Genomic DNA, 56,560 nt, shown 5'->3' on the forward strand with positions numbered 1-56,560 from the left:
ATGGGTGTCTGGGTTGAACAGATGGTGGCCTTGCATGAGGCGGGCGTTGAGTTGGTGCTGGTGTCCTCTGGGGCAGTGGCGGCCGGCATGAGCCGTCTGGGCTGGACCGTACGACCCAGTGCAATGCACGAGTTGCAGGCGGCTGCCGCCATCGGTCAGATGGGGCTGGTGCAGGCCTGGGAGTCGAGCTTTGCCGAGCATGGCCGGCATACCGCGCAGATTCTCCTGACCCACGACGACCTGTCCGACCGCAAGCGCTACCTGAACGCCCGCAGCACCTTGCGCGCGCTGGTGGATCTCAAGGTTATCCCGGTGATCAACGAAAACGACACCGTGGTCACTGACGAAATCCGTTTCGGCGACAACGACACGTTGGCGGCGCTGGTGGCCAACCTGGTCGAGGCTGATTTGCTGGTGATCCTGACTGATCGCGACGGCATGTTCGATGCTGATCCGCGCAACAACCCCGACGCTAACCTGATTTACGAAGCTCGTGCCGATGATCCGGCGCTGGATGCGGTGGCGGGTGGCACCGGCGGTGCGCTGGGTCGCGGTGGTATGCAGACCAAGTTGCGTGCGGCGCGGCTGGCAGCGCGTTCCGGGGCGCACACCATCATCGTCGGCGGGCGCCTGGAGCGCGTGCTTGATCGCCTCAAGGCGGGCGAGCGCATCGGCACGTTATTGTCGCCTGAGCGCGGCCTGCTGGCGGCGCGCAAGCAATGGCTGGCCGGGCATCTGCAAACCCGTGGCACCCTGGTGCTGGATGCGGGCGCTGTCACGGCATTGTCCAAGGGCAATAAAAGTTTGCTGCCGGTCGGCGTCAAATTGGTTCAGGGCAGCTTCCGTCGTGGCGAAATGGTGGTGTGCGTGGCGCCGGACGGTCGGGAAATCGCCCGGGGTCTGGCCAATTACAGCGCTCTGGAAGCACAAAAAATCATCGGGCAGTCGTCTGAGGCGATTGTCGGTCTGTTGGGTTATATGGCGGAACCGGAACTGGTTCACCGCGATAACCTGATCCTGGTCTGAAGGAAAACTGAATGCGCGTTGCAAAGGGATTATTGGGCTTGTTGCTGGCGATGCCGTTGCTGGCTTCGGCAGAAGAGATCGGTCAGGTGTCGACAGTGTTCAAATTTGTCGGCCCGAATGACCGAATTGTGGTCGAGGCGTTTGACGATCCGAAAGTCGAAGGCGTGACTTGCTATCTGTCGCGGGCCAAGACTGGCGGCGTGAAGGGTGGTTTGGGGCTGGCTGAAGATCGTGCTGAGGCATCCCTGGCGTGTCGTCAGGTGGGGCCGATCAACTTCAAGGGCGAGCTGAAGGATGGCGATGAGGTGTTCAAGGAGCGCACTTCGCTGGTGTTCAAGACCATGCAGGTGGTGCGTTTCCTGGACAAGAAGCGCAATACGCTGGTGTACCTGGTCTACAGCGACCGCTTGATTGAAGGCAGTCCGCAGAATGCGGTGACGGCGATTCCGATTCTGCCGTGGCCTCATCAGTGATTTGAAAATCGCCTTCGCTCCTGCGGGGTATGCGACACAACCCTGTAGGAGCGAGGCTTGCCCGCGAAAGCGTCAGGTCGGCCGCCGCAATACTCACTGAAATAAAAGCCAAATCGCAGGCAATAAAAAACCGACCCTGAGGTCGGTTTTTTAACAAGCTTGTAGCTTAAGCGGCAACAGCAAGGTTCAGAGCCTTGACGTGACCGTTCAGGCGGCTCTTATGACGAGCAGCCTTGTTCTTGTGGATGATGCCTTTATCGGCCATACGGTCGATAACTGGCACGGCCAGAACGTAAGCAGCTTGAGCTTTTTCAGCGTCTTTTGCGTCGATGGCTTTAACTACATTCTTGATGTAGGTACGAACCATGGAACGCAGGCTGGCGTTGTGGCTGCGACGCTTCTCAGCCTGTTTTGCACGTTTTTTGGCGGAAGGTGTGTTGGCCACCGTCGAGCTCCTCGAAAGACTTTTTAGGAAATAGCAAACAAAATAGGCCGCGAATCATGCCGATGAGTTGATGTCTTGTCAAGGGCGGTTGAGACGTTCCGCTAAGTGGTAGGTATAAAGAGGCGGGATATTTATTTCCGGCGCTTGACCTGTAAACTCGCGAGCTTTGGCTCTGTGCTGCTGCGGCGCGGAGTATCGCATAAGTAGGCGCTTTGTTCGCCTGCTGTTTATCGACAGGCACAAACTCTTTCAATGAATCTGCTCAAATCGTTGGCCGCCGTCAGCTCTATCACGATGCTTTCCCGGATTCTGGGGTTCGTTCGTGACACGCTTATCGCACGTACATTTGGTGCGGGGATGGCGACCGACGCCTTCTTTATCGCCTTTAAACTGCCCAATCTGCTGCGGCGGATCTTCGCCGAGGGCGCCTTTTCCCAGGCCTTCGTGCCGATTCTTGCCGAATATAAAAGCCAGAAGGGCGAGGAGGCGACGCGAACGTTCATTGCCTACGTCTCGGGTCTGCTGACCCTGGTGCTGGCCTTGGTCACGGCGCTGGGGATGATCGCCGCGCCCTGGGTGATCTGGGCCACAGCGCCGGGTTTTACCGATACCCCGGAGAAATTCGAGCTGACGTCCAGCCTGTTGCGGGTGACGTTCCCTTATATATTGCTGATCTCCCTGTCTTCATTGGCCGGGGCGATCCTCAATACCTATAACCGTTTCTCGGTGCCGGCCTTTGTGCCGACGCTGCTGAACGTCAGCATGATTATTTTTGCGCTGTTCCTGACGCCGTACTTCAATCCGCCGGTGATGGCGCTTGGCTGGGCCGTTCTGGCCGGTGGCCTGGCGCAATTGCTGTATCAGCTGCCACACCTGAAAAAGATCGGCATGCTGGTGCTGCCGCGCCTGAACCTGCGCGATACGGGCGTCTGGCGGGTGATGAAGCAGATGTTGCCGGCCATTCTTGGCGTTTCCGTCAGCCAGATTTCCCTGATCATCAACACGATCTTTGCCTCGTACCTGGTGGCCGGCTCCGTGTCCTGGATGTATTACGCCGATCGCCTGATGGAATTGCCGTCCGGCGTGCTGGGCGTGGCGCTGGGCACGATTTTGCTGCCGACCCTGGCCAAGACCTACGCCGGCAAGGATCGCCAGGAATACTCACGCATCCTCGATTGGGGCCTGCGCCTGTGCTTCGTGCTGGTGCTGCCGTGCTCGCTTGCGTTGGGGATTCTGGCCGAGCCTCTGACGGTTTCGCTGTTCCAGTATGGCGCATTCAGCGCGCTTGACGCCTCTATGACCCAGCGGGCATTGATCGCTTATTCGGTCGGTTTGCTCGGGATTATCGTGATCAAAGTGCTGGCGCCGGGCTTTTATGCGCAACAAAACATCCGCACGCCGGTAAAAATCGCGATCTTCACCCTGATCGTCACGCAATTGTTCAACCTGGTGCTGATCGGCCCGCTGGCCCATGCCGGTCTGGCCCTGGCCATCAGCATCGGCGCCTGCATCAATGCCGGGCTGTTGTTCTATCAACTGCGCAAACAGCAGATGTACCAGCCGCAACCGGGCTGGGGGAAGTTCGGGCTCAAGCTTGTCGTTGCGGTGTTGGTGATGTCGGCGGTGTTGCTCGCCGGGATGCATTTCATGCCGGCCTGGGATCAGGGGCACATGCTTGAGCGTTTCCTGCGCCTGGGCGCCTTGGTGGTGGCTGGCGTGGTGGCGTATTTCGGCATGCTGCTGCTGATGGGCTTCCGTTTGCGCGACTTCAATCGCAAGGCGTTGAGCTGAGGCGCAAGCCTGAATAAACACGGGCGGGCCGGCAGTTTTGTCGGCTCGATCACTTTGGGTTACGGTGTTGCCTGTCGTCGGCCGCCGGGTGTGGTTATAATCGACCACTTTATGAGCAAGAAGCGCGTTATGCAGCTGGTTCGAGGCCTCCACAATCTGCGCCCCCAGCATCGGGGCTGTGTCGCCACTATTGGCAACTTTGACGGTGTTCACCGTGGTCACCAGGCAATCCTGGTCAGGCTGCGTGAGCGTGCGCTCGAGTTGGGCGTGCCCAGCTGCGTGGTGATTTTCGAGCCACAGCCGCGGGAATTTTTTGCGCCCGACACGGCGCCGGCCCGTCTGGCCCGGCTGCGGGACAAACTGCAGCTGCTGGCCGACGAAGGCGTCGATCGGGTCCTGTGCCTGGCGTTCAACCATCGTCTGAGCAAACTCAGCGCCGCGGAATTCGTCGATACGATTCTGGTGGATGGCCTGGGCGTGCAGCATCTGGAGGTCGGTGACGATTTCCGTTTCGGTTGCGACCGTGTCGGGGATTTCGATTTCCTGCAACAGGCCGGCGTCCTCCAGGGTTTTACCGTCGAAGCGGCGCAAACCGTCGAGCTGGACGGTATTCGCGTCAGCAGCACCCAAGTGCGGAATGCCTTGGCCGCTGCCGACTTTGCCTTGGCCGAGCGCCTGCTGGGGCGGCCGTTCCAGATTACCGGGCGGGTGCTGCATGGCCAGAAGCTGGCGCGCCAGCTCGGAACACCGACCGCCAACATCCAGCTCAAGCGTCGTCGCGTGCCGTTGTCCGGGGTGTACCTGGTCAATGTCGACATCGACGGCAAGACCTGGCCCGGCGTTGCCAATATCGGCGTACGGCCCACGGTCCAGGGGGATGGCAAGGCCCACCTCGAAGTACATCTTTTAGATTTTGCCGGCGATCTGTATGACCGGCGTTTGACGGTGGTTTTCCACCACAAGCTGCGTGAAGAGCAGCGTTTCGCCTCTCTGGAGGCGCTTAAGACGGCGATCAATGCGGATGTCGCCGCCGCCCGTGCCCTGTCGCACCTAGCGCCAATCGCTAATGAAGAGCCTTAAATGACCGACTATAAAGCCACGCTAAACCTTCCGGACACCGCCTTCCCAATGAAGGCCGGCCTGCCACAGCGCGAACCGCAGATTCTGCAGCGCTGGGACAGTATTGGCCTGTACGGTAAGTTGCGCGAGATTGGCAAGGATCGTCCGAAGTTCGTTCTGCACGACGGCCCTCCGTACGCCAACGGCACGATCCACATCGGTCACGCACTGAACAAGATTCTCAAGGACATGATCATCCGCTCGAAGACCCTGTCGGGTTTCGATGCGCCTTATGTTCCGGGCTGGGACTGCCACGGCCTGCCGATCGAGCACAAAGTCGAAGTGACCCACGGCAAGAACCTGGGCGCGGATAAAACCCGCGAACTGTGCCGTGCCTACGCCACCGAGCAGATCGAAGGCCAGAAATCCGAATTCATCCGTCTGGGCGTGTTGGGCGATTTCGCCAACCCGTACAAGACCATGGACTTCAAGAACGAGGCCGGTGAAATCCGTGCCTTGGCCGAAATCGTCAAGGGCGGTTTCGTGTTCAAGGGTCTCAAGCCTGTGAACTGGTGCTTCGACTGCGGCTCGGCCCTGGCTGAAGCGGAAGTCGAATACGAGAACAAAGACTCCTCGACCATCGACGTGGCGTTCCCGATCGCCGACGAAGCCAAGCTGGCTGCCGCTTTCGGTCTGTCGTCCCTGGCCAAACCGGCGTCGATCGTGATCTGGACCACCACCCCGTGGACCATCCCGGCCAACCAGGCGCTGAACGTCCACCCGGAATTCAACTACGCCCTGGTCGATGTCGGCGACAAACTGCTGGTGCTGGCTGAAGAGCTGGTCGAGTCATGCCTGGCCCGCTACAACCTGGAAGGTTCGGTCATTGCGACCACCACCGGTAAAGCGCTGGAGCTGATCAACTTCCGTCACCCGTTCTACGATCGCCTGTCGCCGGTTTACCTGGCCGAGTACGTCGAACTGGGCGCTGGCACTGGCGTGGTTCACTCCGCCCCGGCCTATGGCGTTGACGACTTCGTGACCTGCAAAGCTTATGGCATGGTCAACGATGACATCCTCAATCCAGTGCAAAGCAACGGTGTGTACGTGCCGTCGCTGGAATTCTTTGGCGGCCAGTTCATCTGGAAGGCCAACCCGGTCATCGTCGACAAACTGACCGAAGTCGGTGCGCTGCTGCACACCGCCATCATCAGCCACAGCTACATGCACTGCTGGCGCCACAAGTCCGCGCTGATCTACCGCGCCACCGCGCAGTGGTTCATCGGCATGGACAAAGAGCCGACGTCGGGTGAAACCCTGCGCAAGCGCGCGATCAAAGCCATCGAAGAAACCAAGTTCGTCCCGGCCTGGGGCCAGGCGCGCCTGCATTCGATGATCGCCAACCGTCCGGACTGGTGCATCTCCCGCCAGCGCAACTGGGGCGTGCCGATCCCGTTTTTCCTGAACAAGGAAAGCGGCGAGTTGCACCCGCGCACCGCCGAGCTGATGGAAGAAGTCGCCAAACGCGTCGAAGTCGAAGGCATCGAAGCCTGGTTCAAGATGGACGCGGCCGAGCTGCTCGGTGACGAAGCGCCGCTGTACGACAAGATCAGCGACACCCTCGACGTCTGGTTCGACTCGGGTACCACGCACTGGCACGTCCTGCGCGGTTCGCACCCGATGGGCCACGAGACCGGCCCGCGTGCCGACCTGTATCTGGAAGGCTCGGACCAACACCGTGGCTGGTTCCACTCGTCGTTGCTGACCGGTTGCGCCATCGACAACCACGCGCCGTACCGCGAACTGCTGACCCACGGTTTCACTGTGGATGAGTCCGGTCGCAAGATGTCCAAGTCCCTGGGCAACGTGATCGCGCCGCAAAAGGTCAATGACACACTCGGCGCCGACATCATGCGTCTGTGGGTCGCTTCCACCGATTACTCGGGTGAAATGGCGGTTTCCGACCAGATCCTGCAGCGCAGTGCGGACGCCTACCGGCGGATCCGTAACACCGCGCGCTTCCTGCTCTCGAACCTGACCGGTTTCAACCCGGCCACCGACATCCTGCCGGCCGAAGAAATGCTCGCCCTGGACCGTTGGGCCGTGGATCGCACCCTGCTGCTGCAACGCGAGTTGCAAGTGCACTACGGCGAATACCGCTTCTGGAACGTCTACTCCAAGATCCACAACTTCTGCGTGCAGGAGCTGGGCGGTTTCTACCTCGACATCATCAAGGACCGCCAGTACACCACTGGCGCCAACAGCAAGGCCCGTCGTTCGGCGCAAACCGCGCTGTACCACATCAGTGAAGCGCTGGTGCGCTGGATCGCGCCGATCCTCGCCTTCACCGCTGACGAACTGTGGGAATACCTGCCGGGCGAGCGCAACGAATCGGTGATGCTCAACACCTGGTACGAAGGCCTGACCGAACTGCCGGACAACGTCGAGCTGGGCCGCGCCTACTGGGAGCGGATCATGGCGGTGAAGGTCGCGGTCAACAAGGAAATGGAAATCCAGCGCGCGGCCAAGGCTGTCGGTGGCAACCTGCAAGCCGAAGTGACGCTGTTCGCCGAAGAGGCGCTGAGCGCCGACCTGGCCAAGCTGAGCAACGAACTGCGCTTTGTCCTGATCACTTCGACCGCCAGCGTTGCGCCATTCGTACAGGCTCCGGCCGATGCCGTAGTCACCGAAGTCAGCGGCCTGAAGCTGAAGATCGTCAAGTCGGCCTTCGCCAAGTGCGCCCGTTGCTGGCACTGCCGTGAAGACGTCGGCGTGAACCCGGAGCATCCGGAAATCTGCGGTCGTTGCGTCGACAACATCAGCGGCGCGGGCGAGGTTCGTCACTATGCCTAACGCGGCTGGCCGTTTCGGACGGCTGAGCTGGCTTTGGTTGAGCGTGCTGGTCCTGGTCATTGACCAGGCCAGCAAGTTCTACTTCGAAGGCAAGCTCGAGATGTACCAGCAAATCGTGGTGATCCCCGATTTGTTCAGTTGGACCCTGGCCTACAACACCGGCGCGGCGTTCAGCTTCCTGGCCGACAGCTCCGGCTGGCAGCGCTGGTTGTTTGCGTTGATCGCGGTAGTGGTCAGTGCGGTGCTGGTGGTCTGGCTTAAACGCCTGGGCCGCAACGAAACCTGGCTGGCCATCGCTTTGGCGCTGGTGCTGGGCGGGGCGCTGGGCAATCTGTATGACCGCATCGCCCTGGGCCATGTGATCGATTTCATTCTTGTGCATTGGCAGAACCGCTGGTATTTCCCGGCGTTCAACTTTGCCGACAGCGCCATCAGCGTCGGTGCGGTAATGCTTGCGCTGGATATGTTCAAAAGCAAGAAAACCGGAGAAACCGTTCATGACTGAACAGGTATTGGCTGAGCAACGCATCCGCCAGAACACGGAAGTCACCTTGCACTTTGCATTGCGCCTGGAGAACGGCGACACGGTCGACAGCACCTTCGATAAAGCCCCGGCGACCTTCAAGGTCGGTGACGGCAACCTGTTGCCAGGTTTCGAAGCGGCACTGTTCGGCTTCAAGGCGGGCGACAAACGTACACTGGCCATTGCGCCGGAAAACGCGTTTGGCCAGCCCAACCCGCAAAACGTGCAGGTCATCCCGCGTTCGCAGTTCAAGGACATGGACCTGTCGCCGGGTTTGCTGGTGATCTTCAACGATGCGGCCAATACTGAATTGCCCGGTATCGTGAAAGAATTCGATGACGACCAGGTCACCATCGACTTCAATCACCCGCTGGCGGGCAAGACATTGACCTTTGACGTCGAGATCATCGACGTCAAATCGCTGTAACTGACCCAACACGGTCAACTGTAGGAGCGGGCTTGTGTGGCGAGGGGGCTTGCCCCCGTTGGGGTGCGAAGCGCCCCTAAAACCAGCCGCCGCAATCTTGAATGAGCTTGCGATGACTGATTTACGATTGCTGCGCAATCGAACGGGGGCAAGCCCCCCCCGCCACAACAAGCCGGTTGCCACAGTGGTTTTTCATTGTTTTCGCTATTTCTTGCGCGCAAGACACGAGGCACAGCATGCAAATCAAACTCGCCAACCCCCGTGGCTTCTGCGCCGGCGTGGACCGGGCGATCGAAATCGTCAACCGCGCCCTGGAAGTCTTCGGGCCGCCGATCTACGTGCGCCACGAAGTGGTCCACAACAAATTCGTCGTCGAAGACCTGCGCTCCCGCGGTGCGATCTTCGTTGAAGAACTGGATCAGGTGCCGGACGACGTCATCGTGATCTTCAGTGCCCACGGCGTTTCCCAGGCTGTGCGTACCGAAGCGGCCGGCCGTGGCTTGAAAGTGTTCGACGCCACCTGCCCGCTGGTGACCAAAGTGCACATCGAAGTCGCGCGCTACAGCCGTGACGGTCGCGAGTGCATCCTGATCGGCCACGCCGGTCACCCGGAAGTCGAAGGCACCATGGGCCAGTACGATGGCAGCAATGGCGGCGCGATCTACCTGGTCGAAGACGAAAAAGACGTCGCCACGCTGCAAGTGCACAACCCCGACAAACTGGCGTTCGTGACCCAGACGACCCTGTCCATGGACGACACCAGCCGCGTGATCGACGCCCTGCGTGCGCGCTTCCCGGCCATCGGTGGCCCGCGCAAGGACGACATTTGCTACGCCACGCAAAACCGTCAGGACGCCGTCAAGCAACTGGCCGACGAATGCGACGTGGTGCTGGTGGTCGGCAGCCCGAACAGCTCCAACTCCAATCGCCTGCGTGAACTGGCCGAACGCATGGCTACGCCGGCGTACCTGATCGACGGTGCCGAAGACCTGCAAAAGAGCTGGTTCGATGGCGTCGAGCGTATCGGCATCACCGCTGGCGCCTCCGCACCGGAAGTACTGGTGCGTGGCGTGATCCAGCAGTTGCAGGCCTGGGGCGCTACCGGTGCCGATGAACTGTCCGGTCGCGAGGAGAACATCACCTTCTCCATGCCTAAAGAGTTGCGCGTGCGTTCTTTGCTTTAAGCCTTTTCTCCTGCGCACACAGCGCCTGCTCAGTCTTTTTGCTGTCCAGGCGCACGCGGCCCGTCGCGGCTAGCACCACCCGCAGGTGGCTGACCGGCTCCCGGGGCGCGCACAGGTGCAATGTCCCTGCTTGAAAGGCCCGGCCGGGCATCAACGGTTGGCCTAGATGGCTGAAGCGTACAAAGCGCTGGACATGCCAATTGCCGACAATCGGCACTTGAGCGCCACTCCCGTGCTCCATCAGCAGAGGATTCCTGCTGTCTTCAGGCCCCTTGCCACTGATATCCAGAATAATCCGCCAACCCTGGCTCCAGTCGCCATTGATGCCATGGATCACCACGTTCTGGTTGTGCGTGAGGGCCGCCGTCCTGGCGTTGCGAATGCCACTGATCAGTGACTGAGCGGCCACCTCTCGATCATTGGATTCCACCAGCGCTCCGAACGCCGGACTGACCAACAGCAGAACAATCCCGGCAATTGCCAGTCCCATAAGCAGTTCGATCAGGCTGAAGCCTCGTTGATGCATGCATTTCCCTCCGTGGAGCGGTGCGGTTCGCGCCATCCGTGCGCGAGTAATGGCAAAACAACCGTACATCTGCCGGTCGAATGTTCTAGCGTGTAGAAGCAGGTATAGCCGACGGCAACGGAGGGCACCGATGGATCATCGTACAAAAGGTTTCACGCTGGTCGAGGTGCTGGTCACCCTCGCGGTTTTTCTGATCCTGATCACGATGGCGGTGCCGATGTTTACCCGTTCGATACAGGGCACCCGGGCTGATACCGACATTGGCGACTTGCAGCGCGCGCTCAATTACGCACGGCTGGAGGCCATCGACCGTGGCGTGACCACACGCCTGCGGCCGACGGCGGGTGGCAGCGTCTGGACCGGCGAACTGGCGGTCTACGACAGTACTGGCACTCCGGCCAATATATTACGGGTTGTTCCAGCGATGAGCGGCGGCGCCACTCTGGCGCTAACCTCAGGAGTGACCGCCATCGATTTCAACAATCTGGGCGGTTTGTCGGCACCGTCCACGGCGGTGGTGATCACTTATAGGTTGGGGGCGCAAAGCAGGACGCTGAACGTGTGCTTGAACGGACGGATTCTATTGGGTGGAAGTTGCGGATGAGGGAACGGAGCAAGAGAGCACAGGAGGGCATGACGCTGATCGAGGTATTGGTCGCGTTGTTGATTCTGACCGTGGGGCTGTTGGGGGCGGCGGCGATTCAGCTCAATGCGCTCAAGTACACCGACAGCGCGCGAATGACCACTCAGGCGAGCTTTATCGCCTATGACATGATGGATCGCATCCGTGCCAACTCCGGCGCCGATTACACCGTCACGCCTCCGACCTCGGGCAACCTGAGCGTCGCGCGGGACCAGGACCTCTTCGATTTCACCACCAATATCGTCAATTTTGGCGGGGCGACTGCCACCGGCAGCGTGGCACTGAACCAGCGGGTGTACACCATCACTATTACCTGGGATGACTCGCGAGCCGCCAATGTCGCCAACACGCGTCGTGTTTTTGTCCTGACCAGTCGTGCTGTAGCCGATCCAGTGGCGACCCCATGAAGCAATCCAGCCGAGGTTTCGGCCTGATCGAGTTGTTGATCGCCCTGGCGCTGAGCCTGATCGTGGTGCTGGGCGTGGCGCAGGTGTTCATCTCGGCCAAGAACACCTACGTCAGCCAGAACATCGCCGCCGGGATGCAGGAAGACGCGCGGTTCGTGTTGAGCAAGATGATTCAGGAAATCCGCATGGTCGGGATGTTTGGCTGCCTGGGGACGGTGACGGATGCCAGTACCGCAGGTGACTTCAACGCCAGTCAGCTGGCGCCGATCAGTTGGGATAACGCCAATCTCAAGCTGACGCTGATCACGGCTGACGTCGGGAGCGGTGGCGGTACGCCAACCTGGACCGTGCTCACTGACTGTAAAACCAGCGCCACGGCGTACACGGACTTGCGAGCCCCGGCGTCCGGGCAGATGGCGTTCCCGATACGTCGCTTGATTTACAGCTTCACAGCCAATCAGCTGTTGATGGGCTCTGGGCACGGCACGCCGACCCAAGCCGTTTTGATCAATAACGTCAGTGCATTCAGTTTGTTGTTCGGCGTCGCCACGAGCACCACGGATGTGGCCGCCTCCAGTTACACCGCCAACCCGACCAATCCCGCGCTGATCCGCAGTGTGCGCCTGACCCTGACGTTATTCGATCCGAACAATCGCGTGCACAACCAGACCTTCACCGCCGTTGCCGCTTTGCGCAACCGGCTGCAGTAAGTGAGCGCAGGATGAGAGCCCCGACAAACATGCAAACACGCCAACAAGGCATGGCCTTGCTGGTCAGCCTGGTATTTCTGTTGCTGCTGACGGTGATCGGTATTTCGTCGATGCAGAACGCGACCCTCCAGGAAAAAATGGCCGGTAGCGTGACCCTGCGCAATCAGTCCTTCCAACTGGCTGAGGCGGCCTTGCGTATGGGTGAAAGCGCGGTGCAACTGGCGACCTACACCCTGGCGGTGTGCGGCACCACGGCGCAATGCGCGCCGCCGGCGGAATCCTCGACCGTGACCGGTGCCGGGCTCAATTCCACGTCCGGGGTCACCTGGATTGCCGCGGGCGGCGGTTTTTATGGGGTACAGAACATCGGCACCACCACGGGCGCCGTCAACATCCCGAGCAACTCCTCGGCGACGCTGTATCGGGTCACCGCCGTCGGCATCGTCGGTAATAACATTCGCAGTGTGGTGGAGAGCATCTATGCCAAGTATTGATGCTCGCGGTGGCTGGCGCCGAGGGTGGGCGCAGGTGCTTTTCGGTGCGTTGCTGAGCCTCTATCTGGCGGCGCCGGCCTACGCCTTCACGCCCTCGGACTCACCGTTGTTGAGCGCGGCGGCGGTGCCACCGAACGTCATGTTGTTGATCGACGATTCGGGGAGCATGAACACCATCATCTTCGCGGCGGGGTTCGATCCGACCGTCAATCGCACGCCGGCCCGGCAATGTAATGCGTTTATCGGCCTGTGCCTGAGCTCCTCGGACATCGTCGGCAACTCGATCTTCCTCTCCAGCCTGCCGACCTCCGGCTGTTCCGGGGGGGCCTACGCGTTCTACAACAACAGCCTGACCCCGCAATGCATCAAGCTCCCGGATCCTGTCGGCAATGAAAATACCCGCTACACCGACGACTACCTCTCCTACCTGGTGGGACTGGCAAACGGCAGTAACCGGGATTTCACTAACGGCTCGATTCCCAACGATTACCGCATCAACGTGGCGCGCAACGTCTCCAGCGCCTTGGTGACGAGCAACCGCGGCTTGCGGATTGGCTTGGCCACGTTCAACTCGCCCACCAGCACCAACTCCGGAAACGGTGGTTACATCGCCCGCGCCGTCAGTGACCTGGCGGTCGTCACCGGTAGCGTCACCCAGGCCCAGGCGGACACCAACTACAACGCCCTGATCAGCTCGATTAACGGCCTCGGCGCCGTGGCCAACACGCCGCTGGCCGAAACCTATTACGAAATCACCCGCTACTTTCGCGGCATGGCGCCGTACTACAACACCACGCCGACGACCTACACCAGCCCGATCCAGTACCGCTGCCAGAAGAACTACGGCGTGGTCGTCACCGACGGTTTGCCGACCTACGACCGCACGTTCCCGACCAGCGATCCACTGGGTGGCACTCGCTTGCCCAACTGGGACGGAATCAACAACGACGGCAATAACATCGCAGGCGATGATGAGGGCGATACCCTGTACCTGGACGACATCGCCAAGTTCGCCTTCGATATCGACATGCGTTCGACCGGCACTGACCTGGCCGGCAAAAGCTGGACGGCGGCGGATTTTCCCAAGCAGTACATGAACACGTACACCGTGGGTTTCACCGCGGCCAACCCGATGCTGTCGGATGCCGCCGCTTACGGCCAGGGCCTGTATTACCAGGCTAACGATGCCGCCGGCCTGAACACGGCGCTGTCTTCCGCTTTGAGCAACATCACCTCCAAGGCCGGATCGGGCGGTAGCGGTGTCACCAGCGGCACTACGGTGGCCAGTGGTTCGAGTTACTTCCAGACCAGCTACGATCCAAAGGACTGGCGCGGCACTATCAAGTCCTACGGCTTCACGGCCAACGGTTCGGTCAACACCGCCTCGGTGTTATGGACCACCGACACCGCCATCGTGCCCGGTGCCACGGCGCCGACTTACCAGTCCTGGAACACCCTGACCAACGCCGCGATAACCCTGGCCTACAGCAACTTTTCCCCGGCCCAGCAAACTTCACTCAGCCAGAGCCTGCCGACCGGGATTGTCGGCAATGACCTGGTGGAGTGGAGCAAGGGCACCAACAAGACTGGCTTGAAAGTACGCTCGGTTTTACTCGGCGACATCATCAACTCGCCGCTGGCGCTGGCTTCTCCCACGGATCAGACCGCGTCGGACCTGGTGGGCGATTCCACTTACACCACCTACCTGGCGACCAAAGCCGCCAACATGAGCCCCAGTCTGGTGGTCAACGCCAATGATGGCTTCCTCAATGTCATCAACGCCGCCAACGGTGCCCGGCGGTATGCCTACATGCCCTCCAGCGTGCTGCCGTCGTTGCGCTACATCGCCGATCCCACCTACATCAACGGCGTGAGCCACAAGTTTCTGGTGGACGGTCAGGTCGGGGTGTTCGATGCGCAATTGAGCAGCGCCTGGAAAACCCTGGCCCTGGGCGGGGTAGGGGCGGGCGGCAAGACGTTCTACGCGGTGCAGTTGTTCGATGCGTCGGCGGGCAACGTCTTCAAGGCATTGTGGGAAATCAGCGCACCGGCCACGGCGAACACGGCGAACGCTTTCAATGACCTGGGTTATGCCTATGCACGCCCGGAAGTGGCACGCTTGGCCGATGGGCGCTGGGCGGCCTTCATCTCCAATGGCTACGGGAGCAATTCGGGGGTGGCGGCATTGTATGTGGTGGATGTGCGCGACGGCTCGCTGATCAGGAAAATCGTTATCGACAACACGGAAACCACCAATGGCCTGTCGTCGGTGAAGCTCAGGGTCAACTCGCAGAACGTAGTGCAGGCCGCGTATGGCGGCGACCTGAAAGGACGTCTGTGGAAGTTCGACCTGAGCGGCGCCACGACGGACACCTGGGGCGTCGCCTTTTCCGGCAAGCCGTTGTTCACGGCGCCGGGGGGTGCCACGCAGCCGATTACCGCGCAACCGTTGCTGGCCGACAACTCTCTGGGTGGCAAGCAAGTGTTTTTCGGCACCGGGAAGTTCAATGAGGCCATCGACAAGACCAACAAGGATCTTCAGGCGTTTTATTCGGTATGGGACGCCGATGGCGGATCGGGTCAGTTGACCGTGTCGAGCCTGCAGGCCCAGGCCGTGACCGGGGTTACCAGCGGCAGCACTGGCGGGCAATTCATTACCACCAGCCAGAATGACACGACCTACCCGGCAGAGAAGGGTTGGTATCTGCCATTGGTGTACAACAACGTGCTGACCGGTGAGCGGGTGATCAATCAGGCCAGCCTGGTGGCCGGTCGGGTCGTGTTCACCACGGCCAGCGTCGACACCACCGACCCTTGCGCCAGTTTCGGCACCGGCAAGCTGGTCGAGCTGGATGCATTCAGCGGTAAGATGCTCAACTACGCGGTGCTCGACACCAATGGCGACGGGCTGGTCGACAGCACTGACTCGATTTCCAGCGGGGTGATTTTCACCGGTGGTATTCCGACGCTGAACGCGATCGTCAACAATGCGTCCCGCAAAATTGTGAACGACTCCAGTGGCGGCATTACCTCCCTGGTGGAAAAAACCGGCGGTGGCGGCAGCCGTCGCATCATGTGGCGACAAATACAGTAAGTGAGAGTTGAGGCAATGCGCAGATCCAACCGAGGTTTTACCCTGATCGAAATCATGATCGTGATTGCGATCATCGGAATCATTATCACCATTGGCTACCCGAGCTTCACCGAGTACATGAAAAAGGGCCGGCGCGCCGAGGTGACCGGGCTGCTGTCCGAACAGGCGCAAATTCTTGAGCGGTTCTATTCCAAGAGCAATGTCTATACCGGCGCCACCGGCCTGAGCGCAGGTAACGACTTTTACACCATCACCCCGACCCTTACCGATCAGGCCTTTACGCTGACGGCGGTGCGCAAGTCGGGTACGAGCATGGCGACCGACAAGTGTGGGGATTTCACGATCACCAATACCGGCGTCAGAAGCATGCTCAACGCCACGGCTACCACCAAGGATTGCTGGGGCCGCTGAGTTTCCTTTTCGGGCGCCTTTTGCGTCCCCTGTCTATTGAACGGTTGGATCAGAACATGAGCAGGCAACAGCAAGTGGTGATTGTCGGCGGCGGGGTGATTGGCCTGCTGACCGCGTTCAATCTCGCGTCCGAAGTGCAGAGCGTTGTGCTGCTGGATCGCTCGAACGTCGGCCAGGAATCGTCCTGGGCTGGGGGCGGCATTGTTTCGCCGCTGTACCCGTGGCGCTATAGCCCGGCGGTCACCGCGCTGGCTCACTGGTCCCAGGACTTTTATCCACAGCTGGGTGAGCGGCTGTTTGCCGCCACCGGCGTCGACCCCGAAGTGCACACCACCGGCCTGTACTGGCTGGACCTCGATGATGAAGCCGAGGCGTTGGCGTGGGCCAAGCACGAGAACCGGCCGCTGCGGGCTGTGGATATCTCGGCGGCCCATGACGCAGTGCCGGTTCTGGGCGGCGGTTTCTCCCGGGCCATCTACATGGCCGATGTCGCCAACGTGCGCAACCCGCGGCTGGTGAAATCCCTGAAGGCAGCCCTGTTGGCAATGCCGAACGTGACGATCCATGAACAGTGCGAAGTCAGCGGGTTTATCCGTGACGGCGACGCGGTGGTCGGGGTACAGACGTCCTCGGGCGCTATTCATGGCGACCAGGTGGTGCTGACGGCGGGTGCCTGGAGCGGTGATCTGCTCAAGAGTCTTGGTTTGGAACTGCCGGTCGAGCCAGTCAAAGGCCAGATGATTCTCTACAAGTGCGCGGCTGACTTTTTGCCGAGCATGGTCTTGGCCAAGGGCCGTTATGCGATTCCGCGCCGCGACGGGCATATCCTGATCGGCAGCACGCTGGAGCACGAGGGATTCGACAAGACCCCGACCGAGTCGGCGCTGGAAAGCCTGATGGCCTCGGCCGTGGAGTTGATCCCGGCGTTGGCGGAGGCCGAGGTGGTGGGGCATTGGGCCGGGCTGCGGCCGGGTTCGCCGGAAGGTATTCCGTATATTGGCCGGGTGCCGGGGTTTGCCGGGCTGTGGCTCAACTGCGGGCATTACCGCAACGGATTGGTGCTGGCGCCAGCGTCGTGCCAGTTGTTTGCGGATGTGATGCTGGGCAGGGCGCCGATCATTGATCCGGCGCCGTATGCACCAGTGGGGCGAATTTAAGGCGAAGAGCAAGATACCGCGGACGCCACAAACCTGGTAGGAGCGAGGCTTGCCCGCGAAGGCGTCATCACAGGATCGCAGCCATCGGGGGAAACCTGTGCTCCTGGAGCTGGCGAAGGCTGCGATCTTTTAAGCGGTCAATCCAATCCCAGCTTCTTGAGCCGATAGCGCATCGACCGAAACGACAGATTCAACCGCTGTGCCGCCGCCGTGCGGTTCCAGCGGGTTTCTTCCAGCGCCTGGAGGATGAGTTTGCGTTCGACGTTTTCCAGATAATCCTCCAGGTTGTCGATCCGCGTCAGGTCCGGCACGCCAGCCTCGGCGGCGCAGTTACCTTCGGCCAGGCGCAGGTCGGCGGCTTCGATCTGTTTGTTCTCGCACAAGGTGTGGGCGCGTTCGAGCATGTTCTCCAACTCCCGCACATTGCCCGGGAAGCGGTAGCTTTTCAGCGCTTCGACGGCTTGCGGGTGCAGCTTGGCGGCGGGTTGGCCGGTGCCGGCCGCCAGGCGCTTGAGCACGTGGCTGGCCAGGGTCTCGATATCGTCCCGGCGTTCGCGCAAGGGCGGGACCCGCAATTCGATCACGTTCAGGCGATAGTACAAATCCTGGCGAAAACGTTCGGCACTGACTTCGGCGTCGAGGTCTTTATGGGTGGCGCAGAGGATGCGCACATCGACCACGGTTTCCTGTTGTCCGCCGACGCTGCGCACCGCTTTTTCCTGAATCGCCCGCAGCAGCTTGACCTGCATGGCCAGTGGCAGATCAGCCACTTCGTCGAGAAACAGGGTGCCGCCATGGGCCGCCTGGAACAGTCCGGGCTTGTCTTCGATGGCGCCGCTGAAACTGCCCTTGCGATGGCCGAAGAATTCACTTTCCATCAGTTCCGACGGTATCGCCCCACAATTGACCGGGACGAAAGGTCGGCTGGCGCGTGGGCCTTGTTCGTGGATCAGGCGGGCGACCAGTTCCTTGCCGCTGCCGGATTCGCCGCTGATGTACACCGGGGCCTGGCTGCGGGCCAGTTTATCGATCTGTTTACGCAGGCTGCGCATCGGCAGTGAATCGCCGAGCAAGCGGCGATCAATCGCGGTGCTGGCGCCACCCGGTGCGGGCAGGCGCAGGGCGCTGGTGACCAGCTCTCGCAGGCGGGTGAGGTCCACCGGTTTAGTCAGGAAGTCGAAGGCTCCGGCCTTGAGGGCGTTGATCGCCGTTTCCAGGTTGCCGTAGGCCGTGATCATCGCCACCGGCACTTGGGGGTAACGTTGCTGGATGTGTTGCACCAACTCCAGGCCAGTGCCATCGGGCAGGCGCATGTCGGTCAGGCACAGATCGAACGTCTCCCGGCCCAGCAGGGCCTGGGCTTCGCCGAGGTTACGGGCACTGAAGGTGTCGAGTTTCATCCGTCCCAGGGTGATTTCCAGGAGTTCGCGAATATCCGGCTCGTCGTCGACGATCAGGACTTTCTGCTGTGGGCTCATGTTCAACGTTGTTTCCGTCCGTGTGCAAAGGTGATGCGAAAGCAGCCGCCGCCTTGGCGTGGTTTGAAGTCTAGGCGGGCCTGGTTGCTTTCGCACAGCTCACGGGACAGATAGAGCCCAAGGCCGGTGCCTTGGGTGCTGGTGGTAAAGAACGGTTCGAACAGGTGCACTTGCTGGTCCGGTGCCACGCCGGGACCGTTGTCCAGCACTTCGAGCACCGGTAACTGGCTGTCGGCGTCGATAAACAGCTCAAGCCAGACCTCGGCCCTGTCATGGGTCAAGGCGCTGTGCCGCCAGGCGTTGCGCAACAGGTTGTCGAGAATTTGCGTCAGTTGGTTCGGGTCCATCAGCGTTGTGAAGTGGCCCAGGCCGATGCGCAGGTGAATGTGCTGGCGTTCGCTCGCGGCTTCACGGGGCTCTTCGACGAACTGCATTAGCCAAGGCTTCAGGTCGAGCCGTTGCGGTGCGGTTTGCTGGCGGCGGGACAGTTGCAGGACGTTTTCGATAACCCGATTCATTCGCTGAGAGTGGTCTTGAATAATCTGGGTCAGACGTCGATCCGCGCCGTTCAGTTCCTCGGATTCCTGCAGCAACTGCGCGGCGTGACTAACGGCGCCCAACGGATTGCGGATTTCGTGGGCGATACCGGCGGTCAGGCGACCGAGGGCGGCGAGCTTCAGTTGTTGGGCTTGTTGGGCAATCTGGGCGAGGTCTTCGAGAAAGATCAGGGTCTGATGGTGCGGGCTTTGGTCCAGGGCAATAAAACTCGGCTGCAACTCCAGGCCGGAATGGGCGACTTTCAGGCTCTGGGGGCGCAAGGTCGGGTTGTTCAGCCACAGTTGCAGGCGTTCGACCAGGGTTGGCGAGTAATCATCGATCAGTTCCCCATCCAGACGTTCCTGCCCCAGCAAGGACAGGGCGCTGTGGTTGGCCAGTTGCACGCGGCGCTGGTCGTCGAGCACAAGGATGCCGGTGCGCATGCGTTGCAGGATCAATGCGTTGAGGGCCTCAAGGCCGACCACTTCGCTGGCCCGCTGTTCGGCGAGGTGTTCGCTGACTTCCAGGCGCCGGATCAAGCCTTGCACCAGCAACGCGGCGGCAAAGCACAGCGCGCCAAGGGTGCCGGCTTGCAGATAGTCGCTGGGGCTGGTGGGGTGGCTGAAGCTCAGCAGGAAGCTTGAGCCGACGATGCCAAGGGCCGCGACCGCCGCAATCAACAGGCCGATACGCCCGCGCAGCAGGGTGTTGCCGATCGCCACCGACACGATCAGCAAATTGCCGATGGCGCTGGCTACACCGCCGGCGGCGTAGAACAGGCCGCATAACAGCAAGACGTCGACCAGGGTCAAACTGAACAGCTGCGCCGGGCGCCGGGTGTTCTCCAGGAACACCACCAGCAGGATGTTCAGCACCAGATACAACCAGCTGCCACTGCGCAGCAGATCGTTATTGGCGAGCGTCAGCAACTGGTTGTCCATGTTGCTGGAGATCAGCAGCACCAAGGTGATGCCGACACTTAAACGGTATAGATGGTAGAGGCGCAGCAGTCGCTGGGCCTGTTTGCTGCCGGGGCCGGAAGCCTCAGCGATCACTGGAGCCCGGGCCTTGCTCGAGGTGGGCCTGGCTGCAATACCACTGTTGTTGAAGGCTCAACGCGCGGTCGCGCGGCAGGTGCACGCCGCAATGGGCGCAGCGCACCATGGGGGCGGCTTCCAGTTCGGCGGAGGAGCGGGGCGCTGAAGCCTGGCCCTTGTACTTGCGCCAGAACCATACCGCAGCGGCAATCAGGGCGATCCAGAACAATAAACGGAGCATGGTGGGCTGCTTAAAGAATGATGATCAGGCAGTTTAGCCAAGGACATGACGGGCGCACAGCGTAATAAATCGCCGCCATGAAAAAGGGAGACCCGAGGGTCTCCCTTTTTGCACAGCCTTGGGTGTTAGTCGAACACACCAAAGGTCATGTAGCTGAACCACGAACGGTCGCTGTTGTTGCCTTCCGCTTCGTGTTGCTCTTCCTCGATCACGTCGCCGTTTTCATCTTTAGGCTTGAGATCGTTCGGAATCGAGTCTTTCGCGTCCTGGAACTGCTTCTGCACGTCCTGGTTGGCGCGGGTTTCGCCCGGCGGCAGCGGTGGACGGGATTCGATCAGGCCCAGAGTAGCCTTGCTCAGCCACGAACGGTTGTCCGCTTCGTCGACCGATGGCTTGAACTGACCGTCCACCAGGCTTGGGTGGTTCGGGTAGTTGAGCTTCAGGGTTTCGAGGCTGGTGTTGGCCAGTTCGTCCAGGTGCAGACGCTGATAGGACTCGACCATCACCGCCAGGCCGTCACCGACCGAAGGGGTTTCCTGGAAGTTTTCCACCACATAACGACCACGGTTCGCGGCGGCAACGTAGGCCTGACGGGTCAGGTAGTAGTCGGCAACGTGAATCTCGTAGGAAGCCAGCAGGTTGCGCAGGTAAATCATGCGCTGCTTGGCATCCGGCGAGTAGCGGCTGTTCGGGTAGCGGCTGGTCAGCTGGGCGAACTCGTTGTACGAGTCGCGGGCAGCGCCCGGGTCACGCTTGGTCATGTCCAGCGGCAGGAAGCGCGCCAGCAGGCCGACGTCCTGGTCGAAGGAGGTCAGACCCTTGAGGTAATACGCGTAATCCACGTTCGGATGCTGTGGGTGCAAACGAATGAAACGCTCGGCGGCAGACTTGGCAGCCTCAGGCTCGGCGTTCTTGTAGTTGGCGTAGATAAGCTCGAGTTGAGCCTGATCAGCGTAGCGCCCGAACGGATAACGCGACTCCAGGGCCTTCAGCTTGGCTGTGGCGCTGGTGTAGCTGTTGTTGTCCAGGTCGGTCTGAGCCTGCTGGTACAGCTCGACTTCGCTAAGGTTTTCGTCTACGACTTCCTTCGATGAGCAAGCAGCGGTCAATGCGAGGATGGCGATCAGCAGCAGGTGTTTCACTTGCATGGCGGCTTGCGTCCCTATGACGGCCGCTGTCTTGGGCGGGGCCGTCCTGTTATGATGAGCGCCCCGTTGAATAGCCTCGGGGCAAAAGACGCCGTATTTAACCACAAGCGCGCAGCCGAAACCAAAGGCTGTGCCGACGCCTAGTCTGAGCATGTCCGATAAAATTGAACTTCGCGCAGAGGTGCCGTCCGAATTGGGCGGCCAACGCCTCGATCAAGTCGCCGCACAATTATTCGCTGAGCACTCGCGCTCGCGCCTTTCCGCCTGGATCAAAGACGGCCGCCTGACTGTGGATGGGGCGGTTATCCGCCCGCGAGACATCGTTCATGGTGGTGCCATTCTTGAACTCACTGCCGAGCAGGAAGCTCAGGGCGAATGGATCGCTCAGGACATCGAACTGGACATCGTCTATGAAGACGACGACATCCTGGTGATCAACAAACCTGCGGGTCTGGTGGTGCATCCGGCTGCCGGTCACGCTGATGGCACCCTGCTCAACGCCTTGCTGCATCACGTGCCGGACATCATCAATGTGCCCCGCGCCGGTATCGTGCATCGTCTGGACAAGGACACCACCGGTCTGATGGTGGTGGCCAAGACCATTCAAGCGCAGACGCAGCTGGTTACACAGTTGCAGAGCCGCAGCGTCAGCCGGATCTACGAGTGCATCGTGATTGGCGTAGTGACTGCCGGTGGCAAGATCAACGCGCCGATCGGTCGTCACGGCCAGCAGCGCCAGCGCATGGCGGTGATGGAAGGTGGCAAGCAGGCCGTCTCCCACTACCGCGTGCTCGAGCGTTTCCGCTCCCACACTCACGTGCGGGTGAAGCTGGAAACCGGTCGTACGCACCAGATTCGCGTGCACATGGCCCACATCAACTACCCGTTGGTCGGAGACCCTGCCTACGGCGGTCGCTTCCGCATCCCGCCGGCAGCCAGTGTGACCATGGTCGAATCGTTGAAGGCGTTCCCGCGTCAGGCCCTGCATGCGCGGTTCCTGGAGCTGGATCATCCGACCACCGGTAAACGCATGAGCTGGGAATCGCCGCTGCCGGACGACTTCGTCTGGTTGCTGACCCTGCTCAAGCAAGACCGTGAGGCGTTCATTGGATGAGTGACTGGCTGATTCCCGACTGGCCTGCGCCTGCCGGGGTGAAAGCCTGTGTGACCACCCGTGCGGGCGGCGTCAGTCTGACGCCGTTCGACAGCCTCAACCTCGGCGATCACGTCGACGACAGCCCTGAAGCCGTCGCCGAAAATCGCCGGCGCCTTACCGATCATTTCTCTATTCAACCGGCCTGGCTGCAACAGGTTCACGGCATTGTCGTGGCCGATGCAGACCCAAGTCAGGTGGCCACCGCCGACGCCAGTTGGACGCAAACACCCGGTGTCGCCTGCGCGGCGATGACGGCCGACTGCCTGCCTGCATTGTTTTGCGACCGTGCCGGCACGCGCGTTGCCGCGGCCCATGCCGGTTGGCGCGGGTTGGCGGCGGGCGTGCTGGAAGCGACCCTCGACAGCCTGGCCGTACCGCCCGCCGACGTGCTGGTCTGGCTCGGCCCGGCAATTGGCCCGCAGGCCTTCGAAGTCGGCCCGGAAGTCCGGGAAGTCTTCATCCGGCAATTGCCGGAAGCCACTAAAGCCTTCGTGCCGAGCCAGAACGCCGGCAAGTTCATGGCCGACATCTATGAGCTGGCGCGTTTGCGTCTGGCCGCTCGCGGTGTCACCGCTGTTTATGGTGGTGGTTTCTGCACCGTGACCGATCCGCGCTTCTTTTCTTACCGCCGCAGTCCGCGCACTGGTCGGTTTGCCTCCCTGGTCTGGCTCGAAGACTAAGCTTCCCTGATCTACATCAACTGTATGACGCTTGAAACTCCCAGAATCGACCGCATCTAGTGAGGTATCTGGCAGGTTTCTTCACTCAGGATGGTTTTTTAGGTCCGGCCTGCTCAAAAGGAAGGTGACCCATGCGTATAGACCGTTTAACCAGCAAATTGCAGTTAGCCCTATCCGATGCCCAATCCCTGGCCGTCGGCCTCGATCATCCGGGCATTGAACCGGCGCACTTGATGCAAGCCATGCTTGAACAACAGGGTGGTTCGATCAAACCCCTGTTGATGCAAGTCGGCTTTGACGTCAACAGCCTGCGCAAAGAGCTGACCAAAGAGCTCGACCAACTACCGAAAATCCAGAACCCGACCGGCGACGTGAACATGTCGCAGGATTTGGCGCGCCTGCTCAACCAGGCCGATCGCCTGGCCCAGCAGAAGGGCGACCAGTTCATCTCCAGCGAGCTGGTGTTGCTCGCTGCCATGGACGAGAACAGCAAGCTCGGCAAGTTGCTGCTCGGCCAGGGCGTCAGCAAGAAAGCCCTGGAAAACGCCATCAATAACCTGCGCGGCGGCGGAGCCGTCAATGATGCCAACCACGAAGAGTCGCGTCAGGCTCTGGATAAGTACACCGTCGACCTGACCAAGCGCGCTGAAGAAGGCAAGCTTGACCCCGTGATCGGCCGTGACGACGAAATTCGCCGGACCATTCAAGTCCTGCAACGCCGTACCAAGAACAACCCGGTGCTGATCGGCGAGCCTGGCGTGGGTAAAACCGCGATCGCCGAAGGCCTGGCCCAGCGCATCATCAACGGCGAAGTGCCGGATGGCCTCAAGGGCAAGCGCCTGTTGTCCCTGGACATGGGCGCGCTGATTGCCGGCGCCAAGTATCGCGGCGAGTTCGAAGAACGCCTGAAATCCCTGCTCAACGAACTGTCCAAGCAGGAAGGGCAGATCATTCTGTTCATCGACGAACTGCACACCATGGTCGGCGCCGGTAAAGGCGAAGGCTCGATGGATGCGGGCAACATGCTCAAGCCAGCCCTGGCCCGTGGCGAGTTGCACTGCGTCGGCGCAACCACGCTCAACGAGTACCGCCAATATATAGAGAAGGACGCGGCCCTCGAGCGGCGATTCCAGAAAGTGCTGGTGGAAGAACCGAGCGAAGAAGACACCATCGCCATCCTGCGTGGCCTCAAGGAGCGTTACGAGGTGCACCACAAGGTGGCGATCACCGACGGCGCGATCATTGCGGCGGCCAAACTGAGTCATCGCTACATCACGGACCGTCAATTGCCGGATAAGGCCATCGACCTGATCGACGAAGCCGCCAGCCGTATCCGCATGGAAATCGACTCCAAGCCGGAAGTGCTGGATCGTCTGGAGCGCCGGTTGATCCAATTGAAGGTGGAATCCCAGGCACTGAAAAAAGAAAGCGACGACGCGGCGAAGAAACGCCTGGAAAAACTCCAGGAAGAAATCGTCCGCCACGAGCGGGAGTACTCGGACCTCGAAGAAATCTGGAACGCGGAAAAAGCCGAAGTCCAGGGTTCGGCCCAGATCCAGCAGAAAATCGAACAGTCCCGTCAGGAACTGGAAGCCGCACGCCGTAAAGGTGACTTGAACCGCATGGCCGAGCTGCAATACGGGATCATCCCGGACCTGGAGCGCAGCCTGCAAATGGTCGACCAGCATGGCAAGAGCGAAAACCAGTTGCTGCGCAGCAAAGTGACGGAAGAAGAGATTGCGGAAGTCGTGTCGAAGTGGACCGGCATCCCCGTGTCGAAAATGCTCGAAGGCGAGCGCGACAAGTTGATGAAGATGGAAAGCCTGTTGCACCAGCGTGTGATCGGCCAGGACGAAGCGGTGATCGCGGTCTCCAATGCGGTGCGGCGTTCCCGTGCCGGGTTGTCCGACCCGAATCGCCCGAGCGGTTCGTTCATGTTCCTCGGCCCGACCGGCGTCGGTAAAACCGAGCTGTGCAAGGCCCTGGCCGAGTTCCTCTTTGATACCGAAGAGGCGATGGTGCGGATCGACATGTCCGAGTTTATGGAGAAACATTCCGTGGCTCGCTTGATCGGCGCGCCACCAGGCTACGTAGGCTATGAAGAGGGCGGTTATCTGACTGAGGCGGTGCGTCGCAAGCCTTACTCGGTGATCCTCCTGGACGAGGTCGAGAAGGCCCACCCGGACGTGTTCAACATCTTGCTGCAAGTGCTGGAAGATGGCCGGTTGACCGACAGCCATGGCCGCACGGTGGATTTCAAGAACACCGTGATTGTCATGACTTCCAACCTCGGTTCGGTACAGATCCAGGAACTGGTCGGTGATCGTGAAGCGCAACGGGCGGCAGTGATGGATGCGATTTCCACCCACTTCCGTCCGGAGTTCATCAACCGGGTAGACGAAGTGGTGATCTTCGAGCCATTGGCGCGGGATCAGATCGCGGGCATCACCGAGATCCAGTTGGGTCGCCTGCGCAGTCGCCTGACCGAGCGCGAGCTGAAGCTGGAGCTGAGCCCTGAGGCGATGGATAAGTTGATCGCGGTGGGTTACGACCCGGTGTATGGCGCAAGGCCGCTCAAACGAGCGATCCAGCGCTGGATCGAGAACCCATTGGCGCAGCTGATTCTGTCCGGTCGTTTCCTGCCGGGCGAGACCGCTTTCGGCAAGGTGGAAAACGACGAAATCGTTTTTGGCTGAGCCGTAATGCCTGTGAAATAAACAAGGCCTCGCATTGCGAGGCCTTTTTTTCGCCAGGCTGTTGAACTGAAAGGAAAAGGCTTGTAAAGTGCGCCCCGCAGTAAGTCACCCGTCAGGGTTTCTACTCCCCAAGTAGAAATCTGAAATAAGTTGCAAATCATTAACTTGAATGCAAATTAGGGGGTTGACAGAGGTGCTTAAGATTGTAGAATAGCGCGCCTCAGACACACGAACGCAGCGATGCGAACGGGTCGAGAGATGCAGCAAGTTTCACCGTTGTAAATTGAAATATGTAGTTCCGTGATAGCTCAGTCGGTAGAGCAAATGACTGTTAATCATTGGGTCCCAGGTTCGAGTCCTGGTCACGGAGCCAATTTCAAACCGGGGTATAGCGCAGTCCGGTAGCGCGCCTGCTTTGGGAGCAGGATGTCAGGAGTTCGAATCCCCTTACCCCGACCATTTTTGGGTCGTTAGCTCAGTTGGTAGAGCAGTTGGCTTTTAACCAATTGGTCGTAGGTTCGAATCCCACACGACCCACCATTTTTGAAACCAGTTAACGCTGGGATCAGATCTTAAGATCAGAGGCCAAAAGCGCTGATCGAAGAAGAAGGCGACTGAAAGGTCGCCTTTTTTTACCGGGGTATAGCGCAGTCCGGTAGCGCGCCTGCTTTGGGAGCAGGATGTCAGGAGTTCGAATCCCCTTACCCCGACCATATTAAAAATCCTCGTATCGAAAGATACGGGGATTTTTTTTGTCTTTGAAAAAGTGCAGTCTAGCTTCAAGTCATCGTACAACTTGCCGATAACGAGCCATCGGAGCGCAAAGCCGCGTCTCCCTCCCGCCCATAAAAACAAAAGGCGCTCGTTATGTTTCTTCGTCAGCTGAATATTGCCCCCCGTGCTGCGCTGGGTTTTGCCCTGATTGCGGTGTTGGTGGCGTTGCTCGGGGTGTTTGCGCTGGGGCAGATGTCGAGTATTCGTGACAGCGAGGTAGCGGTTGAAAGCCAATGGCTGCCGAGCATCCGTGGCGGCGACGAGATCCGCGAGATCATGTTGCGCATCCGCACCATTTCCCTGCGCATGGCCCTGGACCAGGACCCGAAGAACATCGCGCAGTACCGCAGCCAGATGGACACACGGGACAAGGAGCTGAGCGACAAGATTGCCGCCTACGACAAGTTGGTCAACACCGTTGAGGGCCAGCAGTTGTATGACCAGTTCAAAAGCACCTTCGCCGCTTATCGCACGGGCATCGCTCAGTCGTTCATCCTGGCCGAACAGGGCCGTCGCGACGAGCTGACCAAATTGCTGCTGATCGACATGAAGACCGTGGTCGATGGCTCCGGCAAACAGCTCACTGACCTGGCAGATATGTTTGCCAAACAAGTCGCCGCCGAAAGCCAGAAGTCCGCCGCGCACTATGAAACATCGCGCACGATTGTCGGCCTGTTCATCGCCCTGGCGGCGCTGGCCACCGTCGGCCTGGCGATGCTGCTGACCCGCAGCATCGTACGTCCGCTGAATGAAGCCTTGAATGCCGCAGAAAACGTGGCCCGTGGCGATCTCACCAACCCCATCGAAACCCACGGCAGCGACGAAGTCAGTCGCCTGCTCAAAGCCCTGGCGACCATGCAGCAGAATTTGCGCGAAACCCTGCAGGGCATCAGCGGCTCGGCCACGCAACTGGCCACCGCCGCCGATGAACTGAACGCCGTCACCCTCGACAGCACCCAAGGCCTGCAACAGCAAAACAACGAGATCGAGCAGGCCGCCACAGCCGTCAACGAGATGACCACCGCTGTGGAAGAAGTCGCACGCAACGCGGTGTCGACGTCCGACGCCACGCGCCAGTCCAGCGAATCGGCGCACCAGGGCCAGGAACGGGTCAGCGAAACCGCCAGCGCCATCAGCGCCCTCGCCAACGATGTGCAACACACCGGCGAGTTGGTGCAGTCCCTGGCCAATCAATCCCAGGACATCGGCAAGGTGCTGGACGTGATTCGCGCCATCGCCGAGCAAACCAACCTGTTGGCGCTCAACGCCGCCATTGAAGCGGCGCGGGCGGGGGAGAGCGGTCGCGGATTCGCCGTGGTGGCCGATGAAGTGCGGGCGCTGGCCCATCGCACCCAGCAATCGACCCAGGAAATCGAGCAGATGGTCCAGGGCATGCGCAGCGGCTCGACCCTGGCACTGGACTCCATGCACGCCAGCGCTTCTCGTGCCGCCAGTACGCTGGTCCTGGCCGAACGCGCCGGCGAAGCGCTGCAGACCATCACTGCGTCGGTACACGAGATTCACGAACGCAACCTGGTGATCGCCAGCGCCGCTGAAGAACAGGCGCAAGTGGCGCGGGAAGTCGACCGCAACCTGGTGAACATCCGCGACCTGTCAGTGCGTTCTGCCGCGGGCGCCGATCAGACCAGCGCCTCCAGCCATGAACTGACCAAACTGGCCAGTGCCCTGCAAGGCATGGTGCGGCGCTTTCGGGTGTAAATCCGCAAGGCACAAAAAAGCCGCGCTTCCCTTGAGAATACGCGGCTTGTTTGTTCTGGGGCTTAGGCGCCGTCTTGGTCTTTCAGGTGTTCGAACAGGCCTTTTGGCATTTTCTTGCCGTTGGCCTCGAAGTTGGCTTTCACGTTGTCGAAAGCCTCTTGTTCGTCGATGAAGCCATCGTGGTTTTTGTCGATCTTGTCGAAATTAGACTTCGGCGCGACAGCCTGGAACTCGGCGCGGGAGACCTTGCCGTCGCCATCGGTGTCGGTCTTGGCCATCGACGCATCGCCGCATTTACCTTCGCCACACTTGCCTTCCGGGGTTTTCACAACCTGTTCGGCGGAGGCCAGCAGGTAGCCTTGGGTCAGTGGCTGGGAAGCGAATACGGAGCCGGTCAACATCATGCCGCCAGCCAAAACAGCGCCGAACAGACCAATAGTGTTTTTAGTGGTACGGGACATTTCAACTCTCCTGGGTTGCACGACACAACCGCTCGATAAAGGATGCCGCGTGATTGCGGCGTTAACCGAAGCAGGCGGTGCCTTGCTCGGGTGTGGCCATTTAACGGGGCGGGTGTATCGCTTCTGTGTCGTGCAAGGGGGGAGTTTGTAAGCGAAGGGGGGAAAAGGTGGGGCGGGATACAGTGGGACACATATGAATGAACATGTTGGACCGCGTTGCCCCATTCGCGGGCAAGCCTCGCTCCTGCAGGAGCGAGGCTTGCCCGCGATGAGGCCCTAACCGGCGCTAAAGATCTTAATGCAGCTTGAGCCGCGGCTCAGTCCCACGCCCGATCTTGCTCCCGAGCATCAACATCGCCGTGCGAAACGCGCCATACAACGCCATCTGGTGCATTCGGTACAGCGACACATAGAACATCCGCGCCAGCCAGCCTTCCAGCATCACGCTGCCCGTGAGGTTGCCCATCAAGTTACCCACAGCCGAAAAACGCGACAGCGAGATCAGCGAGCCGTAGTCGGTGTACTTGTACTCCGGCAGGGTCTTGCCTTCGATCCGCAGTTTCAGCGATTTAGCCAGCAACGACGCCTGCTGATGCGCAGCCTGGGCGCGTGGCGGCACGTTGCGGTCGGTGCCCGGTTGCGGGCAGGCGGCGCAGTCACCGAAGGCGAAGATGTTCTCGTCGCGGGTGGTTTGCAGCGTCGGCAGCACTTGCAGTTGATTGATGCGGTTGGTTTCCAGGCCGTCGATGTCCTTGAGGAACCCCGGCGCACGAATCCCGGCCGCCCAGACTTTCAGGCTCGCGTTGATCACCTTGCCGTCGGCGGTGATCAGGCTCTCGGCCGTCACTTCACTGACCGCCGCATTGGTCATGACGTTGACCCCGAGCTTCTCCAGGGTTTTATGCACAGGCCCGCCGATACGTTCCGGCAGGGCAGGCAGCACCCGTGGCCCGGCTTCGATCAGGGTGATGTGCATGTTTTCCGGTTTGATCCGGTCCAGTCCATAGGCCGCCAATTCATGGGCCGCGTTGTGCAGTTCCGCCGCCAGCTCCACACCGGTGGCACCGGCGCCGACGATGGCCACGCTGATCTGCTCCACGACATCGGTTTGCCCGGCATGGGCGCGCAGATAGTGGTTGAGCAATTGCTGATGGAAACGCTCGGCCTGTTTGCGGGTGTCGAGGAACAGGCAATGCTGTGCCGCGCCCTGGGTGCCGAAATCGTTGGTGGTGCTGCCGACCGCGATCACCAGCGAGTCGTAACCCACCTCGCGCGCCGGGACCAGTTCAATGCCGGCTTCGTCGTAGGTCGCCGCCAACTGGATTTTTTTCTGCGTGCGGTCGAGCCCGCTCATGCGCCCTAGCTGGAACTCGAAGTGGTTCCATTTGGCCTGGGCAACATAGTTGAGTTCGTCTTCGGAAGAGTTCAGCGACCCGGCCGCCACTTCGTGCAACAGCGGTTTCCAGATGTGGGTCAGGTTCGCGTCGACCAGCATCACACTGGCCGTGCCGCGCTTGCCCAGAGTCTTACCCAGACGGGTAGCCAACTCCAGACCGCCGGCGCCGCCGCCAACGATAACAATACGGTGAGTCATGGGGATATCTCGCAAGGCTAAAAGAAATCGGTGCGATTACCCGAGCGAGCGCAAGGCAGCTCATAGCGTCAGGTAACCGATAAGGCGGCTGAGCAAGCCCAAACCAATGGTCACTGCCAGCACCAGCACCAGGAGCATCCACGGCCGGAAGGGCCGGCGCTCGACTCGGTGTTGGGACAAGTGCAGGTACTCTTCGACATGCTTCTGGTCGTCGGGGTTCAGGCGGCTGGTCATATTGGGCCTCGTCAGGGGTAGACGTTGCTGAATGTGTAGAAGCTACAGGCTGATTTAACGAACGTTGAACGGAGCATAGCCGGTGTCGGGAATGGGCTCGACGCTCACCGTATCGTCCAGGCGAATGATTCCACTTTGTAACACTCGGGCGGTGATTCCGCCATGTCCGCGCACGGCCTGAAACGTCCCGGGGCCGAGGTTGTTTTGCAGGCGTGCGCAGGGCTGGCACCAGCCGGTGGTTTCGAAAATCGCCTGGCCGATCTTGAAGCGCCGGCCCTTGAGGCTGAACAGGTTGATCCCGCTGATCACCAGATTGCGCCGCAATTCACCCGGCAGCACCGGTTGATCATCCGGGCGGCCCATCAGCGAGCTGATCACGGCCAAGTGTTCCCACTGGATCAGCGTCACCTGCCGCGCATTGCGTACGCCGGGGCGGGCCTTGTCACCGGTCAAACCGGCCTCGAGTCGCGCTTCCACGACGTCCAGTTCAATCATCGGCACATGGGACGCCGGGCGCACGCCAATCCAGCGCACGCGGCCAACTTGCGGGACTTCGGCCATCAATTCCTGCAAAGGGCTCACAGGCTGATCCCGACATCGAAGACGATGCTGCGACCGAGGTTGCTGCGCAAAAAGTCTGGCGCATCCGGATGGGCGAACAGCACCCGGGCGAAGGTCGGCCCGACCAGCGACAACGAGCGCCAACCCTGGCGCAAGTACTCGGTAGGCGGCGGGAAATGGCTGTTGAGGTCCAGCACTTCGCGCTTGAGGCTGGCGAAGGCGATGATGTCCAGCTCGCCCAGGTCCATGCCGCGTTCTTTGTAGTTGTGGGCTTTTTTGCGCAGGGTCGGCGCCAGTCGCAGCAGGAATTCATTGGCCGGGATGCGTCGGGGCTTGGCCTCGCGACGTACCAGGGAACTGAGGGAAAACGCGCTGCGCCTTCGTTGCAGTTCGTCGCGCCATTCGTCGTTGAGGCGTCGGCCTTCGTCGAGCACGAAGAACACCTCGAAACTGGCGTCGCGGAACAGCACGTCCGGCGGCTCCCCGGCGGGGGCGAATTCGTCGGCGCGGTAGGGAATGTTCAGGCCTTGCAGCAGGCGCTGGCAGACCCAACGCTCACGCTCCCATTTGCGGGCATTGGACAGGAACGCGTTGGCTTGCTCGGCCGCGATGGTCAGCAGGCGTAAATAATCTGAGTCATCCATAGGCCCAAGCTTAGCGTTCAAATGCGACAAGCAGAAAGCCTTTACCGGTAAACGACGTTACTGGGCGGCCAGAACCGGCGGTGTAGACTGATATCCATCGTGCGTATCCACTATCGAGGAGTTGAATGTGAAATATTGGCCGGTGTTGTTGCTCAGTCTTCTGCCCTTGTGGGCCCAGGCGTTGGAGGTGGGCGAGCGCCTGGCGCCCTGGACCTTGCTGGATCAATTCGATCAGGCCTACAGCCTCGACAACCAGACGCAGACGTTGCTGGTGGCGCGCAGCATGGACGCCGCGAAGCTGGTCGATGCCGCGTTGCAAGGCCAGCCCAAGGGCTATCTGGAGTCGCGCCAGACGGTATTTGTCGCGGACATCCAGCGCATGCCCCGGCTGATTGCAAAAATGTTCGCTGTACCCAAGATGCGCGACTATGCCTATCGGGTCATGCTCGACCGCGATGGCCGCGTAGCGCCGCGCTATCCAGGGGCTGTGGACAACGTGCTGTGGCTGCAGCTCAAGGAGGGTCGCTTGGTTGAGCAGCACGAGTACGCCACGGCAGCGCAATTGCGAGAGGCGTTGGAGAAAGCCCGGCCATGATCGGTGCCGAGCTCCTGTCACCGGAGAGCCTGATAGTCGGCTGGGGGATTTACTTGCCCGTGCTGATCTGGGCGATCTGCCGTGCGCCCTGGGTCGAGCTGTTCACCGACAGTCGTCGCCAGCATCTGTTGTTCGGCACGGTGTTCGCGCTGTTCATGTTGTGGCTGGTGCGACGGGATTTCGATACCGGCGTGTCGTATCACTTTATCGGCATGACCGCGGTGACGTTGCTGCTGGACTGGCCGCTGGCGATTGTCGGTGGCTTGATCGCGCAGATGGGGTTGGTACTGCTTGGGCGACAGGACCTGATGGCCGTCGGGGTGAATGGTTCGCTACTGATTCTGCTGCCGGTGCTGGTGACGGAATGCTGCGCGATCCTCGTCGAGCGGGCCCAGCCGCGTAATCCCTTTGTGTATATCTTCGTTTCCGGTTTCTTTGCGGCGGCGCTGTCGGCGTTGTTGTGCCTGTTGCTGGCGCTCACGTTGCTGTGGTGGGACGAACGCTTTGCGATGCCGTACTGGCTGGAAGATTTTGTCGGTTACTTGTGGCTGCTGATTTTCCCCGAGGCGTTTATCAACGGCATGATCATCAGTGCGCTGGTGGTGTTCAGTCCTGAGTGGCTGGAGACTTTCAACCGCACCCGCTACCTTTCGGCGCCCTGGAAAGACGACGATCCCAAGTCTTGATCCACATCAAATCGGTCAGGTGCTCGCGAACTCATGCTCGGCGAAACCTTCAGGAGCACCGATATGAGCGTTTACGAGTGGGCAAGGCAGGAGTTGCGTCACAGCCTGGATGCGGCGCAGGAAGTCGGGTTTGATCCGGGGTTGAGCCTGCGCGCCTTGCTCAGTGCGGTGGTGCAACAGAGCAAGGCGGTGCGCAGTGTCGAGGACCTGGCGGATGAGTTGCAGTTTCTCGCCGAGAACCTCGATGACGGGCAGGACTACGGTTTCATGCGGCCCTGATGTTAGTGATCAGTGACGCGGCTCGAAGTCTTCGCTGAACAGGTCGTCCTCGGCATCCGGGCTCACCGGGATCTTGTGTTCTTCCGACGCCCAGGCTCCCAGGTCGATCAGTTTGCAACGGTCCGAACAGAAGGGCCGGAAGACGTTCTCCGGTTTCCATTCCACGGGTGCGCCGCAAGTCGGGCATTCGACGGTCGAGATTGGGCTCATGACTGGCCTCCACGCAAAGTAAGGTAAAAGTGATGCAGGCGTTCGACCTCGCTGTGCAGCCAGGCGAGGTCGCGGTCGTTGACCACCACATCGTCGGCATGGCTCACGCGATCCTGGCGGCTGGACTGGGCCTTGAGGATCGCCTGGACCTGTTGCTCGCTGGTCTGGTCACGCTGCAGGGTGCGTTCGATCTGTAGTTGTTCCGGCGCGTCGATCACCAGCACCCGTTGGGTCATGGCGTTCTGCCCGGACTCGATCAACAGCGGCGACACCAGAATCGCGTAAGGCGATTGTGCCTTGGCCAAGTGAGTAACGATTTCCTCGGCGATCAGCGGATGCAGCAACGCTTCGAGCCAGCGGCGTTCCTCCGGGACTTCGAAGATCAGTTTGCGCAGCGCCGCGCGATCGAGTTGGCCATCGGCTTGCAGTACGCCGGGGCCGAAGTGCTCGGCGATCTTAGCGAGCGCCGGACGCCCCGGTTCCACCACCCAGCGTGCCGCGTGATCGGCGTCCACCACATGCACACCGAGGTCGATGAAGTGCTGGGCCGCCGCGCTTTTGCCGCTGCCGATGCCGCCGGTCAGGCCGAGAATCCAGGGTTTTTCCACAGGGGTATTCATTTCAAACCGACAAACTGCCAATAGAAGCCGGTTATTTGACCACCCCAGAGCAATGCAATCCAGCCAGCAATCGCCAGATAGGGACCGAAGGGGATGGGCGTCGAGGTTTTCGCGTCGCGCAAGCGCAGCAAAATCACCCCGAGAATCGCCCCCACCAGCGATGACAGGAGGATGGTCAGCGGCAGAATCTGCCAACCGCCCCAGGCCCCCAGCATCGCCAGCAGCTTGAAGTCGCCATGGCCGATGCCGTCCTTGCCGGTGATCAGCTTGAACAGCCAGAACACCGACCACAGCGCCATGTAGCCGGCCACCGCGCCCCACAAGGCATCGTGCAAGGGCACGAACAGCTCGAAGCTGTTGACGATCAGCCCCAGCCACAACAACGGCAGCACCAGCACGTCGGGCAACAGTTGATGCTCGGCATCGATCAGGCTCATGGCCAACAGGCCCCAGCTCAACACCAGCATCAGGCCGCCAGGCCAGCCGAAACCGAAATGCCAGGCGACGAACGCCGAGAGCAAGCCGCAGGCCAGTTCGGTCAGTGGGTAACGCTTGCTGATCGGTGCGGCGCAGGTCGAACAGCGCCCGCGCAGCAACAGGTAACTGAGCAGCGGGATGTTTTCCCAGGCTCGGATCCGGTGGGCGCAGTGCGGGCATTGGGAATGGGGCAGCATCAGGTTATAGGTCGGCAGGGGCGTCTCACCGGGTAAGCCCAAGACATCGTGGGCCTGCACGCGCCATTCCCGTTCGAGCATCTTCGGCAGGCGCCAGACCACCACGTTGAGGAAGCTGCCGATCACTAGGCCGAGCACCAGCGCAAAGATCACGAAGGCCAGCGGATAGAGGGTCAAGTAGTCGATCAAGGGCATGTCAGATCGCTGAGCCGAGTTGGAAAATGGGGAGGTACATGGCAACCACCAGACCGCCGACGACGACGCCCAGCACCACCATAATGAACGGTTCCATCAGGCTGGTCAGGTTGTCGACCATGTTGTCGACTTCGTCCTCGTAGAAGCTGGCGACCTTGTCGAGCATGTCGTCGAGGGCGCCGGACTCCTCGCCGATGGCTGCCATCTGGATCGCCATGTTCGGGAACACGCCCGAAGTGCGCATGGCAAAGTTCAGCTGCATGCCGGTCGACACGTCCTGCTTGATGCGCAGCACCGCACGTTTGAACACGATATTGCCGGTGGCGCCGGCCACCGATTCCAGGGCATCCACCAGCGGCACCCCGGCGGCGAAGGTGGTCGACAGCGTGCGGGCGTAGCGGGCCACGGCGGACTTGTACATCAGCGTGCCCACCAAGGGCAGTTTCAACAGCCAGGTGTCCACCCGATCGCGAAAGACCTGGGATTTTTTGAAGGCGCGACGCACACCGTAGATCGCCGCAGCCATGACGCCGAGCATCACCCACCACCATTCCTGCATGAACTCCGACAGGTTGATCACCATCAAGGTGAAGCCCGGCAGTTCGGCGCCAAACCCGGCGAACACAGTCTTGAACTGCGGCACCACCTTGACCAGCAAAATCCCGGTGACGATGATCGCGACGAACACCACGGCCAGCGGGTAGGTCATGGCTTTCTTGATCTTGGCCTTGAGGCTCTCGCTCTTTTCCTTATAGGTCGCGACCCGATCCAGAAGCGTATCCAGGGCGCCGGCCTGTTCACCGGCGTCCACCAGGTTGCAGTACAACTCATCAAAATATTGCGGCTTCTTGCGCAGGGAGGCGGCGAAGCTGTTACCGGCCGCGACCTCCTGTTTCACCTCATCCACCAGCTTGCGCATGGCCGGGTTGTCGAAGCCTTCGCCAATGATGTCGAACGACTGCAGCAGCGGCACACCGGCCTTCATCATGGTCGCCATCTGCCGGGTGAACAGGGAGATGTCCTGGGCCTTGATGCGTTTGCCCAGGCTGAAAATAGACGCGGATTTCTTGCGCACCTTGCCCGGGTTGATCCCCTGCTTGCGCAGCTGTGCCTTGATCAGCGCCGGGTTCTGACCGCTCAACTCGCCGCTCATCTTCGTGCCTTTCTTGTCCATGCCTTCCCAGGCGTAGACGCTGATTTTTGCTGCCTTGACCGCCATGTTCAGTCCTTGGTGACCCGGTTGATTTCTTCAAGGCTGGTGATGCCTTGCATGGCCTTGATCAGCCCCGACGTACGCAGATCGTTGAAGCCGTCCTTGCGCATCTGGATGTCGATTTCCAGGGAGTTACCCTCGGCCATGATCAGCCGTTGCAGGTCCGGGGTGTTCTTCACCACTTCATATATCCCGATTCGCCCTTTGTAACCGTTGTTGCACTGATCGCAACCGACGGGCTCATAGATCGTGAAAGAACCGATGCGTTCCTCGGGGAAGCCTTCCTTGATCAGGGCCTCCCGGGGAATCTTGATCGGCGTCTTGCAATGACTGCACAATTTGCGCGCCAGGCGCTGGGCGATGATCAGGCTGACCGAGGTGGCGATGTTGAAGCCGGGGATGCCCATGTTGTGCAGGCGGGTCAGGGTTTCGGCGGCGCTGTTGGTGTGCAGGGTCGACAGCACCAGGTGCCCGGTCTGGGCGGCCTTGATCGCGATTTCTGCGGTTTCCAGGTCACGGATCTCGCCGACCATGATCACGTCCGGGTCCTGACGCAGGAACGAGCGCAAGGCCTGGGCGAAATCCAGTCCCTGCCTGGGATTGACGTTGACCTGGTTGATGCCTTCCATGTTGATCTCCACCGGGTCTTCGGCGGTGGAGATGTTGATGTCCACGGTGTTGAGAATATTCAGCCCGGTATACAGCGACACAGTTTTACCCGAACCGGTGGGGCCGGTGACCAGAATCATCCCCTGCGGCTGCTTGAGCGCGGCCATGAACAGGGCTTTCTGGTCGGGCTCGTAGCCGAGGGCGTCGATGCCCATTTGCGCGCTGGACGGGTCGAGGATCCGGATCACCACTTTCTCGCCCCACAGCGTCGGCAGGGTGTTGACCCGGAAGTCGATGGACTTGCTCTTGGACAGGCGCATCTTGATCCGCCCGTCCTGAGGTTTGCGTCGCTCGGAAATGTCGAGGCTGGCCATGACCTTGAGGCGGGCGGCAATCCGTCCGGCCAGTTGAATCGGTGGCTTGGCCACTTCGCGCAGAATGCCGTCGGTGCGCATCCGCACCCGGTAGGTTTTTTCGTAGGGTTCGAAGTGCAGGTCGGAAGAGCCGCTCTTGATCGCATCCAGCAGCATCTTGTGGACGAACCGCACCACGGGCGCGTCGTCGGCATCCTGCCCGGCGATGGAATCGTGGTTTTTGTCGTCGGGCGACTCGATGTCCAGGCCATCCAGGTCAACGTCGGCCATTTCTTCCAGGCCGGTGGTGTGGGTGTCGAAGAATTTTTCGATGGCGTCGCTGAGCTTGTCGTCCTCCACCAGAATGGCTTCGGTGCTCAGCCCGGTGCTGAACTGGATGTCGTTGATCGCTTGATGGTTGGTGGGGTCGGAAATCCCCACGAACAATTTATTGCCACGTCGCCAGAGGGGCAGGGCGTGGTGCAGGCGAACCAGTTTCTCGCTGACCAGCCCTTTGGGCTGGGTTTCCTTGTCCAGGCAATTGAGGTCCAGCAAGGCCATGCCGAAGTGCTCCGAGGCAATCTCCGCCACCTGCCGGCTTCGCACCAGTTTGTTCTGCACCAGGTAGCTGACCAGGGAGATGCGATTGCGTTGGGCTTGCTGATACGCCTGTTGCGCGCTTTTTTCAGTGAGCAGTTCGGCCAGCACCAATTGCTTGGCCAGGCCACTAAGGGCGATGTCGTTCATGGGGATACCGGACGCAGACAGTTCATGACTTATAGCCTAGTCAAGGCGAGGAACCAAACCAGCGGTGTTGAGGTGACAAAAAGTGTCAGATAGTGCGGATTCAGGGAGTAGGAAAGGGCGCTTTCTTTGCGCCGCGCCCCGTGTACAGGGCATGCGAGGCTTGGCACGGACCCTGCTGGGGCTTATTCAGATCATGAGATTCCGACTCATGCATGGAGCTTGTCTATGAATATTCAGAAAGGTTTTACGTTGATCGAGCTGTTGATCGTGGTGGCGATCATCGGGATTCTGGCGACGTTTGCGATTCCGGCTTATACCAAGTACCAGGCGCGGGCCAAGGTGACGGCCGGGATCGCGGAAGTCTCCGCGCTCAAGGTGGCGTATGAAGACATTATCAATGCAGGTTCGGCTGACCCGACGGCCGCTACTGTCGCGCCGAGTTTCGCTTCGCAAAACTGCACCCTGACAGTCACTGGCACCGTTGCCTCCGGTGCAGGGACCATTGCCTGCACGCTGATTCAAGCGCCGGCGCCTGTGTTGGGCAAGGTGATTACCTTGACTCGCACGGCGGCTGCGGGGTGGTCGTGTGCGACCACTGCCCTGAAGGATTACTCGACGCCGAGCTGCCCGGGCGCTTGATATTCCTTTAGCAGAATCAATACCCCGCCCTTGATGGCGGGGTATTTTTTTGTCTGAACGCTGCCGAAAACGCGCATTCGTTAAATCCATTTCACCCTCTACCGGGTGAACAAGGAAATTCCCGGCAATTCATGGCCTTAGGCCTGCTTCAAAACCCGCAACTTGCATGTCGATAACGTCCGGCTCATGCATTTTGCATGATTCCGGAATTTCGCATATTTTATAAGTTGTTGTTTTATAACGATTTATTGTCTGTCTCAAAGTTGGCACAGCGTTCGCAATATACCCAGTAACCCTGCTGAGAAGACACGCAGCAGACTTTATAGAAAAACAGGAGTTACTCGTATGAAGAAGTTCGCTATTGCTACTGCTACCGCGCTGACCCTGACCATGGCCGGTGCAGCTTTTGCACAGACCACTACCACCACCCAAGCCCCGATGACTCTGGCGGCCGGTGAAATGACCAAGGCCAAGGAAACCACTTCCGATACCTGGATCACTACCAAAGTCAAAAGCGACCTGGTAACCGAGAAAGGCATTCCAGGCACTGACATCAAAGTAGAAACCAACAAAGGTGTTGTATCCCTGTCGTCGACTGTAGCCATTACCGACGCTCAGAAAACCACCGCTGTTGCGATCACCAAGAAAATCAAAGGCGTTAAAGCGGTTTCCGCTGACGGCCTGAAAGCCGAGTAAGGCAAGACTTCTCCGCTTGAACCGGGAGAAGGCGTGGCAGACGAGCCGAGCCATACGTCTGCCGCCTCTGGAGAGTTCATGCGAAGGCCACAAGGATGTGGCCATTACAGGCCTCCGACATTCGTGTCGGGGGCCTGTTTTATTCCGGGTCGTAAAAGCAAAAGATCGCAGCCTTCGACAGCTCCTGCACAAGTGATGTATTCACCCCGTAGGCGCTGCCGAAGGTTGCGATCTTTTGCTCTTTAATTGCCGCGTTTGCTGGTGATCTGCACTAGCCGATTCCCTTCAAACCGCAGGTATTGGTACATCCCGCTGTTGGGTCCGTAGGTCCATTCCTCGACCTGGAATTCTTCCCGGCGGTTGGCGCTGCGCTTGTAGCCCAGCGCATCCCGGGCCACGGGTTGTCCACATTTCTGCAGTACTTCGCTGGACCTGTCGCCGACGCTGATCAACTGGCTGCCACAGCGCAGGGTATCGGCAGCTGCGGCCTGGCCCGCCGCGAGTGCCAGGGCCAGGCTGAGTAACCAGCGCGCGCCCATCACTCGGCGTCCAGGTGCATCGGGGTAACCACCCGACCGTCGCTTTGCGCTTCGCCAAGGTTGGCGTCGACAAAGTACACGCGGTCATCGGCCATTTGCGTCTTGTCCACCAGGAAATCCTTGATGCTGCTGGCCCGTTCCTGGCCCAGTTGACGCAACAGCACGTCGCTGGAACTCCAGAACTTGATCACGTCCGCACGCATTTTGGCGGTGCGTTCTTCCTTGCCCAGATCCTTCCATTCGGCCGGTGGCTGGGTCTTGAGGCGCGTGCGATAAATCCCTTCCAGCAGCGGACCTTTCTCGCCCTCCGGCACTTGCAGCAGGGACGCTTGGGCCGGGACCTTGTCGCCACGGCGCTGGAGCATCTTGTAGTAGTTGTACTGGTATTCGCGCTCCAGGCGTTGCTCGGCGATCAAGGGGCCATCGCTGCTTTGTGCCGCCGTGCCTTCGATTTCCAGGCGCAGGGCCGGGCGTTCCTTGAGCGCGCTGGAGAGTTTGATCAGCGACGCTTCGGCGTCTTTGGTCAGGTCACTCGAACCCGGTGCGAACGACACGGTGCCCAGATCTTCCGAACCGCCACCACTGATCAGCCCGCCAATCATTTTGAACGGCGCGGCGGCCGCCTTGACGATCAGGTTGCGCAGGGTCTGCCAGACAATCGGCATGACGCTGAACTGCGGGTTGTTCAAGTCGCCGGTCACTGGCAGCTCGATGGAAATCTTGCCGTCGACGTCCTTGAGCAGGGCGATCGCCAACTTCAGCGGCAGGCTTGTGGCGTCCGGGCTGTCGACTTTTTCGCCGAGTTGCAGTTGCTCGACCACCACTTTGTTTTCAGCCTTCAACTGGCCCTTGGTGATCAGGTAATGCAGGTCGAGATTGAGGCGGCCCTTGCGGATGCGGTAACCGGCGAACTTGCCGGAGTAGGGCGTAAGCGTCGTCAGCTCGACACGTTTGAAACTGGTAGCAATGTCGAGGCTGGCCATCGGGTCGAACGGGTTGACCGCGCCCTTGATCGTCACCGGCGCATAGCGGTCGACCTTGCCCTTGATGTCGACACTGGCCGGTTTCGCCTGGCGGCTGTCGATGGTGCCGATTGCACCGTTGAGTTCTTGCACGGCGGTGGCGAAGTTCGGGGTCAGGCTGAAGTCGGCAAAGTTGGCCGAGCCATCATTGATCGCAATGCCGCCCACGTGAATGCCCAGCGGTTTGTCCTTGCCGGCCGCTGGTTTGGCGGCGGCGGTCTTGGCGCCGGCGTCAGGCGGTTGCGGCACCAGCAGGTCATCGATGTTGGTGGTGCGGTCATCGTTGATCATGAAACGCGCATAGGGCTGGAACAGGTTGACCTTGTCGATCGACAGGCTGTCACCGTGCTGATAGTTCAGGCCTTCGAGCACCAGTTGCTGCCACTTGAGGAAGTCGCGGGTTTTCAGGGTGTCGAGGGTGTGCAGCTGATCGACCTGGGCGCGGCCGGTCACGCTGAACGCCAGCGGATCGGTGCTTTTCAGGTCCACCGCGAGGTCACTGCCGAGCATGCCGCTGCGCAGTTCCAGGCGAATGAACGGGGTGATGTAGGACTGGGCGACGCGCAGGTCGATGTCCTTGGTCTGCACTTTCAGCTTGGCGCTGACCGGTGCCAGATTGACCTGGCCGTCCGCCGTGATCTTGCCTTGCTTGCCCAGGCCGGTGTCGAGCTTGAGGTTGAAAGGCGAGCCGTTGAGGCTGTCGAAGTTCTGCAGGTCAACGTTCAACGGGCCGACTTCCAGGGCCACGGGCGGTTGTGCCTTACGGTCCGCCAGGTGCACCTGGTAATTGCGCAGTTGCACGTCTTTGAGCAGCACTTGCCACGGTTTGCTTGGCGCGGCGGGTGCCGGAGGCGGTGAATCCGCTGCGGCTGGGGCCGTGGCGGGTTCTTTATTGGCCTTCACCGTTGCCTTGGACGGTTGGCTGGCGAACAGTTTCTGCCAGTCCAGTTGGCCGTCCGCTTCGAGGGCGGCCCAGGTTTCCAGTTTGTTGCTGCGGATCTTGCCGACCACCACTTGCTGCTTGGCCAGGTCGATGCTGGTGTCGCTGACATCCAGGCGTTCAAGCCGCACCAATGGCCGACCGTCCGGTGCATTGATGGCAAACGGTGCGACGCTGACTGCGACGTTGCTCAGCAGCAGTTCGGTTTCCTTGGCCAGGTTGAGCTTGTAGTCGGTGCTCAGGTTCAGCACGCCGTTTTCCAGGGCCAGCGGCAGCGCATCGCGCACGTACGGCCACCAGACTTTCATCTGGCCGTCGGTGACTTTCAACTTACCTTCGGAGGCGATCGGGATCAGGCTGAAGTTGCCGGTCCAGTCGATCTGCCCGCCCGACGGGCCGGCCGCGACCAGGGTCATGTCGGCGTTGTCATCGGGCAGGGTGCTGAGGTTCTTCAGCTCGAAATCGAGTTTGTCGTAAAGGAATTCGATGGGCTCGCTGGGGCGCGCATCCTGGAAGTGCACATAGCCGCCGGCCAGTTTGATCCGCTCGACCCGCAGGGGGAACGGTTTGGCGTTCGGGTCGGCCGGGGTCGGTTCGCTGGCGGGGATCTTGAACAGGCCGAGCAAGTTGAGCTTGCCGTCCTTGCCAAAGAGGATTTCGGTCTTGGGCTTGTCCAGTTCGATATCGGACAAGTGCAGGGCCTTGGTCCACAGGCTGTCGATCTGCAGGTTGGCGTAAAGCCGTTCGAAGCCGACCTGTTCCTTGCCCGGTTCACCGATGATCAGGCCCCACAGGGTCACTTCAAGGCTGAACGGATTGAGTTCGATCCGCTGGATATGGGCGGGCGTCGTGGCGTAGTTGGCCAACTGCTGGTTGGCGACCCGCAAGGCGATGCCCGGCAAAATCAGAAAACCCAGCAGGCTGTAGAGGGCCAGAGCAGTCAACAGAGCGCCGATAGCGCGGATCAATCCTTTGGGCATGTGCGGCTTCATTTGTCTGATCGGAGTGCCTTGGAGTATGGCACGCGTTTTCGGTTCCGAAGTACACGCCCTGTTAAGGATTGTTCAGAAAAAAGTGTAGGAAATTTCCCGCGTGATCAAAGTTGCAGGATCAGGGTTTTCAACGGTGGCTGCTGATCCATCGACGGAAAATCCGCGCCCGGGGTCATCACCGACCATTCCCGCACCGGCCGTCCGGCCTTCTCGGCGCAGCGCAAAACCTGCTCGCGCCAGTCGTCCATGCTGACTTTCGCCAGGTTGTTGCAGCAGATCAGCACGCCGTTGTCGGCGGTGGTCAGCAGTGCCGGCTTGAGCAGGCTCTGATAGTCGCGCAGCAGGTCGACGGTGCCGAAGGCGCTCTTGGCCCAGGCCGGTGGGTCGAGCAGCACCAGGTCGTATTGACGTTGTTCCAGGCGCTCATAGCTCGGCAGTTTCTGCCCGCGACGCTGACTGATCGGCAGGCCCGCCAATTGGCGGATCGCCGGGAAGTAATCGGACTGGATGAATTCCATCGTCGGCAACTGCGGGTTGAGCAGGCCGTTTTCGCGGCCGACGGCCAGGTTGCCTTCGGCGAAGTCCAGGTTGCACACCTCGCTGGCACCACCGGCCGCCGCACTCAGGCCGACGCCGCAGGTGTAGGCGAACAGGTTGAGCACGCTTTTGTTCTGGCTGTGGGCCTTGACCCAGCCGCGGGTGTTGCGCAGGTCGAGGAACAGCAGCGGGTCTTGCCCGGCGTGACGGCCGCGAACCCGGTAGTTGAGGCCCCATTCGTGGCCGATCAGGTCTTGCAACGCGGCGTCGTCGGCGCGGTAGACGGTGTCTTCACGGTCAATGCGCGAATTGCCCCGGGAGCGGTCGTTGTAGACCAGCAGCGTGTCGAAGCCCAAGTGTTGATTGATGAGGCCGTGCAGTTCCAGCAGGGCATCCCGTTCCAGGGCTTGGTGAAAGCTTTGCACCAGCAGTTGCGGGCCGTAGCGGTCGATGGTCAAGCCGCCGGCGCCTTCCTGGCTGCCGTGGAACAGGCGATAGCAATCGGTGCCCTGCTGATGCAGTTCGGCAAGCAGGTCCTGGCGATGATCGAGGGCGGCGCGCAGCGCCTGATTCAAGGAAGACATGCTGGGCGCCTTGCAGGAGGAGGGAATTTGGCGCGGGAGTTTAGCAGTTACTGAGCTGCAAGCCGCAAGCCGCAAGCTTGAAGCTTGAAGCTCTATTCCAATAACCCCATCCGCCGCTGCGCCCGTTGCACCGAGCCATTCCTCATCGCCCAGCGCAGCATCGGCGCGCTGCGTTTGACGCTGGCGCGGATCAGTTGGCGTTGCAACGGGTTCTGGCGGACGCCGAGCATGTCGCTGGCCCAGTCCGGCAGCAGGTCGATCCCGGCCTGCATCATCAAACCGCCAAACGGCTTGGCCATACGGCTGGGGGCGGGCGCGTTGAGCAGCAGGCGCAACACCTCTCGACTGCGGGCATCGCACAGCAACTGTGGACGGATTCGCTCAAGGTAATCAGCGATTTCCTGACGGCTGCGCGGCACATCACGGGCGCCCAGGCGCTCGGCGATCACCGCGATTTCAGCGTAGTAACGGTCCTGATCCGCCACGGATAACTGCGGATTGCGATACCGCAGGTGCGCGGCGAGGAAGTTGCTGACTTCGGCCACATGCACCCAGGTCAGCAAGTCCGGATCGCTGGCGGCATAAGGTCGGCCATCCGGCGCGGTGCCGATCACCTGCAGGAGAATGGTGCGGACCTTTTCGATCAGCCAGTCGGCGTCCTTGCGCGAACCGAACGTGGTTCCGGAAATGAACTGACTGGTGCGGCGCAAGCGGCCGAGCATGTCTTCGCGAAAATTCGAGTGATCCCAGACCCCGGCCAGGGCCAGTGGGTGCAGGGCTTGCAGCATCAGCGCACTGATGCCGCCGATCAGCATGCTGCTGAAATCGCCATGGACCTGCCAACTCACCGAATCGGGCCCGAACAGGCCGGGATCGCCCTTGGGGTTCTCCAGGTCAAGCTTGCCCAAGGACAGGCCGGTCAGGCTCATGAGCTGGGTTTCGATGCGGCTGCGAATGAATTCCATGGCGACTCAGTGGTGAAAAAAAGGCGGACCTGGAATGCCTCTGTAGGCGTTCCAAGTCCGCGTGTTATTGGTTCAGGCGTTTATCAACCAGGTCCTGAACCACGCTCGGATCGGCCAGGGTCGAGGTATCGCCCAGGCTGTCCAGTTCGTTGCAGGCGATCTTGCGCAGAATCCGGCGCATGATCTTGCCCGAACGGGTTTTAGGCAAGGCCGGCGCCCATTGAATCAGGTCCGGTTTGGCGAAGCTGCCGATTTCCTTGCTGACGTGGGCCAGCAGCTCTTTCTTCAGTTCGTCGCTGGGTTCGGCGCCGTTCATGGGCGTAACAAAGGCATAGATGCCCTGGCCCTTGACGTCATGGGGGTAACCGACCACGGCAGCCTCGGCGATGCTGTCGTGCAGTACCAGGGCGCTTTCCACTTCGGCGGTGCCGATGCGATGTCCGGAAACATTGATCACATCGTCGATGCGCCCGGTGATCCAGTAGTCGCCATCCTCGTCGCGCCGTGCGCCGTCGCCGGTGAAGTAGTAGCCGGGGTAGGGCTTGAAGTAGGTGTCGACCATGCGCTGCGGATCGCCGTAGACGCTGCGGATCTGCGCCGGCCAGCTGGATTTGATCGCCAGTACGCCGCTGCCGGCGCCTTTGATTTCCTTGCCCGTTTCATCGAGCAATACCGGTTGCACGCCGAACATCGGTTGTGTGGCGCAACCCGGTTTGATCCGTTGGGCACTGACCAGCGGGCTGAGCATGATCCCGCCGGTTTCGGTCTGCCACCAGGTATCGACGATGGGGCAACGCTGCTCGCCCACGACGTTGAAGTACCAATCCCACGCTTCCGGGTTGATCGGCTCACCGACGCTGCCGAGTAATCTGAGGCTCGCGCGCGACGTTTCCTTCAACGGCTCGGCGCCTTCGCGCATCAGCGAGCGCAGGGCGGTCGGCGCGGTGTAGAAGATGTTGACGTGGTGTTTGTCGATGACCTGCCAGAAGCGTGAACTGGTGGGGTAACTCGGCACGCCTTCGAAGATCAGCGTGGTCGCGCCGTTGGCCAATGGCCCGTAGACGATGTAGCTGTGGCCGGTGACCCAGCCGACGTCGGCGGTGCACCAGAACACTTCGTCGTCGCGGTAGTCGAGCACGTATTTGAAGGTCATCGCCGCTTGCAGCAGGTAACCGCCGGTGGTGTGCAGCACGCCTTTGGGTTTGCCGGTGCTGCCGGAGGTGTAGAGGATGAACAGCGGGTCTTCGGCGTCCATCGGTTCCGGCGGGCAATCGTCGCTGACATCGCGCAGGGCCTGGTGATACCAGATGTCCCGGCCTTCGACCCAGTTCACTTCGCCCTGGGTGCGCTCGACCACAATCACCGTGCTGACGTTCGGGCAGCTCTCGAGCGCTTTGTCGACCTTCTCCTTGAGCGGCACGAACTTGCCGCCGCGCACGCCTTCATCGGCAGTGATCACGGTGCGGCAGTCGGCGTCGAGGATGCGGTCGCGCACGGAGTCCGGGGAAAATCCGCCAAACACCACCGAATGAATCGCGCCGATCCGCGCACAAGCGAGCATGGCGTAGGCGGCTTCGGGGATCATCGGCATGTAGATGCACACCCGATCGCCTTTCTTCACGCCACGGCTTTTCAGCACGTTGGCCAGGCGGCAGACGTTGTGATGGAGTTTTTTGTAGGTGATCTGGGCGGATTCGACGGGGTCATCGCCTTCCCAGATGATTGCGGTCTGATCGCCGCGTTTTTCCAGGTGACGATCGATGCAGTTGTAACTGACGTTCAGCTTGCCCCCGGCAAACCAGCTGGCTTCGCCGGTTTTCAGGTTATAGCGCTGGACGGTTTGCCACGGCGTGCTCCAGTCGAGAAAGCGCGTGGCCTGTTCGGCCCAGAAGGTGCTGGGGTGTTCGATGGATTGTCGGTACAGGCGATGGTAGTCGTCCTGACTCAGATTGGCAGCCCGGCGCACGGCATCGGCTTTGGGGAACGTGCTGATATCGAACATGACGGTTCCTTATTCTTGTTTTGCGACAAGATTAAGATGCGCCGAGTGACGAATGGGTTCAAGAGCGCAGACAAGCGAGCCGTGTAGGAGCCAAGCTTGCTCGCGAAGCAGACGACGCGGTGTATCAGATACACCGCGTCATCGTTCTTCGCGAGCAAGCTTGGCTCCTACAGCGATAGCGTCAGGTCAGCCAACAGCATTGTTGAATGACGAACCGCCATCGCGGGCAAGCCTTGCTCCTACAGCGTTAGCCGCGGTGACGCCCTGTAGGAGCAAAGCTTGCTCGCGAAGCAGGCGACGCGGTGTATCAGATACACCGCGTCATCGTTCTTCGCGAGCAAGCTTCGCTCCTACAGCGATAGCGTCAGGTCAGCCAACAGCATTGTTGAATGACGAACCGCCATCGCGGGCAAGCCTTGCTCCTACAGAATCATCCGCGGTGACGCCCACGGAAGTAGTTGATCAGGCCTTGGGTCGAAGCATCGTCAGCCGGGGTTTCTTCGCTGCCGACCAGGCGGTTGTAAACGCCTTTGCCCAGTTCTTTGCCCAGCTCCACGCCCCACTGGTCGAAGGCGTTGATGCCCCAGACCACGCTTTGCACGAAGACTTTGTGCTCATACAACGCCACCAATGCGCCGAGACGACGCGGACTGATGCGCTCGACCACCAGAGTGTTGCTCGGGCGGTTGCCCGGGATCACCTTGTGCGGTGCGAGTTTGTGCACTTCTTCTTCGCTCAGGCCCTTGTCGCGCAGCTCGGTTTCGGCTTCGGCGAGGGTCTTGCCGAGCATCAGGGCCTGGCTTTGCGACAGGCAGTTGGCGTACAGCCACTGATGGTGGTCGGACACCGGGTTGAAGCTGACGATCGGCACGATGAAGTCCGCCGGAATCAGCTGGGTGCCCTGGTGCAGCAACTGGTGGTAGGCGTGCTGACCGTTGCAGCCCACACCACCCCAAATCACCGGACCGGTATCGGTGGACACGGGCGTGCCGTCCTGGCGCACGCTCTTGCCGTTGGATTCCATGTCCAGCTGTTGCAGGTGCTTGGTGATGTTGCGCAGGTAGTGGTCGTACGGCAGGATCGCGTGGCTTTGCGCGCCCCAGAAATTGCCGTACCAGACACCGAGCAACGCCAGCAGCACCGGCATGTTCTGTTCGAATGGCGCGCTCTGGAAATGCTGGTCCATGGTGTAGGCACCGGACAGCAGTTCTTTGAAGTTCGACATGCCGATGGCCAGGGCAATCGGCAAACCGATGGCCGACCACAGCGAGTAACGCCCGCCGACCCAGTCCCACATCGGGAAGATGTTCTCTTCACGGATACCGAACGCCACGGCTGCGGCGTTGTTGCTCGATACCGCGATGAAGTGGCGATACAGCTCGGCTTCCGAACCACCCTGGGCCAGGTACCAGGCACGTGCGGCCTGGGCATTCTTCAGGGTTTCGAGGGTGTTGAAGGATTTCGACGAGACGATGAACAACGTGGTCTCGGCGCGCAGCTTCATGGTCAGCTCGTGGAACTCGCTGCCGTCGATGTTCGCCAGGTAGTGGCAACGCACGCCTTTCTGGGCGTAGGACAGCAGTGCTTCGGACACCAGCTCAGGGCCGAGGAACGAGCCACCGATGCCGATGTTCACCACGTCAGTGATTGGCTTCTCGGTGTAGCCGCGCCACAGACCGTCGTGGATACGGCCCACGAGGTCGGTGATCTGGTTCAGTACCTTGTGCACTTCCGGCATCACGTTGACGCCGTTGACCGACAACTTGTCGCCCACCGGACGACGCAATGCAGTGTGCAGCGCCGGGCGACCTTCGGAGGAGTTGACGATTTCGCCGTCGAACAGCGCTTTGATTGCGCCCTTGAGGTCGACTTCGTTGGCCAGGCCCACCAACAGGTTGCGGGTCTCGGCGTTGATCAGGTTCTTCGAATAATCGAGAAACAGACCGCAGCTGCTGAGGGTGAATTGGGTAAAGCGCTGCGGGTCGGCATTGAAGGCTTCGCGCATGCTGAAATCCTGCATGGCTTGGCGGTGGTCTTTCAACGCTTGCCAGGCGGGCAGAGCGGTAACGTCGTGAGGAGTGCGGTAGTACGCCATCGCTGCGATTTTCCTTTTACTTGAACTGCCTTTAAGACACTGAAGATCCCGGAATGTCCCGTCCATTGGGAGGGCTACGTCCGGTCAATCTGCGTGGACACGATTAAATAGCGCAGGGCGGTAACAGTAAACCTCGCGTGTGGATCTGTCTTCGCTTTGTATGACTGGTTTTCTGTACTTTTTTAACATTCAAACCGCAAATCCCCCGACAGACGGACGGAGGCTGCGATCAGGCCACCTGAACCGGGATGGCGTTGCTGGTGTGGCTCAGCTCATTGCCCGGCGCCATGTACAACATGCGCGGCTTGAAGTTGAGCAGTTCGGCCTCGCTGTAATGCGCGTAGGCACAGATGATCACCCGGTCGCCCACCTTGGCTTTGTGCGCCGCAGCGCCGTTGACCGAGATCATGCGCGAGCCTGCTTCGCCACGAATCGCGTAGGTGGTGAAACGTTCGCCGTTGTCGACGTTATAAATCTGGATCTGTTCGTATTCACGGATGCCGGACAAGTCCAGCCATTCGCCGTCGATGGCGCAAGAACCTTCGTAATCGAGAACTGCGTGGGTGACTTCGGCGCGGTGAAGCTTGGCCTTGAGCATGATGGCGTGCATGAGTGGTGTCCCAGGTCGGAATCGAACGGCGGGCATATTGCCCGAAGGCTTGAGGGGCGGCAATACAGGGCGAAGCCGCGCGGGAGCGTGCAGGAGCGAGGCTTGCCCGCGAAGAGGCCGTCACGTTCGACATCTTCATCGACGGATAGGACGCCTTCGCGAGCAAGCTTCGCTCCTACAGGTTTCTGCGGTGTCAGGACGCGTCGAGGTTCAGGTGCAGGTTGTCGATCAACCGCGTCGTCCCGAGGAACGCCGCCACCAGAATCACCAGGTCCCGATCTTCCGGGGTCGCCGGACGCAAGGTCACGGCATGGCGGATTTCCAGGTAGTCGCTACGCAAACCCGCCGCTTCGAGCTGTTTAACCTGCCCGTCGATCAGCGCAGGATAATCGCGCTCACCCTGTTTAATGGCCTCGGCAATCGTCGCCAGCGTGCGGTACACCACCGGCGCGGTCGCACGTTGTTCTTGGCTGAGGAAGCCATTGCGCGACGACAGCGCCAGGCCATCGGCGGCCCGTACGGTCGGTTCGCCGATGATCTGGATTGGCATGTTCAAGTCATGCACCAGCGCGCGAATCACCGCCAGTTGCTGGAAATCTTTCTGGCCGAAGATCGCCAGGTCCGGCTGGACCATGTTGAACAGCTTGCTGACTACGGTCGCCACGCCTTCGAAATGCCCCGGACGGCTGGCGCCGCACAGGCCTTCGGACAATTGCGGCACGCTGACCCGGGTCTGGCCGGCCATGCCGTCGGGGTACATTTCTTCGACAGTGGGGGCGAACAGCAAGTGGCAACCGGCCTGGAGCAGTTTTTCCTGGTCGGCTGTCAGGGTTCTCGGGTACTTGTCGAGGTCTTCGCCGGCGCCGAATTGCAGCGGGTTGACGAAGATGCTCGCGACCACGAAATCCGCCCGTTGCGCGGCTTTGGTAATCAGCGCGACGTGGCCGCTGTGCAGGTTGCCCATGGTCGGGACGAAGGCGATTCGCTTGCCTTCACCGCGGGCACGGGCGATGGCAGCCCGCAGTTCGCGGACGGTTTTGACGGTGTTCATGCAGAGAATCCGTGTTCGATACCTGGGAAAGAGACGGTTTTGACTTCAGCGACATAAGCGCTCAAGGCTGCGTGAATGCTGGCCTGGCCATTCATGAAGTTCTTCACGAACTTCGGCACGCGCCCAGTGATGGACAGGCCGAGCATGTCGTGCAGCACCAGGACCTGGCCGTCGGTGCCGCTGCCAGCGCCAATGCCGATCACCGGAATGCCCACGGCCTGAGTGATTTCAAGCGCCAACTCGCTCGGTACGCATTCGAGCAGCAGCATGGAGGCACCGGCCTGTTCCAGGGCGATGGCGTCGGCGCGCATCTGCCGGGCCTGGTTTTCGCTGCGACCCTGGACTTTGTAGCCGCCCAGGATGTTGACCGCTTGTGGGGTCAGGCCCATGTGCGCGCACACCGGCACACCACGTTCGGCCAGCAGGCGGATCGAGTCCGCCAGCCACAGGGCGCCTTCAACCTTGATCATGTGCGCGCCGGCCTGCATCAACGTGGCGCTGTTGATCATGGTCTGGTCGAGGGTGGCGTTGGCCATGAACGGCAGGTCGGCGAGGATCAGGGCGTCGCTGTTGCCGCGTTTAACGGAGGCCACGTGGTAGGCCATTTCCGCGGTGGTAACGGGCAGGGTGCTGTCGTGACCTTGCAGAACCATGCCGAGGGAGTCGCCCACCAGCAGCACTTCGACACCGGCCTCGTTGCAGGCGTGGGCGAAGGTCGCGTCATAGCAGGTCAGCATGGTGATTTTTTCACCTTTCTGCTTGAGGCTCTGGAGCGTGGTCAGGGTGATGGCTGGCATGTAAAAAATCCTCGTTCAGGCGCTATGGAAACTACTGCGAGTAACGCGCGTGATTCTTCATTTACTCAGGCGCACGGTCTTTTGTCGTGCTTATAAGGCCTGGATTGCGCCCTTTAGCGCCACGTTGGCGGCAGCGGGACGCCTATAGTCGTGAGGAGGACTCGGGAAGTCAATTGTGTGTGTTACCGCGTTGTTACGGTGGGGGTGTTACCGGCGGAAATAGACGCTTGCAGGAGCAAAGCGTGCTCGCGATGGCGTTCGGTCAGTCGGCCTGGGGGCTGAATGTCAGGCCGCAATCGCGAGCAAGCTTTGCTCCTACGGGGGATTTGCGTCAGTTTTGGGAAAGGCGCTCCAACCCGATGAACGGGCAGGCGGCGAGCAATTCGCTGAGAGTCCGGCCATCCGCCAGGCGCAAATCCACAGGCGCCAGTTCGGCCAGCGGATACAGCACGAAGGCACGTTCCTGCAGGTGGTAATGCGGCACCTTGAGCCGAGGCTCGTCGATCAGGCGATCACCGAACAACACGATGTCGAGGTCCAGCGTGCGTGGCCCCCAACGTTCAAGACGTTCGCGGCCCTGTTCGTTCTCGATGGCTTGCAGCGCATCGAGCAGTTCCAGTGGCGCGAGGTCACTGTCGAGGGCGGCGACGGCGTTGGTGTAGCGGGGTTGGCCGGGCAGCAGCGAATCGCTTTGGTAAAACGCGGAGACGCCGACCAGTTCGGTTTTCGGCAACCGCGCCAGCGCCTCGACGGCGCTGCGCAACTGTTCGGCGGGGTCAGCCAGATTGCTGCCCATGCCGATGTAGATGCGTTCCATGACTTACTCGCCCGTGGTGCTCGGGGCGCCAGCCGTGCGTTTGCGCTTGGCGCCACCGCTGCGACGACGCTTGCGCGGGGCGCCGGTGCCTTCATCTTTGCCGCTGAGGTCGCGGATCATGTCGCGACGTTCGCTGTCGTTGGCGTCCTGATAATCGGTCCACCATTCGCCCAGGCCATCGGTCTGCTCGCCGGCGCTTTCGCGCAACAGCAGGAAGTCGTAACCGGCACGGAACCGTGGGTTGTCGAGCAACAGGTCGGCGCGTTTGCCGCTGCGACGTGGCAGACGCTCCTGCATGTCCCAGATCTCGCGGATCGGCATGGTGAAGCGTTTCGGGATTGCGATGCGCTGGCACTGTTCGGCGATCAGTTCGTGGGCCGCTTCCTGCATCGCAGGGATTGGCGGCATGCCACGCTCTTGCAGACGCAACACACGAGCCGGCAGGGCAGGCCACAACAAGGCTGCAAACAGGAACGCCGGGGTCACCGGTTTGTTCTGCTTGATCCGCAGGTCGGTGTTGATCAGCGCTTCACTGATCAGCGTGTGCGTGTACGTCGGGTTGTATTCCAACGCCTCGGCACTCGCCGGGAACAGGGGATCGAACAGCTGCAAGTCGACCAGCATCTCGAAAGTGTCCGCGGCATGGCCGGAGAGGAACAGCTTGAGCACTTCTTCGAACAGGCGTGCCGACGGGATCTCGCGCAGCATCGGCGCCAGGTCGCGGATCGGCGCGGCGCTGTGTTTTTCGATACCGAAATTCAGCTTGGCGGCGAAACGCACGGCCCGCAGCATCCGTACCGGGTCTTCCTGGTAGCGTTGCTTCGGGTCGCCGATCAGGCGGATCAAGTGATTGCGGATGTCGTGTACGCCGTTGGCGTAGTCGAGAATGCGCTCGCTGACCGGATCGTAATACAAGGCGTTGATGGTGAAGTCGCGGCGTTGCGCGTCTTCTTCCAGGGTGCCGTAGACGTTGTCACGCAGGATGCGCCCGCTCTCGTTGCGGGAAGACTGGTTGCTGTCTTCCTCTTCATCGTTTTGCGGGTGATTGGCGCGGAACGTCGCGACTTCAATGATTTCGCGACCGAAGTGGATGTGCACCAGTTTGAAGCGACGACCGATGATCCGCGCATTGCGGAATTCGGCCCTGACTTGTTCAGGGGTGGCACTGGTGGCGACGTCGAAATCCTTCGGCGTGATGCCGAGCATCATGTCACGCACACAACCGCCGACCAGGTAAGCCTGGTAACCGGCGTTCTGCAGGCGTTCGACGATATTCACCGCGTAACGGCTGAATTGCGCCTTCTGCAGCGAATGTTGGCCGCTGTTAAGCACTTCAGGCGTGCTGCGGATGTGTTGCGTATGACGCTTGGGAGAACGGAATGACTGGAACAGCTTCTTCAGCATGGGATGCACTGTTTGAAGGAATGTTCGGCCATAACGAAGAATGACCGCATGATGGGCCGGGATTCTAGCATTTAGTCGGGGGATGGTGTAGGACACAGCAAATATGAGCTGTAAGCCGCAAGCTTTAAGCTGTCAGCGACGGGCGCTTGGGGCGTTTTTATCAAATCGCAGAAACTACAAGGGGAGCCGAAGCTCCCCAAGAAGTAGTTGCATGCTCTATTTTTATTATTGGTTTCGGGCTTTTTGTTTTTGTTAAGTGCCCTCGTCATGAAGTTTTTCCTTCATGACCCTCCCAATCGGGAGCCAAGAGCAAACGGATTGCTTTGGTCGCTGTGTTGCAGTGATCTTGCGATCCAACCAGTTCAGGCTCTGTCTTAGGACAGTTTTTGTTGTTCTCGGCCTGGTCGTGGGGCAAGCCCCAAATACAACGCCTCTCCAAAAGAATCAGTTAGCTGCGCCTCTCGCCGTCTTGTTTTTATTGTGCGTGAGTCGATTCGTCTTATTTTTATTGTCTTGTGCATTGCTTGTTATTGTTCTTGTACTAAACATATAGCAGGGTGCGTGCCAACTTTTGTGAAGCCCAGCAAAACAAGGGGTTAGGCCAGGTAACAAGGTTTTTCGGGGCCAAAAAAAACCGGGGCTTCGTTACCGTAAGCCCCGGCTTCTGTTACGTGAAAAGACTGGGGTAACAGTTTTTTCACACAATCACGTGTTACCCGCACACCTGACAGGTGACGTTCAGCTCTCGCTGGCGACACCGGTCTTGCGCCGTGGAATGCCCAGGCGCTGGCGCCGTTCCCACAGGCATTTGCGGCTGACCCCGAGTTTGCGGGCCAGTTCGGTTTCGGTCATGTGGTCCTGATGCTCGAGGACGAAGTGCTGGAAGTAGTCTTCCAGCGACAGGTCTTCGGTCGGCTCATGGCTGTTGTTACCGGCGGCGTTGCCCTGTTGTGGGGGCAGCCCAATGAAATCGTCATCGTCCAGATCGCTCAGTTCGATGTCGATGCCCAGCAACTCGGCGGAGATTTCCGGGCTCTCGCACAGGATCACCGCGCGTTCGACCGCGTTTTCCAGTTCGCGCACGTTCCCCGGCCAGGTGTAGTGACGAATTGCCTGCTCGGCATCCGGGGCAAACTTCAGATCGGTGCGGTTGACCCGCGCGCTCTGCCGCTTCAGGAAGGCCTCGGCGATTTCGTTGACGTCGGCACCGCGCTCGCGCAGGGCCGGCAGTTTCAGGGCAATCACGTGCAGACGGTAATAAAGGTCTTCACGGAACTGGCCGATCTTCGCCAAGCTCTTGAGGTCCCGGTGGGTGGCGGCGATCAGGCGCACATCGACCTTCTGCGACTGCACCGAACCAACCCGGCGGATTTCACCTTCCTGCAACACGCGCAGCAGGCGGGCCTGGGCTTCGAGGGGCAGTTCGCCGATCTCATCGAGGAACAGCGTGCCGCCGTCCGCCGCTTCCACCAGCCCGGCACGCCCGGCGCTGGCGCCAGTGAACGCACCTTTTTCGTGGCCGAACAGTTCGGACTCGATCAGGCTTTCCGGGATGGCCGCGCAGTTCACCGAAATCATCGGCGCCTTGGCGCGTTTCGACAGATTGTGCAGGGCGCGGGCCACCAGTTCTTTACCAGTACCGGACTCGCCCTGGATCAAGACATTGGAATCGGTGGGGGCGACTTTGCGGATCTTGCTGTACAGGTCCTGCATCGGCGGACAGGAGCCGATGATGCCGATCTCGCCATTGCTGTTATCGACGCCCGGTTTCGCCGCGCCATTGGCAGCTTTGCCGACCACAGGTTCACCTGCGGCGGGGGACGACTGGCGATCACGCAGGATGCGCGCAACGGCCTGGAGCATCTCATCGTGATCGAAAGGCTTGGCGATGTAATCCACCGCGCCCATCTTCATGGAGTCGACGGCCGAACGCAGGCTGGCGTAGCTGGTCATGATCAGCACCGGAGTGCCCTGACCGAGCTTGATCAGTTCAGTGCCCGGTGCGCCAGGCAGGCGCAGGTCACTGACGATCAGGTCAAACGAGGGAATGCTGAAACGCTCTTGTGCTTCCTGCACGGATCCGGCTTCGCTGACCTGGTACTGATTACGTTCCAGCAGACGGCGCAAGGCGGAGCGGATAATTGTTTCGTCTTCGACGATCAAAATGTGCGGCATTGATTCGATACTCTCGACGGTCTCAGTTCACAGCGGACGTCGCTTCGACATGACGCGGCAAAGTCACCCGGATACGGGTACCGCGTTGGCTTTGAACATCAGCCGGGCTGTCGATGGTGATTTGTCCATAATGCTCTTCAACGATGGAATAGACCAGTGCAAGGCCCAGACCGGTGCCTTCGCCAGGATCCTTGGTGGTGAAGAAAGGTTCGAACAATCTATCCATGATGTTCTTCGGAATACCGCTGCCTTCGTCTTCCACGATCAGGTCGACCGTGTGTTCGCCGGCTTCGCTTTTGACCCGTACCGCACTGTGCGGCGGTGAGGCGTC

53 protein-coding genes, 4 tRNA genes and 1 pseudogene (2 of these 58 only partly in view) are annotated in these 56,560 nt (G+C 60.4%); 29 read left to right on the forward strand and 29 right to left on the reverse strand.

Annotated features, from left to right (window positions below; translation table 11 throughout):
• Both proB and FQ192_RS25485 read left to right on the forward strand, forming a co-directional pair.
• Window positions 1-1,026, forward strand: the 3' portion of a protein-coding gene (gene proB / locus FQ192_RS25480; protein ID WP_149661021.1) for a glutamate 5-kinase. The gene continues 93 nt to the left of window position 1, outside the view; the window shows 1,026 of its 1,119 coding nt (coding positions 94-1,119); its start codon lies beyond the left edge, outside the window; its stop codon occupies window positions 1,024-1,026.
• An 11-nt stretch (window positions 1,027-1,037) separates the two neighbouring features.
• Complete coding sequence (locus FQ192_RS25485; protein ID WP_149661022.1) at window positions 1,038-1,499, forward strand: CreA family protein; 462 nt, start codon at window positions 1,038-1,040, stop codon at window positions 1,497-1,499.
• Between the two features lie 166 nt (window positions 1,500-1,665).
• On the opposite strand, the gene rpsT is transcribed toward FQ192_RS25485, so the two are convergent.
• Window positions 1,666-1,944 carry a 30S ribosomal protein S20 gene (rpsT, locus tag FQ192_RS25490; RefSeq protein WP_008154937.1) on the reverse strand — a complete coding sequence of 93 codons (279 nt, stop codon included), beginning with the start codon at window positions 1,942-1,944 and terminating at the stop codon, window positions 1,666-1,668.
• Between the two features lie 252 nt (window positions 1,945-2,196).
• On the opposite strand from rpsT, the gene murJ reads away from it, so the two are divergent.
• The 6 genes from murJ (at window position 2,197) to ispH (ending at window position 9,781) form a co-directional block, all read left to right on the forward strand.
• Window positions 2,197-3,735, forward strand: coding sequence for a murein biosynthesis integral membrane protein MurJ (murJ, locus tag FQ192_RS25500; RefSeq protein ID WP_149661023.1), 1,539 nt, complete (start codon window positions 2,197-2,199; stop codon window positions 3,733-3,735).
• Between the two features lie 129 nt (window positions 3,736-3,864).
• The gene (ribF, locus tag FQ192_RS25505) at window positions 3,865-4,815 is read left to right on the forward strand and encodes a bifunctional riboflavin kinase/FAD synthetase (RefSeq protein WP_149661024.1); all 951 of its coding nucleotides are present in this window, start codon (window positions 3,865-3,867) and stop codon (window positions 4,813-4,815) included.
• Window positions 4,816-7,647, forward strand: a complete 2,832-nt coding sequence (gene ileS / locus FQ192_RS25510; RefSeq protein WP_149661025.1) for an isoleucine--tRNA ligase — start codon at window positions 4,816-4,818, stop codon at window positions 7,645-7,647.
• Window positions 7,640-8,152, forward strand: coding sequence for a signal peptidase II (gene lspA, locus FQ192_RS25515; protein ID WP_149661026.1), 513 nt, complete (start codon window positions 7,640-7,642; stop codon window positions 8,150-8,152). The genes ileS and lspA overlap by 8 nt, the downstream gene beginning before the upstream one ends.
• A gap of 7 nt (window positions 8,153-8,159) precedes the next feature.
• The gene (gene fkpB / locus FQ192_RS25520; RefSeq protein ID WP_178129233.1) at window positions 8,160-8,597 is read left to right on the forward strand and encodes an FKBP-type peptidyl-prolyl cis-trans isomerase; all 438 of its coding nucleotides are present in this window, start codon (window positions 8,160-8,162) and stop codon (window positions 8,595-8,597) included.
• 236 nt (window positions 8,598-8,833) lie between these two features.
• Window positions 8,834-9,781, forward strand: coding sequence for a 4-hydroxy-3-methylbut-2-enyl diphosphate reductase (ispH, locus tag FQ192_RS25525; RefSeq protein ID WP_149661028.1), 948 nt, complete (start codon window positions 8,834-8,836; stop codon window positions 9,779-9,781).
• Here the strand turns inward: ispH and FQ192_RS25530 are convergent.
• Entirely contained in the window at window positions 9,750-10,307 is a 558-nt protein-coding gene (locus FQ192_RS25530; protein WP_149661029.1) for a GspH/FimT family pseudopilin, read from the reverse strand. The genes ispH and FQ192_RS25530 overlap by 32 nt on opposite strands.
• 130 nt (window positions 10,308-10,437) lie before the next feature.
• On the opposite strand from FQ192_RS25530, the gene FQ192_RS25535 reads away from it, so the two are divergent.
• The 7 genes from FQ192_RS25535 to thiO are packed head-to-tail and all read left to right on the forward strand — an operon-like array spanning window position 10,438 to window position 17,223.
• Window positions 10,438-10,911, forward strand: a complete 474-nt coding sequence (locus FQ192_RS25535; RefSeq protein ID WP_149661030.1) for a GspH/FimT family pseudopilin — start codon at window positions 10,438-10,440, stop codon at window positions 10,909-10,911.
• Complete coding sequence (gene pilV, locus FQ192_RS25540; protein WP_149661031.1) at window positions 10,908-11,357, forward strand: type IV pilus modification protein PilV; 450 nt, start codon at window positions 10,908-10,910, stop codon at window positions 11,355-11,357. The genes FQ192_RS25535 and pilV overlap by 4 nt, the downstream gene beginning before the upstream one ends.
• Window positions 11,354-12,067: a PilW family protein gene (locus FQ192_RS25545; RefSeq protein WP_149661032.1), complete on the forward strand. Its 714-nt coding sequence runs from the start codon at window positions 11,354-11,356 to the stop codon at window positions 12,065-12,067. Before pilV ends, FQ192_RS25545 begins: the two co-directional genes overlap by 4 nt.
• A gap of 29 nt (window positions 12,068-12,096) precedes the next feature.
• Window positions 12,097-12,561: a PilX N-terminal domain-containing pilus assembly protein gene (locus tag FQ192_RS25550; RefSeq protein WP_256672371.1), complete on the forward strand. Its 465-nt coding sequence runs from the start codon at window positions 12,097-12,099 to the stop codon at window positions 12,559-12,561.
• Window positions 12,548-15,655: a pilus assembly protein gene (locus tag FQ192_RS25555; protein ID WP_149661034.1), complete on the forward strand. Its 3,108-nt coding sequence runs from the start codon at window positions 12,548-12,550 to the stop codon at window positions 15,653-15,655. Before FQ192_RS25550 ends, FQ192_RS25555 begins: the two co-directional genes overlap by 14 nt.
• Window positions 15,656-15,670: 15 nt before the next feature.
• The gene (locus tag FQ192_RS25560; protein ID WP_149661035.1) at window positions 15,671-16,066 is read left to right on the forward strand and encodes a type IV pilin protein; all 396 of its coding nucleotides are present in this window, start codon (window positions 15,671-15,673) and stop codon (window positions 16,064-16,066) included.
• Between the two features lie 56 nt (window positions 16,067-16,122).
• Window positions 16,123-17,223 (forward strand): glycine oxidase ThiO, encoded by a 1,101-nt coding sequence (thiO, locus tag FQ192_RS25565; RefSeq protein WP_149661036.1) that lies wholly within the window; start codon window positions 16,123-16,125, stop codon window positions 17,221-17,223.
• Between the two features lie 137 nt (window positions 17,224-17,360).
• Here the strand turns inward: thiO and FQ192_RS25570 are convergent, their stop codons facing one another.
• The 4 genes from FQ192_RS25570 to FQ192_RS25585 all read right to left on the reverse strand — a co-directional run bounded on the left by FQ192_RS25570 (window position 17,361) and on the right by FQ192_RS25585 (window position 21,664).
• Window positions 17,361-18,701: a sigma-54 dependent transcriptional regulator gene (locus FQ192_RS25570; RefSeq protein ID WP_149661037.1), complete on the reverse strand. Its 1,341-nt coding sequence runs from the start codon at window positions 18,699-18,701 to the stop codon at window positions 17,361-17,363.
• A gap of 2 nt (window positions 18,702-18,703) precedes the next feature.
• Complete coding sequence (locus tag FQ192_RS25575; RefSeq protein WP_149661038.1) at window positions 18,704-20,293, reverse strand: PAS domain-containing sensor histidine kinase; 1,590 nt, start codon at window positions 20,291-20,293, stop codon at window positions 18,704-18,706.
• Window positions 20,283-20,516 (reverse strand): PP0621 family protein, encoded by a 234-nt coding sequence (locus FQ192_RS25580; protein WP_133837696.1) that lies wholly within the window; start codon window positions 20,514-20,516, stop codon window positions 20,283-20,285. The genes FQ192_RS25575 and FQ192_RS25580 overlap by 11 nt, the downstream gene beginning before the upstream one ends.
• 125 nt (window positions 20,517-20,641) lie before the next feature.
• Entirely contained in the window at window positions 20,642-21,664 is a 1,023-nt protein-coding gene (locus FQ192_RS25585) for an outer membrane protein assembly factor BamD (RefSeq protein WP_149661039.1), read from the reverse strand.
• 151 nt (window positions 21,665-21,815) lie between these two features.
• Here FQ192_RS25585 and rluD point away from each other — a divergent pair, with 151 nt between their 5' ends.
• The 9 genes and pseudogenes from rluD to FQ192_RS35145 all read left to right on the forward strand — a co-directional run bounded on the left by rluD (window position 21,816) and on the right by FQ192_RS35145 (window position 28,689).
• Complete coding sequence (gene rluD / locus FQ192_RS25590; protein ID WP_007942311.1) at window positions 21,816-22,778, forward strand: 23S rRNA pseudouridine(1911/1915/1917) synthase RluD; 963 nt, start codon at window positions 21,816-21,818, stop codon at window positions 22,776-22,778.
• Window positions 22,775-23,500, forward strand: coding sequence for a peptidoglycan editing factor PgeF (pgeF, locus tag FQ192_RS25595; protein WP_149661040.1), 726 nt, complete (start codon window positions 22,775-22,777; stop codon window positions 23,498-23,500). The genes rluD and pgeF overlap by 4 nt, the downstream gene beginning before the upstream one ends.
• A gap of 131 nt (window positions 23,501-23,631) precedes the next feature.
• Complete coding sequence (gene clpB, locus FQ192_RS25600; RefSeq protein WP_149661041.1) at window positions 23,632-26,196, forward strand: ATP-dependent chaperone ClpB; 2,565 nt, start codon at window positions 23,632-23,634, stop codon at window positions 26,194-26,196.
• A 297-nt stretch (window positions 26,197-26,493) separates the two neighbouring features.
• A tRNA-Asn gene (locus tag FQ192_RS25605) sits at window positions 26,494-26,569 on the forward strand.
• 9 nt (window positions 26,570-26,578) lie between these two features.
• Window positions 26,579-26,655: transfer RNA gene (locus FQ192_RS25610), tRNA-Pro, on the forward strand.
• Between the two features lie 5 nt (window positions 26,656-26,660).
• A tRNA-Lys gene (locus FQ192_RS25615) sits at window positions 26,661-26,736 on the forward strand.
• A gap of 96 nt (window positions 26,737-26,832) precedes the next feature.
• A tRNA-Pro gene (locus FQ192_RS25620) sits at window positions 26,833-26,909 on the forward strand.
• 154 nt (window positions 26,910-27,063) lie between these two features.
• Window positions 27,064-27,834: pseudogene (locus FQ192_RS35140) on the forward strand (MCP four helix bundle domain-containing protein); the annotation flags it as partial.
• Window positions 27,826-28,689 carry a methyl-accepting chemotaxis protein gene (locus tag FQ192_RS35145; protein WP_372242363.1) on the forward strand — a complete coding sequence of 288 codons (864 nt, stop codon included), beginning with the start codon at window positions 27,826-27,828 and terminating at the stop codon, window positions 28,687-28,689. The pseudogene FQ192_RS35140 and the gene FQ192_RS35145, both read left to right, overlap by 9 nt.
• A gap of 62 nt (window positions 28,690-28,751) precedes the next feature.
• Here the strand turns inward: FQ192_RS35145 and FQ192_RS25630 are convergent, their stop codons facing one another.
• From FQ192_RS25630 to FQ192_RS25650, 5 genes are all read right to left on the reverse strand, one after another.
• Window positions 28,752-29,150, reverse strand: a complete 399-nt coding sequence (locus tag FQ192_RS25630; protein WP_149661043.1) for an EF-hand domain-containing protein — start codon at window positions 29,148-29,150, stop codon at window positions 28,752-28,754.
• Between the two features lie 295 nt (window positions 29,151-29,445).
• On the reverse strand, window positions 29,446-30,744 hold the full coding sequence (locus FQ192_RS25635; RefSeq protein WP_149661044.1) for an NAD(P)/FAD-dependent oxidoreductase: 1,299 nt from the start codon (window positions 30,742-30,744) through the stop codon (window positions 29,446-29,448).
• Window positions 30,745-30,804: 60 nt separating this feature from the next.
• The gene (locus FQ192_RS25640) at window positions 30,805-30,978 is read right to left on the reverse strand and encodes a DUF3094 family protein (protein WP_054051322.1); all 174 of its coding nucleotides are present in this window, start codon (window positions 30,976-30,978) and stop codon (window positions 30,805-30,807) included.
• 54 nt (window positions 30,979-31,032) lie between these two features.
• Window positions 31,033-31,560, reverse strand: coding sequence for an MOSC domain-containing protein (locus tag FQ192_RS25645; protein ID WP_149661045.1), 528 nt, complete (start codon window positions 31,558-31,560; stop codon window positions 31,033-31,035).
• Complete coding sequence (locus FQ192_RS25650) at window positions 31,557-32,183, reverse strand: DUF1780 domain-containing protein (RefSeq protein WP_008154887.1); 627 nt, start codon at window positions 32,181-32,183, stop codon at window positions 31,557-31,559. Before FQ192_RS25650 ends, FQ192_RS25645 begins: the two co-directional genes overlap by 4 nt.
• A gap of 127 nt (window positions 32,184-32,310) precedes the next feature.
• Here FQ192_RS25650 and FQ192_RS25655 point away from each other — a divergent pair, with 127 nt between their 5' ends.
• The 3 genes from FQ192_RS25655 to FQ192_RS25665 all read left to right on the forward strand — a co-directional run bounded on the left by FQ192_RS25655 (window position 32,311) and on the right by FQ192_RS25665 (window position 33,743).
• On the forward strand, window positions 32,311-32,778 hold the full coding sequence (locus FQ192_RS25655) for an FAD/FMN-containing dehydrogenase (RefSeq protein ID WP_149661046.1): 468 nt from the start codon (window positions 32,311-32,313) through the stop codon (window positions 32,776-32,778).
• Window positions 32,775-33,464: an energy-coupling factor ABC transporter permease gene (locus FQ192_RS25660; protein ID WP_149661047.1), complete on the forward strand. Its 690-nt coding sequence runs from the start codon at window positions 32,775-32,777 to the stop codon at window positions 33,462-33,464. Before FQ192_RS25655 ends, FQ192_RS25660 begins: the two co-directional genes overlap by 4 nt.
• 63 nt (window positions 33,465-33,527) lie before the next feature.
• Entirely contained in the window at window positions 33,528-33,743 is a 216-nt protein-coding gene (locus FQ192_RS25665) for a hypothetical protein (protein ID WP_008033212.1), read from the forward strand.
• A gap of 9 nt (window positions 33,744-33,752) precedes the next feature.
• On the opposite strand, the gene yacG is transcribed toward FQ192_RS25665, so the two are convergent.
• From yacG to pilB, 5 genes are read right to left on the reverse strand one after another with little or no spacing between them, the layout of a single operon-like run.
• Window positions 33,753-33,953, reverse strand: coding sequence for a DNA gyrase inhibitor YacG (yacG, locus tag FQ192_RS25670; RefSeq protein ID WP_149661048.1), 201 nt, complete (start codon window positions 33,951-33,953; stop codon window positions 33,753-33,755).
• Window positions 33,950-34,573: a dephospho-CoA kinase gene (gene coaE / locus FQ192_RS25675; protein WP_149661049.1), complete on the reverse strand. Its 624-nt coding sequence runs from the start codon at window positions 34,571-34,573 to the stop codon at window positions 33,950-33,952. Before coaE ends, yacG begins: the two co-directional genes overlap by 4 nt.
• Window positions 34,570-35,442, reverse strand: coding sequence for an A24 family peptidase (locus FQ192_RS25680; RefSeq protein ID WP_149661050.1), 873 nt, complete (start codon window positions 35,440-35,442; stop codon window positions 34,570-34,572). The genes coaE and FQ192_RS25680 overlap by 4 nt, the downstream gene beginning before the upstream one ends.
• 1 nt (window position 35,443) lies before the next feature.
• Entirely contained in the window at window positions 35,444-36,661 is a 1,218-nt protein-coding gene (locus FQ192_RS25685; protein WP_149661051.1) for a type II secretion system F family protein, read from the reverse strand.
• A gap of 2 nt (window positions 36,662-36,663) precedes the next feature.
• Window positions 36,664-38,364 (reverse strand): type IV-A pilus assembly ATPase PilB, encoded by a 1,701-nt coding sequence (gene pilB, locus FQ192_RS25690; RefSeq protein ID WP_149661052.1) that lies wholly within the window; start codon window positions 38,362-38,364, stop codon window positions 36,664-36,666.
• Between the two features lie 225 nt (window positions 38,365-38,589).
• Between pilB and FQ192_RS25695 the strand changes: the two genes are divergently transcribed.
• Together FQ192_RS25695 and FQ192_RS25700 are read left to right on the forward strand one after the other, a co-directional pair.
• Entirely contained in the window at window positions 38,590-39,003 is a 414-nt protein-coding gene (locus FQ192_RS25695; RefSeq protein ID WP_149661053.1) for a pilin, read from the forward strand.
• Window positions 39,004-39,348: 345 nt separating this feature from the next.
• Window positions 39,349-39,699 carry a BON domain-containing protein gene (locus tag FQ192_RS25700; RefSeq protein WP_149661054.1) on the forward strand — a complete coding sequence of 117 codons (351 nt, stop codon included), beginning with the start codon at window positions 39,349-39,351 and terminating at the stop codon, window positions 39,697-39,699.
• A 242-nt stretch (window positions 39,700-39,941) separates the two neighbouring features.
• On the opposite strand, the gene FQ192_RS25705 is transcribed toward FQ192_RS25700, so the two are convergent.
• The 13 genes from FQ192_RS25705 to FQ192_RS25775 all read right to left on the reverse strand — a co-directional run.
• A complete protein-coding gene (locus FQ192_RS25705) occupies window positions 39,942-40,238 on the reverse strand; it encodes a DUF2845 domain-containing protein (RefSeq protein ID WP_149661055.1) in 297 nt (98 codons plus the stop codon).
• Window positions 40,238-43,180 (reverse strand): DUF748 domain-containing protein, encoded by a 2,943-nt coding sequence (locus FQ192_RS25710; protein WP_149661056.1) that lies wholly within the window; start codon window positions 43,178-43,180, stop codon window positions 40,238-40,240. Before FQ192_RS25710 ends, FQ192_RS25705 begins: the two co-directional genes overlap by 1 nt.
• Window positions 43,181-43,296: 116 nt before the next feature.
• Window positions 43,297-44,313 carry a class I SAM-dependent rRNA methyltransferase gene (locus tag FQ192_RS25715; protein ID WP_149661057.1) on the reverse strand — a complete coding sequence of 339 codons (1,017 nt, stop codon included), beginning with the start codon at window positions 44,311-44,313 and terminating at the stop codon, window positions 43,297-43,299.
• A 92-nt stretch (window positions 44,314-44,405) separates the two neighbouring features.
• Window positions 44,406-45,278, reverse strand: coding sequence for an oxygenase MpaB family protein (locus FQ192_RS25720; protein WP_149661058.1), 873 nt, complete (start codon window positions 45,276-45,278; stop codon window positions 44,406-44,408).
• Between the two features lie 64 nt (window positions 45,279-45,342).
• Window positions 45,343-47,280 carry an acetate--CoA ligase gene (gene acs, locus FQ192_RS25725; protein WP_149661059.1) on the reverse strand — a complete coding sequence of 646 codons (1,938 nt, stop codon included), beginning with the start codon at window positions 47,278-47,280 and terminating at the stop codon, window positions 45,343-45,345.
• A 430-nt stretch (window positions 47,281-47,710) separates the two neighbouring features.
• Entirely contained in the window at window positions 47,711-49,375 is a 1,665-nt protein-coding gene (gene pgi, locus FQ192_RS25735) for a glucose-6-phosphate isomerase (protein ID WP_149661061.1), read from the reverse strand.
• Window positions 49,376-49,604: 229 nt separating this feature from the next.
• Window positions 49,605-49,985, reverse strand: coding sequence for an aspartate 1-decarboxylase (gene panD, locus FQ192_RS25740; protein ID WP_084323050.1), 381 nt, complete (start codon window positions 49,983-49,985; stop codon window positions 49,605-49,607).
• Between the two features lie 193 nt (window positions 49,986-50,178).
• A complete protein-coding gene (panC, locus tag FQ192_RS25745; RefSeq protein ID WP_149661062.1) occupies window positions 50,179-51,036 on the reverse strand; it encodes a pantoate--beta-alanine ligase in 858 nt (285 codons plus the stop codon).
• Window positions 51,033-51,833 carry a 3-methyl-2-oxobutanoate hydroxymethyltransferase gene (panB, locus tag FQ192_RS25750; protein ID WP_149661063.1) on the reverse strand — a complete coding sequence of 267 codons (801 nt, stop codon included), beginning with the start codon at window positions 51,831-51,833 and terminating at the stop codon, window positions 51,033-51,035. The genes panC and panB overlap by 4 nt, the downstream gene beginning before the upstream one ends.
• A 331-nt stretch (window positions 51,834-52,164) precedes the next feature.
• Window positions 52,165-52,650 (reverse strand): 2-amino-4-hydroxy-6-hydroxymethyldihydropteridine diphosphokinase, encoded by a 486-nt coding sequence (gene folK, locus FQ192_RS25755; protein WP_149661064.1) that lies wholly within the window; start codon window positions 52,648-52,650, stop codon window positions 52,165-52,167.
• Between the two features lie 3 nt (window positions 52,651-52,653).
• Window positions 52,654-54,054, reverse strand: coding sequence for a polynucleotide adenylyltransferase PcnB (locus FQ192_RS25760; protein ID WP_149661065.1), 1,401 nt, complete (start codon window positions 54,052-54,054; stop codon window positions 52,654-52,656).
• Between the two features lie 738 nt (window positions 54,055-54,792).
• On the reverse strand, window positions 54,793-56,229 hold the full coding sequence (locus FQ192_RS25770; RefSeq protein ID WP_149661067.1) for a sigma-54 dependent transcriptional regulator: 1,437 nt from the start codon (window positions 56,227-56,229) through the stop codon (window positions 54,793-54,795).
• A 22-nt stretch (window positions 56,230-56,251) separates the two neighbouring features.
• On the reverse strand, window positions 56,252-56,560 hold the 3' portion of the coding sequence (locus tag FQ192_RS25775) for a sensor histidine kinase (RefSeq protein ID WP_178129232.1). It continues 2,646 nt past the right edge of the window; the window shows 309 of its 2,955 coding nt (coding positions 2,647-2,955); its start codon lies off the right edge, out of view; its stop codon occupies window positions 56,252-56,254.

Source organism: Pseudomonas sp. ANT_J12, assembly GCF_008370045.1.
In the GTDB taxonomy this organism is placed as follows: domain Bacteria; phylum Pseudomonadota; class Gammaproteobacteria; order Pseudomonadales; family Pseudomonadaceae; genus Aquipseudomonas.

Coding starts and splice junctions, on each gene's coding strand:
- FQ192_RS25485 (WP_149661022.1), top strand. CDS start 1,038: ATGCGCGTTGCAAAGGGATTATTGGGCTTGTTGCTGGCGATGCCGTTG.
- murJ (WP_149661023.1), top strand. CDS start 2,197: ATGAATCTGCTCAAATCGTTGGCCGCCGTCAGCTCTATCACGATGCTT.
- ribF (WP_149661024.1), top strand. CDS start 3,865: ATGCAGCTGGTTCGAGGCCTCCACAATCTGCGCCCCCAGCATCGGGGC.
- ileS (WP_149661025.1), top strand. CDS start 4,816: ATGACCGACTATAAAGCCACGCTAAACCTTCCGGACACCGCCTTCCCA.
- lspA (WP_149661026.1), top strand. CDS start 7,640: ATGCCTAACGCGGCTGGCCGTTTCGGACGGCTGAGCTGGCTTTGGTTG.
- ispH (WP_149661028.1), top strand. CDS start 8,834: ATGCAAATCAAACTCGCCAACCCCCGTGGCTTCTGCGCCGGCGTGGAC.
- FQ192_RS25530 (WP_149661029.1), bottom strand. CDS start 10,307: ATGCATCAACGAGGCTTCAGCCTGATCGAACTGCTTATGGGACTGGCA.
- FQ192_RS25535 (WP_149661030.1), top strand. CDS start 10,438: ATGGATCATCGTACAAAAGGTTTCACGCTGGTCGAGGTGCTGGTCACC.
- pilV (WP_149661031.1), top strand. CDS start 10,908: ATGAGGGAACGGAGCAAGAGAGCACAGGAGGGCATGACGCTGATCGAG.
- FQ192_RS25545 (WP_149661032.1), top strand. CDS start 11,354: ATGAAGCAATCCAGCCGAGGTTTCGGCCTGATCGAGTTGTTGATCGCC.
- FQ192_RS25550 (WP_256672371.1), top strand. CDS start 12,097: ATGCAAACACGCCAACAAGGCATGGCCTTGCTGGTCAGCCTGGTATTT.
- FQ192_RS25555 (WP_149661034.1), top strand. CDS start 12,548: ATGCCAAGTATTGATGCTCGCGGTGGCTGGCGCCGAGGGTGGGCGCAG.
- FQ192_RS25560 (WP_149661035.1), top strand. CDS start 15,671: ATGCGCAGATCCAACCGAGGTTTTACCCTGATCGAAATCATGATCGTG.
- thiO (WP_149661036.1), top strand. CDS start 16,123: ATGAGCAGGCAACAGCAAGTGGTGATTGTCGGCGGCGGGGTGATTGGC.
- FQ192_RS25570 (WP_149661037.1), bottom strand. CDS start 18,701: ATGAGCCCACAGCAGAAAGTCCTGATCGTCGACGACGAGCCGGATATT.
- FQ192_RS25580 (WP_133837696.1), bottom strand. CDS start 20,516: ATGCTCCGTTTATTGTTCTGGATCGCCCTGATTGCCGCTGCGGTATGG.
- FQ192_RS25585 (WP_149661039.1), bottom strand. CDS start 21,664: ATGCAAGTGAAACACCTGCTGCTGATCGCCATCCTCGCATTGACCGCT.
- rluD (WP_007942311.1), top strand. CDS start 21,816: ATGTCCGATAAAATTGAACTTCGCGCAGAGGTGCCGTCCGAATTGGGC.
- pgeF (WP_149661040.1), top strand. CDS start 22,775: ATGAGTGACTGGCTGATTCCCGACTGGCCTGCGCCTGCCGGGGTGAAA.
- clpB (WP_149661041.1), top strand. CDS start 23,632: ATGCGTATAGACCGTTTAACCAGCAAATTGCAGTTAGCCCTATCCGAT.
- FQ192_RS35145 (WP_372242363.1), top strand. CDS start 27,826: ATGCAGCAGAATTTGCGCGAAACCCTGCAGGGCATCAGCGGCTCGGCC.
- FQ192_RS25630 (WP_149661043.1), bottom strand. CDS start 29,150: ATGTCCCGTACCACTAAAAACACTATTGGTCTGTTCGGCGCTGTTTTG.
- FQ192_RS25635 (WP_149661044.1), bottom strand. CDS start 30,744: ATGACTCACCGTATTGTTATCGTTGGCGGCGGCGCCGGCGGTCTGGAG.
- FQ192_RS25640 (WP_054051322.1), bottom strand. CDS start 30,978: ATGACCAGCCGCCTGAACCCCGACGACCAGAAGCATGTCGAAGAGTAC.
- FQ192_RS25650 (WP_008154887.1), bottom strand. CDS start 32,183: ATGGATGACTCAGATTATTTACGCCTGCTGACCATCGCGGCCGAGCAA.
- FQ192_RS25660 (WP_149661047.1), top strand. CDS start 32,775: ATGATCGGTGCCGAGCTCCTGTCACCGGAGAGCCTGATAGTCGGCTGG.
- FQ192_RS25665 (WP_008033212.1), top strand. CDS start 33,528: ATGAGCGTTTACGAGTGGGCAAGGCAGGAGTTGCGTCACAGCCTGGAT.
- yacG (WP_149661048.1), bottom strand. CDS start 33,953: ATGAGCCCAATCTCGACCGTCGAATGCCCGACTTGCGGCGCACCCGTG.
- coaE (WP_149661049.1), bottom strand. CDS start 34,573: ATGAATACCCCTGTGGAAAAACCCTGGATTCTCGGCCTGACCGGCGGC.
- FQ192_RS25680 (WP_149661050.1), bottom strand. CDS start 35,442: ATGCCCTTGATCGACTACTTGACCCTCTATCCGCTGGCCTTCGTGATC.
- FQ192_RS25685 (WP_149661051.1), bottom strand. CDS start 36,661: ATGGCGGTCAAGGCAGCAAAAATCAGCGTCTACGCCTGGGAAGGCATG.
- pilB (WP_149661052.1), bottom strand. CDS start 38,364: ATGAACGACATCGCCCTTAGTGGCCTGGCCAAGCAATTGGTGCTGGCC.
- FQ192_RS25695 (WP_149661053.1), top strand. CDS start 38,590: ATGAATATTCAGAAAGGTTTTACGTTGATCGAGCTGTTGATCGTGGTG.
- FQ192_RS25700 (WP_149661054.1), top strand. CDS start 39,349: ATGAAGAAGTTCGCTATTGCTACTGCTACCGCGCTGACCCTGACCATG.
- FQ192_RS25705 (WP_149661055.1), bottom strand. CDS start 40,238: ATGGGCGCGCGCTGGTTACTCAGCCTGGCCCTGGCACTCGCGGCGGGC.
- FQ192_RS25710 (WP_149661056.1), bottom strand. CDS start 43,180: ATGCCCAAAGGATTGATCCGCGCTATCGGCGCTCTGTTGACTGCTCTG.
- FQ192_RS25715 (WP_149661057.1), bottom strand. CDS start 44,313: ATGTCTTCCTTGAATCAGGCGCTGCGCGCCGCCCTCGATCATCGCCAG.
- FQ192_RS25720 (WP_149661058.1), bottom strand. CDS start 45,278: ATGGAATTCATTCGCAGCCGCATCGAAACCCAGCTCATGAGCCTGACC.
- acs (WP_149661059.1), bottom strand. CDS start 47,280: ATGTTCGATATCAGCACGTTCCCCAAAGCCGATGCCGTGCGCCGGGCT.
- pgi (WP_149661061.1), bottom strand. CDS start 49,375: ATGGCGTACTACCGCACTCCTCACGACGTTACCGCTCTGCCCGCCTGG.
- panD (WP_084323050.1), bottom strand. CDS start 49,985: ATGCACGCCATCATGCTCAAGGCCAAGCTTCACCGCGCCGAAGTCACC.
- panC (WP_149661062.1), bottom strand. CDS start 51,036: ATGAACACCGTCAAAACCGTCCGCGAACTGCGGGCTGCCATCGCCCGT.
- panB (WP_149661063.1), bottom strand. CDS start 51,833: ATGCCAGCCATCACCCTGACCACGCTCCAGAGCCTCAAGCAGAAAGGT.
- folK (WP_149661064.1), bottom strand. CDS start 52,650: ATGGAACGCATCTACATCGGCATGGGCAGCAATCTGGCTGACCCCGCC.
- FQ192_RS25760 (WP_149661065.1), bottom strand. CDS start 54,054: ATGCTGAAGAAGCTGTTCCAGTCATTCCGTTCTCCCAAGCGTCATACG.
- FQ192_RS25770 (WP_149661067.1), bottom strand. CDS start 56,229: ATGCCGCACATTTTGATCGTCGAAGACGAAACAATTATCCGCTCCGCC.